Consider the following 57,424-nt stretch of genomic DNA (forward strand, 5'->3'; position numbering starts at 1 on the left):
CGGCGGGGGGGTTCACCGGGGTCCCGGGCGCCGGGGGGGCCGCCCCCCCCCCCCCCCCCCCCCGCCCCCCGGGGGGGGGGGGGGGGGGCCCCCCCCCCCCCCCCCGACCACCGGACACAGAGGAACGATGACCGCTCGACAGGTGACCATCGAGGACGTCGCACGCACGGCGGGCGTCTCCCGGCAGACCGTCTCGAACGCCCTCAACGCCCCCCACCGGCTCCGTGCCACCACCCTCGCCCGGGTCACCGCCGCCATCGACGAACTCGGCTACCAGCCCGACCAGTCCGCCCGCAGTCTGCGCACCGGCACCCGCAAGGTCATCGGGTATCCCGCACCCGCCGACAATCCCGCCGACCCCAACCCCCTGATGGGCGGCTTCCTCCAGGCGCTCGTGAGCGCCGCCGACGCCGTCGGTCACCGCATCCTGCTGTTCCGCTGCGACCCCGACCAGGGCGCCGGCGCGGTCGCCAAGTCCTTCCACGGGCTGATCGCTGCCCGCCAGGTCGACGGGTTCGTCCTCTCCGACGTCATTCACGACGACCCCCGCGTCGACGTGCTCGCCGAGGCCGGCTTCCCGTTCGCCGCCTTCGGCCGCACCGCCCCCGGCCGCCCGCAGAACTGGGTGGACATCGACTCGGCCGCCGCCACCGCCGCCCTCGTCGCCCTCCTCCTCGAACAGGGCCACCGCAGGATCTGTTACGTCAACTCCGCCGCCTCCCTGCCCTGGCTCGCCGACCGCCGGGCGGGCCTGCTCCAGGCCGCGGCCGCCGCACCCGACGGGGCCTTCGAGGTCGGCGTCCCCGGTGACGACCCGGCCGCCCTCTCCCACGCACTCCAGCGCCTGCTCGTCGGCCCCGACCGTCCGACGGCCCTGGTCTGCGCGAACGACTGGCTCGCCCTGACCGCCTACCAGGCCGTCCGGGCCGCAGGCCTCACGGTCGGCGCCGACGTCGCCGTCACCGGCTTCAACGACATGCCGCTCTGTACGGTGCTCCAGCCCGCCCTCACCAGCATGCGGCTGCCCCTGTCCCGTATCGCCCACGCCCTGGTCGACCGGCTGATCACCGCCGTCGAGGACCCCACGGCCACTCCGACGAGCGGACTGCTGCTCCCGGCGGAGCCGGTCGTACGCGGCAGCACACCGGAGCGGTAGGCACCTACGGGTGCGCCGCCGTGCCGCCACCCGGCCCGACGGTGGCGGGGACGCGGTAGAACGCGGCGGCGTTGCCCCACAGCACGGCGTCGAGATGTTCCTCGCCGACGCTCCGGGCGACGAGGGCGAGGTCGTCGTCGGTGAACGGGCGGCGGGCGCGGGTCGAGGGCAGGTCGGTGCCGACCATGAGGGCGGTGGGGTCGGTCCTCACGATGGCGTTCATGGTCTCGACGGGGTCGAGGTCGACCCGCCCGAACCCCGTGGCCTTGACCTTGACGCCCCGCTCGACCAGGGCCAGCAGGTGGGGGAGCCCGTCGCGGTGCAGACCGAGGTGGTCGATGCTGACGGCGGGCAGAGCGGCCAGGGTCGTGGCCAGGTCCGGCAGGTCCCGGGCGTCGATGTAGAGCTCGGTGTGCCAGCCGGCGATGTCGTGGACGCGGCGGGCGAGACGGTCCAGCTGGTCGAGCGTGGCCGAACCGCCGCGCCGGACGTTGAAACGGACCGCGCGCACGCCCGCGGCGTCGAGGCCGGTGACCTCCTCGTCCGTGACGCCGGCCGGGACCTGGGTGACGCCGACGAAGGCGGGGCCGAGCGCGGCCAGGGCGTCGCGGAGATACTCCTGGTCGAAGCCCTGGAAGGAACCCGACACGACCGCGCCGCCGCGGACCGGGAGTCCGGAGACGCGCTCGCGGTACCGCTCGACGGTGAAGGCGGGCGGCAGATAGCCGTCGTTCTCGATCAGGGGGAAGCGGGGGTCGACGATGTGGAGATGGGCGTCGAAGACGGGACGCCGCGGGGGAGTGCTCGCCGCCGCGCCCACCGGGGTGGCGGCCGGCTCGGGGATCGGTCGCATACGGTCTTCCGCCCTCGTCGTCGTACGTGTCCCGTTCTCTCGGGTATGTGTATCAGCCCGGGACCTCCGATGAGGCGCGCGTCTCGCACGGCCCGGCGCAGTGCCCCGTGAGACGCCGGGACCCGTCTACCCCACCACGACGCGGGGAGTCCGAACAGCGGTGCTCATGAGCGCTTCCCGCCTCCCAGCGCGCGCTTGAGTTCCGCCTTGTTCATCGAGGAACGGCCGTGGAGGTCGCGGCGCTGGGCCTCGGCGTAGAGCTGGTCGTACGTCGGACCTTCGGCGCCGCTGTGGGAGCGCAGACCGCCGCGGCGCGAGGAGGACATGTCCTCGATGGAACTCCGGCTCGCGGTCTTCGACTCGCCCGCCCGGGCCCGTTCCTTGTTGACCGTGCGCGCCGCGATCTCCTCGGCGCGCTCCTCGCCCTCGCCCCGCTCCAGGGCGCTCTCCTTGATGTGCTCGTACTGCCGCTCGCGCTTGGCGTTCGATCCGCGGGGCATGGTCCACACCTCTCCCGTCGTGTGCGTCCGGCTTCTGCTGGGCCCGTGCCCGATTCCCGCCGGTTCATTCGCGGGATGTTCGTCATCACGGAGTCCGGGCAGTCGCCCAGAGGTGGAGAGGTCGAGAGAGGCACTCTCCGAGCGGGAGCACGAAGGTGGCGATATCCATGGCCGAGAGCGGTGACGGCCATCAGGAGCAGGTGCGAAGGCTGGTGCTGTACGGGACGCGGGGCGTGGTGTCCCGGTGCAGGAACTTCACCGCGGAGGCGTTGACCGACTGGGGGTGGATTCCCGCGGAGAGCGAGGAGGCGGGGGAGCGGGTGGAGGACGTGCTGCTCCTCGTGTCGGAGGTGGTCACCAACGCGTGTCTGCACGCGGGTGGTCCGGAGGAGTTGGTGCTGCGGCACGGGGGCGGCCGGTTGCGGGTGGAGGTGGCCGACGCGAGCGCGGAGCATCCGCGTGTCCTGGTGGGCCGTTCGCCCGGGCTGCCGGGTGGGCACGGGCTGATGGTGCTGGAGCGGCTGGCCGGTGCCTGGGGCAGTGAGGCGAAGGGGCCGGGGGCCGTGGGCAAGGTGGTGTGGCTGGAGGTCGATCGTCCGTCCCGTCCACCGTGACGGCCGCTATCGAAGCGGTCGAGCCTCCTGGTCGGAGAATGCCCGCTGAGTCGTGGTTCGACCGGAATCCTCCGGGAAGCCGCAGGAGGCGGGACCGAGCGAGAGAGGAAGGCATCGTGTCGCTCGACGGCAAGCACGTTCTCGTTCTCACGACGAACTACGGGACGGAGCAGACGGAGCTGGAGAAGCCCATGGCCGTACTGCGGGAGGCGGGCGCCCGGGTCACGGTCGCCGCACGGAAGGAGGAGGCCATCCGGACCGTGGTGGCGGACCGCCGGCCGGGGGCTGTCGTACGGCCGGACACCACCATGGCCGGTGTGACGGCGGACGGCTTCGACGCCGTGATCGTGCCCGGCGGCACCGTGAACGCCGACCGGTTGCGCACCGACGGCGAGGCGCTCCGTCTCGTCTCGGCCTTCGCCGCGGCCGGCAAACCGGTGGCCGCCATCTGTCACGGGCCCTGGCTCCTGGTGGAGAGCGGCCTGGCCAGGGACCGCGAGCTGACCTCGTACCCGTCGCTCCGGACCGACGTGGAGAACGCGGGCGGCAGCTGGCTCGACCGGGAGGTCGTCGTCGACACCGGCGGAGGCCATGCCCTGATCACCTCCCGCAGGCCGGGCGACCTCGACGCCTTCGCGGCGGCGATCGTCCGGGCGCTGGACGCCGAGGCACTCCCCTCCGAGGCGGAGCACGCCGCCGCTGGGTCCGGCGCCGGCCGCCGCGGGGAGTGACCATGCGGAGCACCGGAAGCGCGTACTGGACGGAGTCGCCGCCGCCCCGATCCGCCCGCCCACCGCTGGAGGGCGACCTCGCCGCGGACGTGGTCGTGGTCGGGGCCGGGATCGCCGGACTGAGCACCGCCCACGAGCTGTCCCGCGCCGGGCGCGACGTCCTGGTGCTGGAAGCCGACCGGATCGCGGCCGGGGTGACCGGGCACAGCACCGGCAAGCTGACCTCCCTGCACGGGCTGCGCTACGCCGGACTGCGCCGCGGCCACGGCGCTTCGGCGGCGATGGAGTACGCCGACGCCCAGGAGGACGCCCTGCGCCAGGTGGTGCGGCTCTGCGCGGAGCTGGGGATCGACGCGGAGCTCGAACGACGTCCGGCGTACACCTACACCCTCGACGAGACGCGTGCCGAGGAGATCCAGGCGGAGGCGGCGGCCGCCTATGAGGCCGGCCTGCGGGCCGACGCGGTGACCGACACCGGGCTTCCGTACCCGGTCGCCGCGGCCGTCCGGGTCGAGGACCAGCTGCAGTTCCACCCGCGCCGCTTCCTGCTCGGCCTGGCGGACGACCTGATCGCGCGGGGCGTCCGAGTCCACGAAGGGACCCGCGTCACGGGATTGCGGGAGGGCGCCGAATGCCGTCTCGCGCTGGAGGGCGGAGGCACGGTCCACGCCCGTGACGTCGTCCTCGCCACCCACTTCCCGCTCCGCTGTCACACCACCCTGCTGATGCGGCTCTCGGTGCGCCGCGAGCTCGTCGTCGCCGCCCCCGTCGAGGAACGCCACGCCCCGTACGGCATGTACGTGACCACCGACGACGGCATCCGGTCGGTGCGGACCGCCCCGCTGGGCGAGGGGCGGCGGCTCCTGATCGTCGCGGGCGAGGCGTACGAGCCGGGGAGCGGTGGGGTGCGCGAGCGGTTCGCGCGCCTGGAGGGCTGGGCGGGCGGCCACCTGCCGGGCTTCGCCGAGGCGCCGTCGGTCCACCGGTGGGCGGCCCAGGACGTCCATACGTCCGACGGCATGCCCTGCGTCGGCCATGAGCATCCCGACACCCAACACGTCTACATCGCCACCGGGTTCGGAGGGTGGGGGCTCAGCAACGGCGTCGCCGCGGGCCGCCTGCTCACCGCCCATCTGACGGGCGCGCCCCGCCCGGCGTGGACGGAGCTCGTCGATCCGCGCCGGAGGCTGCCCGTGCACGAGCTGTTCGGGGTCGCACGACGTCAGTCCACGGTGGCCCACCACTACGCGGCCGGCCTGCGGACCGGTCGGCGCTGCACGCACATGGGCTGTGAGCTGGGCTTCAACGAGGCGGAGGAGACCTGGGAGTGCCCCTGCCACGGATCACGCTTCGCGCGGGACGGCACGGTGCTCCAGGGCCCGGCCACCCGTGCGCTGGAGGACTGACATCCGGTGGATTCGGGAGCCGGCCGGGGGTCACCCGACGGGGTGGCCCCCGCTGTCCGTCTGCCCCGCCTGGCTGGAGAACTTGTTCAGGAAGACGTCGTACCGTCCGTCGTCGCGCCGGGCGAGCGTCGCGCCGTCCTGCCAGATCCCGTTCTCCTCCCACCACTGGGAGCCCGCCGGATCGCCCTGGTTCTGGTGGATGTTGTGCATGCCGAGGTCACCTTCGAGATCGTCGGTGAACGGCTCGCCGAAGACGAGGACCCGCTGCCCCGGCACCAGTACCGCCTCCAGCGCGGCGGCGGCGTCGATGTTCGACCCGGCGTGCCACGGTCGCGAGCCCAGCAGGTCCAGGAGCTCCTGGAGCCAGGACGGCGGGCGACGCTGGAACAGGACACCGGTACGGTCCACCAGCTCCGGATGGCGCAGATAGTCCAGGGCGCCGGAGCCGGGGGTGGCGGCGAGATCGTGGTAGCCCGGGGCGAGCGCCGCGGCCGGGCCGAGCGCGGCGGCGTCCACGGTGAAGGTCTTCCACTGCACCCCCACGTTGGACTTGTGGCTGTCGACGTCGACGGCGCAGTGGTAGCGCCCGTCGGGGGCGTCCACCTCCAGGTTGATGTGGAACCAGCGGCCCTGGTTGTCGGGCTCGTCGCGGTAGTGGCGGTAGAGGGTTCCCGTGAGCACGCCGTAGTGAGGGAAAGGCATACCGCCAGTGAAGCACCCTCCGTCACCTCCCGCACTGTTTCAGTGACGCGGGGTAATCGGACGCGTGTCTGGATGCACGTCGCTGACCACGGAAAACGCAGGTGAAGAGCACCCCGAGGTGCTGGTAGATTGATCTCTGTCGCCGCGGAGGTCACTCCGCGTCACGACACACACCTGGTCCAAGTGGCGGAATGGCAGACGCGCTAGCTTGAGGTGCTAGTGCCCTTTATCGGGCGTGGGGGTTCAAGTCCCCCCTTGGACACCAGATCATCCCCTCCCGTCGGGCCGGCCGCGGCCGGCCCGACAGAGGAAGCCCCGGGCCGGGTCAGGCCAGGAACACCGGCAGGTCGAACAGGTCGTTCTGCGTCACGACCGGCTTGTTCCGCAGCTCTTCGCGCGGTACCGCGAGCCGCAGCTCCGGGAAGCGCGCGTACAGCGCGGGCAGCGCCACCAGGGCCTCAAGCCGGGACAGCGCCGCACCCGGGCACACGTGCGGACCGTGGCCGAAGGAGATGTGCCGGTTGGGCGTGCGGGTCACGTCGAACGCGCCCGCCGTCGTACCGTGCTGCTCCTCGTCCCGGCCGATCGCGCCGAACGACACGATCAGCGCGTCACCCTTGGGCAGGACCCGGTCGCCGACCTCGATGTCCTCGCTCGCGAACCGGATCAGTACGTGCGAGGTGGGCGTCGACCAGCGCAGCGTCTCCTCGATGACGTTCTCCCACGGCACCTCGCCCTTCAGCACCAGGGCGCGCTGCTCGGGGTGGGTCTCCAGGGCGACGACCGCGTTCACGATCAGGCTGATCGTCGTCTCGTGACCGGCCGCCACCATCAGCTGGAGCGTGTTGGTGATCTCCTCCGTGCTGAGCCGGTCGCCGCCCTCCGACGCCTCGATCAGCGCGCTGGTGAGGTCGTCGCCGGGCTCCTCGGTCCGCGCCGCCACGATCCCCGAGAAGAGGGCACCGAGGTCCGCCATCATCTGCGGCACCTCCTCGGGCGGCGTCTGCGTCGAGAAGAACTTGTCGAAGAGGGCCTTCATGCGGGGGTGGTCGGCCTGGTCGACCCCCATCAGCCCGCTGACCACGTTCATCGGCAGCGGGTACGCGAACTCCGCCTTCAGGTCCACGACCTCGCCGGCCGGCCGCTCCGCGAGCCGGTCGAGGCTCTCGTTCGTGAGGTCCTCGATGCGCGAGCGCAGCCGCTCCACCCGGCGTGCCGTCAGCGCCTGCGCGACGAGCGTGCGCAGCCGGCGGTGCTCCTCGCCGTCCACGGTGAGCATGGACTTGCCGGGGTTGGCCAGACCGATCAGGGGCCAGTCCATGGGTATCTCGCCGCGCTGCCAGGCGCCCCACACGTCGATGTCCTTGACCAGGCGGGCATCGGTGAGCAGCTTCCGGGCCTCGGCGTGGCGGGTGACGGACCAGCAGGGCACGCCGCCGGGCAGGACGACGCGGGCCAGCGGGCCCGCCTCGCGCAGGCGGGCGCTCTCGGCGTCGAGATCGGCGACGAAGGGGTCGAGGACGATCACGTCGGCGTCGGGCGCGGCGGTGTGGTCGTACGGGCAGCTCATGCGAAGGCTCCAAGGGCGGGGGTCGGGGTGTACGTCACGGGGAGCGCGGTGAGGCCCCGCAGCCAGGGGGACGGGCGGCGGGTGAGGCCGTCCTCCGCCACCGCGAGGTCCACGTCCGGCAGTCGGTCGAGGAGTACCTCGATGCCTGTCCGGGCGATGGTCTCGGCGACTTCCTGCGCCGGGAAGGGGCAGCGGTGTTCGCCGTGCCCGAAGGAGAGGTGGGCGTTGTTGCCGCCGGTGAGGGCGCCGGAGTCGGCCCGGACGTGCGGGTCGGAGTTGGCGCCCGCGAGGCCGAGGAGGACCAGGTCGCCGCGGCCGATGCGGCGCCCGCCGAGGTGGGTGTCGCGGGAGGCCCACCGGCCGGCGACGTTCTGGGTGGGGGTGTCCTCCCAGAGGACCTCGTTCATCGCCTCGCCGACGCTGTGGCGGCCGCCGGAGAGGGAGGCCGCGAACCGGTCGTCGGTGAGCATGAGGCGCAGCGAGTTCCCGATCCAGTCGGCGGTGGGCTGGTGACCGGCGGCCATCATCACCATGAGGTCCTGGGCGACCTCCTCCACGGTGAAGCCGGCGGTGTTGGCGATCATGCGCGAGGCGACGTCGTCGCCGGGCGTCTCGGCCTTGGCCGCGAGCAGCGCGAACATGGACTCGGCGAGGTGGCGCTGGCCCTCCAGGGCGCCCTCCTGGCCGTTGATCATGTCGTTCAAGGCGGTCACCAGGGCCGGGCCCTGCTCGTCGGCGAAACCGTAGATGCTGGCGAGGACGCGGACCGGCAGCAGCATCGCGTACTCGGCGATGATGTCGCAGGCGCCCTTGCCGCAGAGCCCGTCGATGAGTTCGTCGGCGAAGCGCTCGGCCCGTTCCTTCAAGGTGAACGGGTCGACGGCCTCCAGCGCGTCGGAGATGACGCCGGCGCGCTCGCGGTGCCGCTCGCCCACGGTGTAGAGGATGGACGGCTGCTTGCGGCCGATCATGGGCAGCAGCGGCCAGTCCGCCGGGATGGCGTCCCACTGGTTCCACAGCTCGGAGTCGCGCGAGAAGAGGACCGGGTCGCTGGTGACCTGGTGCAGCTCGCGGTAGCCGAGGACCAGCCAGGCGGGCACGTCGCCGTCGAGCACGACCGGGGCGACGGCGCCGTGTTCGCGCCGGATCCGCCGGTACAGCTCGACGGGGTCGGTCTGGAACGCGGGGCCGCTCAGGGGGACGGGCGGGTGCGAGGGCTGGGTCGCGGGGTGGGTCACGGGGTGGGCTCCGGGATCGGCTGCGGGGTCTGCTGCGGGTCCGAGGGGACGAGGGTCTTCAGGTGCTCGACGAGCGAGATGAGGACCTGCTTGCCGGACTCGCGCGACCGGGCGTCGCAGAAGACCAGCGGGACCTCGTCGGCGAGGTCGAGAGCCTCGCGGATCTGGGCGGGGGTGTGGGTGGGCCCGCCGAAGTCGTTGCAGGCCACGACGAACGGCGTGCCGTGGTGTTCGAGCCGGTCGACGGCGTACCAGGAGTCGGAGAGCCGTCGGGTGTCGACGAGGACGACGGCACCGAGCGTGCCGGTGAAGAGCCGGTCCCACAGGAACCAGAACCGCTCCTGGCCGGGGGCGCCGAACAAGTACAGGACGTTGCGCGCGTCGAGGGAGATCCGGCCGAAGTCGAACGCCACGGTGGTGGCCTTCTTCGCGGCGACGCCGACGGTGTCGTCGATGTGCTCGCCGGCCTGCGTCATCGTCTCCTCGGTGTTCAGCGGACGGATCTCGCTGACCGAGCGGACCAGGGTGGTCTTGCCGACTCCGAAGCCGCCGACGATGACGATCTTCAGTCCGTTGTCGGCGGTGCTGTGCAGGGTCTGACGTGGTCGCGGTTCAGAGGCTACGGAGTCCAACGAGCACCTGCTCCAGGATGTCGTGATCGGGAAGGCGGTACGAAGGCCGGGGGTGTCGTGCGCTGATCCGGCCGGTGTCGTGCAGGTCGGCCAGGAGGATCCGCGTGATCGACACGGGCAGGCCGAGCCCGGCCGCCACCTCGACCACCGCCGTGGGGAACCGGCACATGCGCAGGATCGCGGCGTGCTCGGACTGCATGCCCGGGACCGGGTCGCTCTCGGCGACCACCAGCGTCACCACGTCGAAGGCGTCGGATCCGGCGCGCGTACGCCCTCCGGTGACGGTGTAGAGGCGGTCGGGCGAGTCGTCCCGGCCCGGCCTGACCCGCCTCATCCCCGGGGCCTGGCGACGAGGTGCTCGCCCAGCTGCTCGACCAGTTCCGTCATGTTGTGGCCCACGAGTCCGGCGTCGGCGTCCTCGTCGGCGACGAGGGCGAGGTGGGCGCCGTCGCCCGCCTCCACGATGAAGAGGATGCCGCCGTAGAACTCGGCCATCGCGGAGCGGACCCCGCCCGTGCCGTCGCCGAACTCGACGGAGGCACCGTGCGACAGGCTCTGGATGCCCGCGGAGATCGCGGCGAGCTGGTCGGCCTGGTCGACGGAGAGCTCGGAGGTACGGCAGAGCTTGAGGCCGTCGCGGGAGAGCACCAGGGCGTGACGGGTGCCCGGGGTGCGTTCCAGCAGGCCCTCCAGGAGCCAGCTGAGCTTCTCGTCGGTGGTGGTGCCGGTCATCGCGGATTGCCTTCCGAATACGGGGAGTTCGCGGACGCCGACGTGTGCGGTGCGGCCGCCGGGTCCTGGGGGTCGGACGGTACGGGTGTGCCGGCCGGCTGCTCATGGGCGGCCCGGCCTCCCGCGCCGCGCACGGCCCGGTGGAAGCTGCCGAAGCGCGGCGGGGCCCCGGGGGCGGCCGCGCCGGTGCGCGGAGCCTCCTGACCGGTCTCCGCCGGGGTCTCCCCGCTCTTGAGCTGGGCGGCCAGGGTCTGTCCGCGGCGGCGGCGCGGCAGGATGATTCCGTCCGGCTCGCCCGCGTCGCTCTCGCCCGCGTCGCCCTTGACGGCCGTGGCGGTGGCCGTGGCCGTGTCGTGGACGGTCTCGGGCTCGTGGACGGGACGGGGGGTGGCCGGGGTGGCGGGGGGCGTCCGGTCGGGGGTCGGTGCGGTCACCCCGCGGCCGGCCACCGGGAGCTGCGGCTCGCCGGACGAGCCGGTCGGTTCCTCGGGCGCGCGGCTGATCAGTTCCTGCGGCACCATCAGCAGGACGCCGGTGCCCCCGCGTGCCGAGGGGCGGAAGGACACGGTCAGGCCGTGCTTGCGCGCCAGCCGGCCGACCACGTGCAGGCCGAGGCGGGTTCCGGAGAGGCCGGCCAGGTCCGGGGCGGCCGCTCCGACGGCGGCCTCCGCGCGCCTCAGCTGCACGTCGCTCATCGCCAGGCCGCTGTCCTCTACGGTGATGACGAGGCCGGCCGGCACCTCCTCCACGTACACGTGCACTTCCGCGTTGGGCGGAGAGAAGTTCGCGGCGTTGTCGAGGAGTTCGGCCAGGGCGTGCATGATGCCCTCGGCGGCGTGACCGGTCACCGCCGCCTCGCTGCCGGAGTGCAGCCGCACCCGCTGGTAGCCGCCGATCCGGCCCATGGCGCCGCGCAGGATCGATTCCATGACGATCGGGCGCGTCCACCGCCGGCCAGACCGGGCTCCGGTCAGCACGGCGATGGAGTCCGCGAGCCGGCCGGCCTGGGCCGTGCGGTGGTCGAGGTGGAGGAGGTCGGTGAGGACGTCCTCGTCGGCGTGCCGGTGCTCCATGTCCCGCAGGTCGGCCATCATGCTCGTGGCCAGGGCCTGCATCCGTCCGGCCGCGTTGGCGGCGGCGGCCATGGCCGCGGACCGGGCGGACTCCGCGCGGCGCAGCCTGCCCTCGAGGCGGTCGACGTCGGCCGCCCGCGCCGCGACGAGCCGATCCGTCTCGGCCCGGTGCGACCATACGAGCTCCTCCGTCCGGGCCGCGTGACGGGCGGCGGTGGCGGTGGCCTCCGCCTCGTACCGTTCCTTGAGCGCCGCCGCGTCGCGCTCGGCGGTGTCCTTGAAGCGGCCGACGTAGGCCTCCCGGGAGGCGAGTTCGGCGGCGAGGACCTCCGCGCGTCGACCGAGCGCCCGCGAGGTGCGGGTGTACCAGGTGACGGCGAAGGCCGCGGCGGACAGCAACAGGACTCCGCACACGGCGAACCAGCCGAGCGCGGGGCGGACCTCGGTCGGTGCGGCGGTCGTCGCCGCCACGGCGAGCGCACCCCCCGCGGCGAGTGTCAGCAGCGAGGCGATCAGGGCAGGGCGGAACGGGGTGGATGACGCCGACATCAACCAGACTCTCGAGAGCAGGCACACGGGGAAGAGGTTGAACGACGGAACTATAGAACCGTTCTTGATCAGTTCGGAACTCTTGTGATCGGATTGGCCGTCACGTTTCCCCCGAGTCGGAGCACTTCGGTCAGCGCCGCGATGCTGTGCTCGCCGTGGCCGGCCTCGGCCGCCCGCTCCAGAAGGGCGTTGAGCGGCGCCTCCCATGTCGTATCGACGTGCGCCTCCTCGGCCAGGTCCTCGTCATGGGCCGCTCCCGCGAGGAAGAGGTTCACCGACGAGGCGGCGTCGGTGTAGTCGCCGCTGTCGATCTCCGCCGCGTAGACCGGCAGCAGGGACTTGATCATGTCCAGCCACTTCCCGGCGTACCGGACCATGCTCACCGCCGGGAGGCCGCGCCCCTGGACGGCGGCGGCGCCCTGGAAGAAACCGACGAGCGCGGGCAGGAGCAACGCGCCCACCGCCATCTCGTAGAGCGCGGCGAGGTCGGTCTCGTCCCCGAGATGGACGGTGTCGCCGCCCAGTACCCGCAGCGTCGTTGCGTGCTCCTCGAAGACGCTCCTGTCGCCGCCGTAGTAGAGAAGGGTGTCGGGCGCCCCCACGGCCGAGGGCACGTTCTTGACCGCCCCGGCGAGGAACCGCGCGCCGTGGGCGGTGGCCCAGGTCGCGGTCTCGCGGGCGTCGGCGGGGGAGCCGCTGTTCAGGGTGACGAGGTCGCGTCCGCGCAGCACGCCGGCGGCAGGGGCCAGCGCCCGGAGGGTGTCCTCGAAGGTGGTCAGACAGGTGACGACCAGCGGGCTCGCCGCCACCGCGTCCTCCACCCGCTCGGCCTGGACGGCCCCCTTGGCCACCAGCGGCGCGGCCTTGCCCGGCGTCCTGTTCCACACCGTCGTGGGATGTCCGGCGTCGACGAACGCCTCGGCCAGGGCCCGCCCCATCGAACCCAGTCCGAGCACGGTCACGGGTGTGCGGTCGTTCGCTGTCATGGTGCGCTCCACTCCACGCTCTGTCGGTCTTGCGTTGTTTCGTCTCTTCGCCCGGCGCCGGTCCCTCCATGCTGGGTGGTCACGTACATTCCCTCAAGTACCTACATTTTTGTGAGGTACCTACATTTCTGTTCGGAGGAGGAGTGGATGAAGGGCCGGACCTACACCTGCGGGCTCGACGCCGCCATCGCCGTGATGGGGGGAAAGTGGAAGGGTCTGATTCTTTTCTCGCTCGGTGAAGGGCCCCTGCGTTTCGGGGAGTTACGGCGTGCCGTGCCGGGGATCAGCGAGAGGATGCTCATCCTGCAACTCCGCGAGATGGAGCACAGCGGCCTCGTGCACCGCGAGGTCTACCATCAGGTCCCGCCAAAGGTGGAGTACTCGCTGACCGGGTTCGGCCGGTCGCTCAACACCGCGATGGCGCCGCTCGGCGAGTGGGGCGAGACCCACCTGGAACAGATCGAGGCCATTCCGTGAACGCGCGGCAGCGATGCCGGATCACGTGGGCGGCGAGGCGGGTCGTGTAGTCGGGGAAGACGTCGAGCCGGTTGCCCATCGGGGGAGAAGGCGGCCGGCCTTGGGAACGGTGTGAGGGTCAGGGGCCGACGCGGCGGAGCCGGATCAGGCTGCTGGCGTAGTCGCCCTCCGGAAGGCGCGGGTCGATGCCTCGGCGCACCAGGGCGGCCCCGCTGTGCACGCGGTCCAGGTCCGGGTCGAGATAGTGCGCCTCGGGGTCGAGCGCGGGCAGCCGCACCGGGTCGGGGCGGTGACCGAAGCGGGCCGTGGGGCGCCAGACGAGGAGCGCGTGCTCGCTGTCGTCCGGAGCCGCGTAGTGGACGGCGGTCACCGGTCCGCCCGCGGCGACCCGGTGCTGGTGCCCCCGCTGGACGAGCGGGCGGATCTCCTTGTACCGGGCGACGAGCTCGGCCGTCTCCGCGAGCTCCTCCTCGGACCAGGACGTCAGGTCCCCTCCGAGCCCCAGCGCCCCGGCCATGGAGACATGGAAGCGGAAGCGCAGCGGAGTCCGCCGGCCGGTGGTCGGGTTGGGACTGTCGGTGACCCACGCGGCCATGGCGGCGGCGGGGAAGAGCTGACCGAAACCGTGCTGGATGCCGATCCGGTCGACCGGGTCGGTGTTGTCCGACGTCCAGGCCTGGTCGGTGCGGGCGAGCATGCCGAGGTCGACACGCCCGCCGCCGCCCGCGCACGCCTCGATCCGCAGACCGGGGTGGGTGGCGCGCAGCCGGTCCATGATCCGGTGGACGGCCCGTGTGTGGTCGATCCACAGGCGGTCGGGGTCGGGGTGGCCGCCCCGGCCGGCCTCGGTGAAGGCCCGGTTGGCGTCCCACTTGAGCCAGTCGACGTCGTAGGCGCGCACGAGGTGGTCCAGGGTCCGCTGGGCCCACTCCTCGACCTCGGGCCGGGCGAAGTCCAGGACCAGCTGATTGCGCAGTTCCGTCACGTCGAGCCGGGGCGAGTGGAGGACCCAGTCCGGATGGGTCCGGTACAACTCGCTGTCGCGGTTGACCATTTCCGGCTCCACCCACAGTCCGAAGTCCATGCCCAGGCGGTGCACCTCGTCGGCGAGCGGCCGCAGTCCGCCGGGGAAGGCCTCCGGGCGGGGAGTCCAGTCGCCGAGCCCGGAGCGGTCGTCACGGCGTGTGCCGAACCAGCCGTCGTCCAGGACGAAGAGCTCGGCGCCCGCACGGGCCGCCAGGTGCGCGAGCCGGATCTGCCCGGCCTCGTCGACGTCGAATCCGGTGGCCTCCCAGGAGTTGTAGAGCACCGGCCGGTCCCGTTCCGGCTCCGGCAGCACGTGTCCGCGTACGTACGCGTGCCAGGCGCGGCTGGCCGCGCCGAAGCCGCCGGACGAGTAGAGGCCCGCGTACGTCGGGGTACGAAGGCTCTGCCCCGCGCGCAGGGTCCAACTGGTCCCCTCGTGACCGAAACCACCGGTCCAGGTGGTGCGGCCGACCGGGTCGCGATGGACCGTGACGCGCCAACTCCCGCTCCAGGCGAGTGCGGTGCTCCACACCTCGCCCAGCTCCTCGGTCGCGGTGCCGTCGTCGACGGCCAGCCACGGGCTCGCGTGGTGCCCCGTGAGTCCCCGGCGGCTCGTCAACACGGTCTCGGCCACGGGCAGTCGGTCGTTCTGGAGCTGGAACTCGCTGTTCCAGCCGCCGACCAGATGACTCAGCCGGTAGTCGGCCAGCGGGGGAGCGGTCCAGGAGGCCGAGTCCAGCCGGTCGACGGTGACGGGATCCGGCGGACCGTCCGGCGTCCCGGTGTGGGTCAACTCCGTCCAGCGTTCGACGACATCGGTGTCGGCCCGGACGCGGTAGCAGAGTTCGGCCCGCAGGGGGCGGTGCCGGTCGTCGAGCCGCAGCCGGAGCTCGCCGCCGTCGACGGAGTGGCCGGCGAAGCGCCACTGGGTGCCCCGGGTCCCGTCGGCGTAGCGGACTTGAAGGCCCGCGGGTCCGAAGCGCGCCCCGGTCTGCGGCGCGAGTTCGTCGGGCGCGGCATCGGCCTCGAAGCTGCTTGCGGCGGGGGAGGTGGCGTCGGGGAGTCCGGCGAGGGTGAGGGTGTCGAGTGGTGCGCCCCAGTACAGGTGCCGGGGGCTGCCGTCGGCGCCGACGCGCAGCGCGTACAGGCTGTTCGGCGTGCGCAGGACCGCGAGACCGCGACCGGGATCGAAGGTGATGGGCGGGAGCGTGGCGAGCACGGATGGTCCCCTGACGTGCGGAGGAGGAACAGGCCGGAATCCAGGGCGAGATGGCGGGACAGCGACACCGACGTCGAGTGTCCTGGGCAGGGTGAGGAGGCGGGCTGAGCGTAGGGCGGGGCCGACTTCCAAATCAATACTGGAAGAAGTTATTTATTTGCTCTACGTTGCTCCCGTGTTTCGACATCACTCACAGCCCTTGGTCACCGCACCCGCCGAGACGGCGGTGCTCGCCCTGCTGCTCGCCGAGGGTCCGCTCAGTCGAGTGGAGCTGGCGCGGCGGACGGGGCTCTCCTCGACCGCCGTCACCAAGGCGGCCCGGCCCCTCATCGACGACGGCTACCTGTACGAACTGCCGCCGGAGCGCACCGCACCCGGTGCGGGGAGGCCGGTCAACCCGCTGGCGGTCGCACCGGACAGGGAGTACTTCATCGGGCTGAAGATCACCCTCGGCCGGCTCTTCGGTGCCGTGTGCGATCTGCGGGCCGGCATCCGGGCCACGGCCGTCCGGCCCGTCGGCGAGTGCACCCCCGAGGCCGTCGCCCGCCTCGTCGCCGAGCTCGTCGACGAACTGCTCGACAGCGAACCCGCGTTCCGGGACCGTACGCGTCACCTCGGCGTCGCGGTCAACGGCGACGTGGACCGCGACAGCGGCCTGCTCCGCCACTCCGGACTCCTCGGCTGGCGGGACGTACCGCTCGCGGAACTGCTCGCCGCCTCCACCGGTCTGTCGGTCACCGTCGAGAACGACGTCAGGGCACTGACCGTCGCGGAGCACTGGTTCGGCGAAGGCATCGGCACCGGCCATTTCGCGCTGGTCACCATCGGCGCGGGCATCGGTTCCGCCCTCGTCGTCAACGGGCGCCTGCTCCGGGGTGCCCATGGCGTCGCGGGAGAGGTCGGGCACCTCTGCGTGGACCCGACCGGTCCGCGCTGCTGGTGCGGGGCGCACGGCTGCGTCGAGGCGATCGCCTCGACCGACGCGATCCTCGCAGCGGTCCGCCGCGACACCGGCATCGGGAACCTCACCTTCGGCGAGGTCGTCGACATGGCCCGCGAGGGACATCCCGCTGCCCGCGGGGCCTTCGCCCGGGCCGGAACCGCGATCGGGGTCGGCATCGCCGCACTCGTCAACCTCGTCGGCCCGGAGCGGGTCGTCGTCAGCGGCGAAGGTGTCGACGCCTACGACCTGCTGGGCCGTCACATCCAGGACGCGTACGCGGCGCAGGCCTTCGGGGCGGCGTCCCGGTGCCCGCTGTCGCTGCGCCCGCTCCCCTGGGAGGAGTGGGCCCGCGGCGGCGCCGCCGTGGCCATCCAGGCGCTCTTCCCGCAGTACACGGCCACGCCCACGGCCGGCGCCGGCTGATCGCTCCCGCAGCCGTCACGGACGACTCCCCACCGTCGTGTGCGACTCCCCCTGCCGTCACGCACGACTCCCTGCCGTCACGCACGACTCCCTGCCGTCACGTATGACTCCCCGCCGTCACGTACGACTCTTTGGCCGTCGCCCTCCTCTGCCGGCAAGCACGGACGAAGGCGCCGACCAGGTAGCACATCCGCCCTGCACACACCCTCACAGAAGGACGGGACATGAGCGCACGCAGAACCGAGCTCAGCCGACGCGGATTCCTCACGGGATCGCTGCTCGTCGCCGCCGGGAGTGTCCTGACGACCGCCTGTAGCACCGACCCCACCGGCGGCTCCGCCTCCGGAGCGAAGACCACCCTCAACGTCTGGTACCACGCCTACGGCGAGGCCGGCGCCCAGCAGGCGGTCCTCCGCTACGCCACCGCCTTCACCAAGGCCCATCCGGACATCGCCGTCAAGGTGACGTGGGTTCCCGGCGACTACGCGGGCAAGCTCAACGCGACACTGCTGACCGAAGCCGCCCCCGACGTGTTCGAGATCGGCGACTTCAGCGAGAGCCTCGCCCGCCGGGGCCAGATCGCCGCGCTCGACGAGGTGTACGGCAGCGCGAGAAGCGACTTCAACAAGAACGCCGTGGACGCGGTCGGCGTCGACGGCAAGCTCTACGGCGTCAAGATGATCGACGACGTCATGATGCTCTACTACCGCAGGAGCGTCCTGTCGAAGGCCGGGATCACCCCGCCCACCACATTCGACGGCCTCGTCGCCGCGGCGAAGGCCCTCACCACCAAGAAGAACAAGGGCCTGTTCGTCGGCAACGACGGCCTCGGCGACTCCGCGACCCTCGCCGTCTTCTCCAACGGCGGCGACCTCGTGACCCGCGACGGCAAGGTGGCCTTCGGCTCGCCGCAGGCCCTCGAAGCACTGACCGGACTGAAGCGCCTGCACGACGACAAGTCGCTGCTGCTCGGCTTCACCACCGACTGGTGGGACCCCGCCGCCCTCACCCAGGGCGTCGTGCCGATGCAGTGGGGCGGACTGTGGTCGATGCCGGCCGTCACGGCGGCGCTCGGCGACGACTTCGGTGTGGTGCCCTGGCCCGCCTTCAAGGCCGGCGGCGCCCCCGTCGTCCGGGTCGGCGGCTGGACCAGCTGCGTCAACGCCAAGGGCAGGAACGTGGCCGCGGCCAAGAGGTTCGTCCAGTGGCTCTGGGTGGAACAGGGCGACCTGCAGAAGGACTTCGCCGAGAGCTACGGCTTCCACGTCCCGCCGCGCACGTCCGTGGCGGCCACCGCGAAGAAGCTCTCGGCCGGCCCCGCCAAGGAGGCCGTGGGGCTCGCCCAGAAGTACGGGAAGCACTACCCGGGCACCTGGGACACCGCGGTGAGCAGCGCCTTCAACGCCGCCGCGGCGAAGATCGTCGGTGGGCAGGGCGAACCGGCCGGCCTCCTGGCCGACGCGGTGAAGAAGGCACAGCGCGAGATAGACAAGCAGCTCGGCCGATGAACCCGGCGACCGACCTCACGCTGACGCCCGAACGTGCCGGGCGCCCCGCGGACTCCCCGCGAGGCGCCGGCCGTACCGGCCGTCCCCGTACCGGCCGTCCTGGCATCGGCCGTCCCGGCACCGGCCGTCCCCGCGTCGGCCGGTCCGCCTGGATCGCGTTCGTGGTGCTGACCGCGCCGACGCTGATCGGGCTCGGCGTCTTCAAGTACGTCGCGATCGGCTGGAGCTTCCTGCTCAGCCTCAGCGACGCGCGCGGCACCATCGCCCTCGGCCAGTGGGTCGGACTGGAGAACTACCAAAGGCTCCTGGCCGACGAGGCGTTCCGCGACTCGCTGCTCCAGATCCTCGTGTTCACCGCCTTCATCGTGCCGGTCACCTTCGCCGCCTCCCTCGGGCTCGCCCTGCTCGTGCACCGTGTCCGCCGGGGCCGGGCGCTGCTGCGGACCACCTTCCTCATCCCGGCGGCCGTCTCCTACGTCGCCGCGTCACTGCTGTGGAAGATGTCCCTGTTCAACGGCCTGCCGGCGGGCATAGCCAACACCATCGGCGGCTGGTTCGGAGCGGAACCCGTGGCCTGGCTGCAGTCCTCCTCGCCGCCGCTCTACTGGGTCGTGCTCGTCACCCTGCGCCTCTGGCTCCAGGTCGGCTTCTACATGGTGCTCTTCCTCGCCGGGCTCCAGGCCATCCCCCAGGAGGTCAACGAGGCCGCCGCCCTCGACGGCGCCACCGGCCGGCGGCTCCTGACCAGGATCACCCTGCCGATGCTGCGGAACACCTCCGTCGCCGTCCTGATGCTCCTGTTCATCGCCGCCTTCCAGGCCTTCGACGAGTTCTACAACCTCTTCAACAGCGGGCTCTCCGGAACCGGCACCGCCCCCGTACAGACCCCGCTGGTCCACCTCTACAACACCGCCATGGGAAGCCAGAACTACGGCCTCGGCTCCGCCGGCGCCTTCGTGCTCACCGCCGTCATCGTCGGAGTGACCCTGATCCAGGGGCGGTTCACCGGCTTCGGCAGGAGCGGAGAGTGAGCCACCCGTGACGACACCCGTGATCACCCTGCCCGGACTCTCCCGCGGCGCGCGCCTCCTCGTACGCGGCCTCCTCATCGGCCTGCTGACCGCGGCCTTCCTCGCGCCCTTCTACCTGATGCTCCGCAACTCGCTGATGGACTCGCGGAGTCTGACCGCTCCGGAGTGGACGTGGTGGCCCTCGACCCCGCACGTCGAGAACTTCACCGCCCTGTTCGCCGACCCCACCGTGAACATGGCCCGAGCCCTCGGCAACTCGCTGCTGATCGCCGGCATCACCGCGCCCGTCTCGACGCTCCTCGCGTCCGCCGCCGGCTACGCCCTCGCCCGGATCCCCGTCCCGGGACGCGGTGTGCTGCTCGCCCTGGTGGTGGCGACGCTGATGATCCCCGGCTCGGTCACCTTCGTCCCGACGTTCGTCGTCGTCGGCTCGATGGGCGGCGTCAACACGCTCTGGGGCCTCATCGTGCCCGGTCTCTTCAACCCGTTCGCGGTGCTGCTGTTCCGCAACTTCTACCTCCAGTTCCCGACCGAGATCGAGGAGGCCGGCCGGCTCGACGGCCTCGGCTGGCTCGGTCTGTACCGGCGGATCGCACTGCCGAGCTCCGGAGCCATGCTGGCCTCGCTCGGGGCGCTGTCCTTCATCGACAGCTGGAACTCCTTCCTGTGGCCCCTCGTCATCGGCCAGGACCCGTCCGCCTGGACCGCGCAGATCGCGCTGTCCACCTTCCTCACCTCGCAGACGATCAACCTGCCGGGGCTCTTCGCCGGCGCCGTCGTCACCATCACCCCCCTGGTCGTCATGTTCCTCGTCGCCCAGCGCTACATCGTCGAAGGCATCGCCACCAGCGGCCTCAAGGGCTGACCCGCGGCTCCACAGCCCCGCCCCTCATGAACCGCATCACGAGAACAGGCTCACGACCCCTTCCGTAAGGAGATCCCGTGCCATCTCGCCCACTGCTCCGACGCGCCACAGCGGCCCTCGCCGTGCTGTCCGCGCTGCTCCTCGGTACACCCGCCTCCGCCACCTCGCTCCAGCCCGCCGCGGCGGAGGCGGTGGCACCGCCCGTACCCCTGACCGGCCCGCAGCTCGCCGCGTCCTGGACCGCACCGCTCAGCACCCGGGGCCGCTGGATCGTCGACGCCGACGGCAACCGCTTCAAGTTGAAGTCGGGCAACTGGGAGGGCGCCCAGGGCACCTGGACCGGCAACGGGGACATCAACGACCCCGCCAACCACATGCACGGCATCAAAGCCGACAACATGCCCCTCGGCCTCGACCGGGTCCCGATGTCCACCATCCTGGCCGACTTCCACCGCCTCGGCCTCAACAGCATTCGGCTGCCGTTCTCCAACGCCCTCGTCCACAACACCACCCCCGTCCCGGACGCGGCCGTCGCCGCCAACCCGCAGCTGAAGGGCAAGACCCCCCTCCAGGTCCTCGACGCGGCCATCGCCGCGCTCACCGCCGACGGCTTCGCGGTGATCCTCAACAACCACACGACCACGGCCCGCTTCTGCTGTGGCCTCGACGGCAACGAACGCTGGAACAGCGGTCAGACCACCCAGCAGTGGGTGAACGACTGGGTGTTCCTGACGAACCGCTACAAGGCCAACAAGCGCGTGGTCGGCGCCGACCTGCGCAACGAGGTCCGCCGCGACACCTGGGACAACCCGAACTGGGGCTGGTACGACGACCACGACCTGTACGCCGCGTACGAAGAAGCCGGGAACAAGATCCTCCAGGCCAACCCCGACATGCTCATCGTCATGGAAGGCATCAACTGGTACGGCATCCCGCTCGACGGGCTGGAGCACGGCCGCCCGCAGCTGAAGCCGGTCGCCACCCTCTCCCACACCCTGATCCAGTCGGACAAGCTCGTGTACGCCGCCCACTTCTACGGCTACACCGGCCCCGCCAACACCGGAGCCGGCAGCGGCCCCGGCTCCACCAGCGACCCCCGCTACGAGGACTTCACCGCCGAGCAGCTCGCCCGGGTCGTCGACGACGAGGCCCTCTTCGTCACCCGGTCGGGACAGCACTTCACCGCACCGGTCTGGATCAGCGAGTTCGGCGCGGGCGGCCGCGGTTCGACCAGCACCAAGGAACAGGCCTGGTTCCACCGCTTCACCGACATCCTCGTCAAGAACGACACCGACTTCGCGATCTGGCCCCTCGTCGGCTGGACCGACGCCTCCGGCGCCCAGATGGACAACTGGGCCCTCCTCGGATACGGCGCGAACGGCAGCCGCCAGGGCATCCAGGACGGCGGCGACTGGCGCGCCGACGACTGGAACAAGCTCGTCGCCGGGGGCCGGACCGGACCCATCGCACCGGCCACCCGCTGGAACATGCTCGACCTCGACCACACCGACTACAACGTCTCCGCCACCATGCTGGCGAAGCCGGACTGGTCCCCGGGCAACCGCAAGGGCAACTGCCCCGACACCCAGCGGCTCGTCGGCCTCGGCCGCGGTGACAACCGCGGCCTGTGCACCGACGCCGGTCAGCCGGCGAAGGCGAGCGGCCCCTGGACCGTCGTCACCGACGAGCGGTACGTCACCGGTGGCGACTGGGCGAGCGGCTACGACAAGCGCCAGTGCCCCGACCGCACCTTCGCGGTGGGCTACAGCGTGAAGGGCAACGCCATGTCGGCCCTGCTGTGCGCGCCCGCGACCGCCTCTCTCCCCACCACCAACCGCGTGCTCTGGTTCGACAAGGGCGACAACCGGCCCGCCACCGGAGGCTCGAACGCCAGCGACTGGGCGCCGGGCTACTACAAGGGCCAGTGCGACGACGACGAGTACGTCGCCGGCGTCGCCTTCACCTGGAAGTGGAACCACGGCGGCGCCCCCGACGCCCTGCTGTGCCGCCCGCTCGCCTAGAACCGACCGTCAGGGGGTGTCCGACACCCCGATAGCCCGCTGAGGAGCACCGCCGCCATGCCCCGACAGAGCGCCGTCGACGACTCCCTCGGCGCTCTCGTCGACACCGAGCGCCTCTGGCGGCGGACGGTCGAGGACTGCGCCGCGCATCTCGCCCCCCGCCGCCGAGTGCCGAGGGCCGACAGGGGAAGGGGGCAGGGCCGGGGGGGTCAGTGCTCGGGCGGCTCCGGCAGCCAGTCGCGTGCGGGGTCGTACTCGAGCCATCGGCTGCGCCGTGCCTCCGCGGCGCAGGCGGCGGTGAGCCCGTGCAGCCCGGGGTGTCCGCTGCCGGTGCGCCACAGCAGCGACCAGGCGTACAGCGGTGTGGGGTCGACGAGCGGGACCGAGCGCAGCCCGGGGACCTCCGGCAGGGGCACGTCCGCGGGCAGCAGCGAGAAGCGCCGCGGGTTCGCCGCCACTTCGCCGAGGAAGTGGGCGAGGCCCAGGTTGACGCTCGCGGCCCGGTCGCGGATGCCGAACCGGTCGGCGAACCGGTGGAGGAAGTCGAGCCGGTCCAGCGGACCGGGTGCCCACAGCACGCTGTCGCGCAGCCGGTCCGGGCGCAGTGACGATTCGGCGGCGAGGGGATGGCCCGTACTGAGGACGGCGTCGACCGGTTCGAGCCGGACGAGCCGGTGCGTCAGCCCGGCGCGCAGCGGAGGGTGGACCCGGCCGACCGCCGCGTCGATGTCACCCCGCAGCAGGGCCTCCGTCACCGACGGCAGGTCGCGTCCGTGCCCCGACACCAACTCCCCGGCCTCTCCGGCGATCCGGGCGAGGGTCCTCATCGGCGCGTAGAGGTGCCCCCAGACGTCCACGCGCAGCGGACGGTCGTTGCCCACGGCCGCCGCGACAGCGTCGTCGGCAGCGGCCAGCGTCTGCCGGGCGGGCGCGAGGAAACGCCGTCCGGCCCCGGTGAGGCGGACGCCGTTGCCGCCGCGCTCGAACAGCCGGGTGCCGAGCAGGGATTCCAGCCGCGCGATCCGCTTGGACAAGGCCTGCTGGGAGACGTCGAGCGTCCCGGCGGCCCTCCCGAAATGCAGCTCCTCGGCGGTGCGCACGAAGGCGCGTACCTGTGCCATGTCGAGATCCACGGCTCTCACCATAGGTGACAACCATGCGTTGTCGGCGTCGTCCGCCTGTTGTTGGATCGCGGGGCGGTCGCGGATGTTGCATCGTGCCCATGCGAAGACTGATTCCCACCGGGGAGGCGGCGCGTCCGGTCGCCTTCGCCGAAGCACCCCTGCCCCTACCGGAGCCCGGCGAGGCACTGATCAAGGTCGAGGCGTTCTCGCCGAACCGCGGCGAGACGTTCCTGCTCGAACACCCCCGGCCGGGGCTGCTGCCGGGCAAGGACGTCGCGGGGCTCGTCGTACAGGAGGCCGCGGACGGCTCGGGCCCCGGCATCGGCACCCGCGTGGTCGGGCATCCGGCGTGGGGCGGGTGGGCCGAGTACGCCGCGGTGCCCACGCACTCCCTCGCCGTCCTCCCGGACGGCATCGACAGCGTACGGGCGGCGGCCCTGCCCCTGGCCGGGATCACCGCCCTGCGTCTGCTGCGCACGGCCGGTTCGCCGGCCGGCCGGCGCGTCCTGCTGACCGGTGCCTCCGGCGGGGTCGGCCACTACCTCACCGAACTGGCCGTGGCAGCGGGAGCCGAGGTCACCGCCGTCACGGCCACCCCGGCGCGCGGCGCACGGCTCACGGAGCTGGGCGCGCGGGTGGTGCACGACGTCGCGGCGGCCCGGGGACCGTTCGACGTCGTACTGGAGTCCACGGGAGGGCCTGACCTGCCGGTCGCGCTCGCGAAGGTACGTCCGGGCGGCACGCTCGTCTGGTTCGGCCAGGCCGGCCGCACCCCCGTGACGCTCGACTTCTTCGACCTCCTCGGCGGGCCCGAAGGCGTCACGATCCGGCACTTCCACTACGCCGGCGCCCCGTACGCCGCCGATCTCGCGACCTTGGTCCGCCTCGTGGAAGGGGGCAGGCTGCACCCGGAGATCGGCCGGACCGCCGACTGGTCCGATACCGCCGACACCCTGGTCGACCTGCGGGAACGCCGAATCCGGGGCAAGGCCGTCCTGACGACGGGAGCAGCACGATGAACGCCGCCGACTTCGCCGCCGCCCAGTGGACCCGGGCCACCGGCACGGGCGTCGACGCGCACGAGTACCGCCGTGTCACCGACGGCCTCACCTCCGTCGCCAGCTGGGGCCCGTCCTTCGTCCGCACCGGAGAGGCGTACCTGGAGCGCGCGGAAGGCGCGGGTTCCCCCGTCACGGCGGGGGAGTACCTGCTGACCGCGGCCAGGTGGTTCCACCTCGCCACGCTCGCGCCGTACGCCGAAGCCGGCCGCGCCGCCGCAGCGGCGGACCGGGCCGTGGGCCAGGCGCTCAAGGTGCTGGAGCCCGGCGCGCGGCGGGTGACCGGCGAGGGATTCACCGGCTGGCTGCGCGGCCCCGCCGACGCCCCCGGCACCGTGGTCGTCGTCCCCGGCCTCGACTCCGCCAAGGAGGAGTTCCTCGATCTGGTGGACGCACTGCTGGCCAGAGGCCTCGCGGTGTACGCCATGGACGGCCCCGGGCAGGGCGCCCTCGCGGCCACGACGACCCTGACGCCCGCCTACGAGCAGGTCGTGGGCCGGGTCGTCGACGCGCTCGGCGTGCCGCGCGTCGGGCTGGTCGGCCTCAGCCTGGGCGGCTACTTCGCGGCCCGTACCGCCGCACTGGAGCCGCGCGTCGCGGCGGTCGCCACCGTCAGCGGGCCTTTCCGCCTCGACTGGGCGGAACTGCCCGCGCCCGTAAGGGACATCATGGCGCGACGTACCGAAGGGGCCGACGCGGCCGGGGAGTTCGTCCAGAGCGTGGACCTCACCGCCCTGGCACCCCGCATCGCGGCCCCGCTGCTGGTCGTGGACGGAGGCCGGGACGTCATCCCCGGCGTGACGAACGGCGAGCCCCTGGCCCGGCTCGCACCGCACGGCACCTACCTGTCCGTCGCGCACGGCGACCACCTCCTCGGCAACGCGCGCCCCGACTGGCTGCCCCGGCTCGCCGACCACCTCACGAACACCCTGGTCGGAGCACGGGTATGAACCGCTTCACCGGCAAGACCGTCCTCGTCACCGGCGGAACCAGCGGCATGGGGCTGGCCACCGCACACCGCCTCGTCGCCGAGGGCGCCCACGTGGTCGTCACCGGCCGCACGCGCGACCGGGTGGACGCCGCCGTCCGCCGGCTGGGCCCCGGGGCGTCGGGCGTCGTCGCCGACGCCGCCGACCTCGGCGCGGTGGACGCGCTGATGGAGACGGTCCGTGAGCGTCACGGCCGTCTCGACAGCCTCTTCGCGAACGCCGGAACCGGTGTGTTCCTACCGTTCGAGGACATCACCGAGGCGGCGTTCGACCAGGCCGTCGACGTCAACCTCAAGGGGGTGTTCTTCACGGTCCAGAAGGCGCTGCCGCTCCTCGCGGACGGCGGCTCCGTCGTCATCAACGCGTCCTGGACGCTGCACCGGGGGAACAGTGTCCTCACCCTGTACTCGGCGACCAAGGCCGCCGCGCACAACCTGGCCCGGACCCTCGCGGCCGCGCTCGCCCCGCGTGGCATCCGCGTGAACTCCGTCAGCCCCGGCTACATCGACACCCCGATGTACCCCTCCGCCGCACTGAGCGAGGCGGAGGCGAAGGACGTGACCGGCCGGATCGTCGCGGGCCGCTTCGGACGCCCGGAGGAGGTCGCCGCCGCCGTGGCGTTCCTCGCCTCGTCCGACGCCTCCTACGTCAACGGCCAGGACCTCGTCATCGACGGTGGCCTGGTGGGAGCCGTACCCGCCTGACGACCGGCGGACCGGTGCTCAGCGGATGAGGGAACGGCCGGTGGGAGCCAGGCGCAACGTCCGGGGGACACCCGTCTGCTCCCGCCCGACGGCCGGCAGGATCTCGTCCCGTGCCACGGGATGGGCCCGGACCTCGGCGAGGTGCCGCCGGTGCGCGCGCTCGTCCGGGTACGAGGTGAGGACCACGGCGACGTTCTCGCCGGTGCGGACCGGCAGCCTGGGGAACGTGTTGCGCGCCGTCTCGGTGGTGAGGACGGCGAGCGGCGCGGGACCCGTCTCGTGGAGCAGGGGGAGGAGACCGTCCCGGATCAGGTCGACGCCGCCCCGCCGACCGGGAGGGAAGGACCACACGGTGGCGGACACGAACCCCGCCGGTACGGGGGCGCCGGCCCGGGGCCGCTCGGACGGGGAAGCGGCGAAGCCGGTGTCGCCCGAGAGGTGGCGCAGCAGCAGGACGTCGTCGGAGTCCAGCATCGTGGCGTTGGCCCGGGGGCCGGACCCGGCCCAGACGGGGCCGCCGTAGAACGCGGTCAGAGCCCGGTGCCGGGCCGCCATGTCCCGGAACCCGCGCAGCCAGACGAAGCGGTCCGGGTCGTCGAGGTCCCGGAACTGGCCGAGCACGAGCATCCCGGTCGCTTCCTGCGTCTCGACGAACTCCCGGTCGAAGAGGTCGATGAGCTCGTCGCGTCGGCCCGGCCGCAGCGTGTACTGGCGAAGCTCGATCACGGTGGGGCGGCCGACCGGATCGGTGGCGGCTTCGGTAGGGCGCACGTCAGGGCTCCTGTTCACGTCATGTCCGAGTGGACCGACCGTAGGGCGGCCGTGTGTCAGGGGCTGTCAGGGTTTCCGTGTTTCCGGAGAGAATGCGTTCATGTCCGCCGGTCGACTGTTGTCAGTGCTGCTGTTGTTGCAATCCCGTGGTCGCGTCTCCGCGCGGGTGGTCGCCGACGAGCTGGGAGTGTCCGTGCGGACCGCCTATCGGGACATGGCGCGGCTTCAGGACGCCGGGGTCCCGGTCTACGCGGAGCCGGGCCACGGAGGCGGCTACCAGCTGCTCGACGGCTACCGCACCCGGCTGACCGGGATGAGCCAGGGCGAGGCGCGTGCCCTGTTCTTCGCCGGGCTGCCCGGTCCCGCCGCCGACCTGGGACTCGCGACGGACGTCACGGCCGCACGGCTGAAGCTGCTGGCCGCCTTGCCGGAGGGGCTGCGCGAGGAGGCGGCGCGGACGGCGGCGGTGTTCCACCTGGACGCTCCCGCCTGGTACCGGGAGCCCGAACGGACACCGCATCTGCCCCTGTTCGTCGACGCGGTGCTCACCCGGCGTGCGGTGGACGTGCGGTACCGCCGCTGGCGCGAACCGCGGGAGGTGTGCCGCCGGCTGCGCCCGTACGGCCTCGTGCTCAAGTCCGGCGTCTGGTACCTCGTGGCCGCCACCGAGAACCGGACCTCGACCTACCGGGTCACCCAGGTCCTCGACGCGACGGCGAGCGACGAGCGGTTCGACCGGCCGGAGGACTTCGACCTGGCCGCGCACTGGACCTCCTACCTCGATGACTTCCAGGCCCGCCGCTACACCGGCACCGCCACGGTCCGCCTGTCCCCGCGCGGCCGTCGACGCCTCGCCGACAACGTCCCCGCGGAGGTGGTGCGAGCGGTCGAGGCCACCGAGAACCCGGTCGGCGACGACGGATGGGTCGAGGCGGTCGTCCCGACCGAGAGCACCGAGCACGCGTGCGGCGAGCTGCTGCGGCTCGGCGCCGACATCGAGGTCCTCGCACCCCCGGAGCTGCGCCAGGCCATGGCCGACACGATCGGCGTACTCGCCCGTCGGTACGGAACCGCCTGACCGGGCGGCGGGGCGCTCGTTCACTGTGGTGACCAGCGCCTTTGGCGTGTCGATGACTGCCGCGTCACGGCGGTGACCTGGTGGGTGGCCTGGCGCCACGATGGTGCGGCATGATCATCGAAGGCAAGTTCGACGCCGGTAGCCGGAAGCCGGAAGCCGGGAATCAGCAGGGGGAGACAGTATGGCCAAGGCCGTGCACGCGCAGCTCGGGGCGAAGAGGATCCGCTGCCTGGTCTGTGACGGCGACGTCTTCCGGGAGCGGGAGGTGAAGCTGAACAGCTCGGGGATGGAATTCCTCAACCTGGCGTGGGCCAACGAGTCGGCGAACGGTCTCATCTGTCTGTCGTGCGGCTACGTCCACCTGTTCGTCCGCGGCCAACTGACGCTCTACCGCGCTCAGGGCTGAGACCCGCACGCGTTCGACGGCATGCGTCTGCTGCGCGATGCCGAGGGCGGACAGTCGAGGTAGCACCGGGTGCCGGGCGACTCGACGGGTGATCGTCCGCGCGGGTCGACGGTCGACGGGCCGCTGGACGTCCTCCTCCGGCACCTGGTCACCGGTCCGCTCGGGCTCCGCGACTTCGGCTGACCGGGAGACGTCTCAGGACTCCTCGTGGCGGTGGACCGGAGCCGGGTCGGCCACGCCGGGGCGCTCCTGCCAGAACGCCGGTGCCCACAGGCGCCGTACGCACATGATGACCACCCCGGCGACGGCGATGCAGATGCCGATGACGAGCGGCGGCCCGAGGCCGAACCACGAGGTGCCGCTGTACGAGTTCGCCGGATCGGACATGTCGGAGACCGACCTCACCAGGAGCCACGCCAGGAGTCCGGCACCGACCAGGGGGCCGAGGCCGATCAGCAGGAGGTTGTGGAGGCTCTTGAAGAGCTGGCGGCGGTAGTAGACCACGCAGGCGACGCCTGTGAGCGCGTAGTAGAAGGCGATCAGCAGCGAGAGCGCGGTGAGCGAGTCGAAGAGGGCGTTGGCGCTGATCTGGTTCACCACGAGGTACCAGGCGATGGCGATGCCGGCGACCCACCACGTACTCACGTCAGGGGTGCGGAAGCGTGGGCTGATGTGGCCGTAGTGCGCGGGCAGCGCCCGGCGGCGAGCCATGGAGAGCGCGGTACGCGAGGCCGGGATGATGGTGGTCTGGGTGGAGGCGATCGCGGAGGTGCAGACGGCCAGCAGCAGGACCCAGTCCCAGCCGCCCAGCACGTCCCCGGCGAGCTGCGCGAAGATGAACTCCTCTTCCCCGGCGTTCTCGGCCAGGAACACCGGACCGGCGTAGGCCACGACCGCGAACCCCACGGACACGTACGTCACGAGCAGGATGACGGTCGACCAGAGCCCCGCCTTGCCGGGGGCGGTCGCGGAGTCCTTGACCTCCTCGGTGAGGTTGACCGCCGACTCCCAGCCCCAGTAGATGAAGACGCCCAGGAGCAGCCCGCCGGTCAGCGCCGCGCCACCGGCGCCGAACGGGTTCAGCCAGCCGAGGGCGGGTTCGACCGAGTCGTACTTGCTCGTGCCGGCGTAGACGGCGTAGAAGGCCACCCCCACGAAGATCAGCAGGCAGACGACCTGCGCCAGGATGAGGACGTTCTGCAGCTTCGCCGACAGCTCGGTGCCGATGACGCACACGGCCGTCATCACGAGGATGAGCAGCACCGTGAGCAGTTGGCGTACGAAGGTGTTGTCCACCCAGCTGTCGAGGCCGACGGCGAGCAGGCCGAAGGTGACGGCGACGTCGGCGAGCGAACCGACGACCAGGACGCCGGTCATGGCGATGGCCCAGCCGCCGAGCCAGCCCGCCCAGGGGCCCATGGCCCGGGTGACCCAGGAGAAGGTGGTGCCGCAGTCCTGGTCGACCTTGTTCAGGTAGTAGAACGCCGACGCGATCAGCAGCATCGGCACGAAGGCCGCGAACATCACGCCGGGGGCGTAGATCCCGACCAGCGCGACGACGGGGCCGATGACGGCCGCGAGGGAGTACGCGGGGGAGGTGGAGTTGAGCCCGATGACGAGGGCGTCGACGAAGCCGATCGCGTTGTGCTTGAGTTCCGCCGGACGTCCGGCGGGCTCGGCATGCTCGGCTGCTGCCATGTTCCCTCGCTTCGGTCGAACCCCGAAAGAACCGCGAGACCTATGCCTTCATGGTAGGAAGCCCCGGCCGCACGTGCATGCGCGGGATCCCGCCGGCGGTGACGGGGTCGTCACCTTCCGCGCATGTCCGATGACGTCTTGCGCCGGTTTCGCCGGGGCCGGCCGAGGGGAGCCGGCCCCGGTGGACCGGCTTACTTGGACTGCGTGGAGAGGGTCACACCGCTGAAGCCCTGCGCGGCGGCGAGGCTGAAGTAGACCCAGCCGGACGGCGGGTTGTCGATGGTCAGGGTCTCGTTGTTGCCGGCGTTGGCGGACTTCGCCTGGTAGTTGCCGGTGGTGGCCCAGCTGCTGCCGAAGTACAGGTCGGCGTTGCCGGTGCCGCCGCTGCTGGTGATGGTCAGCTGCTTGACGCCGGCCGGCAGGTACACGAAGTGGTAGCTGTAGTTGCCGGTGGTGGCGGCGAGGTTGTCCCGGCGGCAGTTCTTGTCGAACTGACGGGGGTCGCTGATGGTGCAGAGCGGGGCGGCGGGGGCCGAGGCCTCCGGCAGCGGGCCGCAGTCGTTCGTCGCGCAGGCGGTCGTCAGCCAGGTGGCGAAGTCGGCGTCGTAGCCGGTGCCGATGGTCTGCTTCAGGAAGGTACGGGCGCCGTTCCAGTCACCCGTGCGGTACTTGTCGAGCACGGTCTCGATGTCGGCGGGGTGCGCCTGGAGCATGTAGCGGACCGCGAGGAAGCCCCAACGGTAGACGCGGTTCGAGTTGACCTCGGGGTCCTCCTCCTGGCCGTAGACGGTGTCGAAGAGGTCGCTGAGCTTGTACGTCTTCTTGCCGGCCTCGGCGATCGCGTCGGCGTTGCGCTCGTCGCGGTAGCCGAACGAGATGTTCTCGGCGATGCCCTCGACCCACCAGATGGTCGGCGTGGTCATGCCCGCCTCGAAGTCGCCGGCCATGTTGTAGCGGCCGTCGAGGTAGTGGGTGTACTCGTGGTTGAGGTTCCAGATCTCGAAGTCCGGGCGCAGCCAGTGGGCCTCGTGGGCGATGAAGCGGGCCTGGTTGCCGGCGGCGGCCGGGTTGCCCTCCTCGTACATGCCGCCGTTGTCCACGTCGATGTTGTAGATGGCCCAGGCGTACAGCGAGTAGTTGGTGTAGTCGTCGAAGACGACGACCTCGAGGTTCGTGTTCACGTCACCGGGGATCGCGCCCTTGTCGCCGATGACCCGGTGGAAGTACGCGTCCTGGTTGACCAGGCTGGTGCAGGTGGCGGCCAGCTGCCCGGGGGACATGTCCTGGGCGCGGATCTTCAGGGCCGGGGTGCAGGTGTGCTGGATCGGCAGGATGGCCGGGAGGACACGGTCGCCGAGGTCGCAGACGGCGTAGGCCGCGCAGTTGTTCCTGTCGTACTGGCGCGTGTACCAGCCCAGGTTCATGGTGATCGGCGCGGTCGGGCCGACGTTCGGGTAGCGGTTGATCAGGTCCTTCAGCAGCGGCCGGACCCGGTCCTTGAGCTCGGGGACGTCGAGGGCGTAACCGAGGAAGCGGCCGACGTTGCTGACGACGTCCAAGCGGTTCAGCTGCGCGCTGTTGCGGGTGATGAAGCCGGCCCAGGTGTCGAGGATGGCGGGGTCGGCCTTGAGGGCGGCCCGCCAGCCGCGGTCGTCGTTCTTGGCCTTGAAGCCGTTCTCGACGACCCACTCGACGTGCTGCATGGAGAGGTTCATCTGGCCGGGCCAGGTGCCGTCGTAGCTGCCGAGCATCCACTTGACGACGCCGGCGTACCGGCCCGCCGCGTGGGTGCTGTCGATCAGCGTGACGACCTCGTTGAGGATCTCGCCGTTGGCGTCGGTGACGTCCTTGCTGCGCGGGGAGGCGAAGAACGCGTCCAGCGCGCCGAGCGCCGCGCCGTCCAGTGCCGTGCCGTAGTCGCCGACGACGTCCGCGTGGTTGTCCTGCACGTAGAAGCCGGCGCGCAGGAACAGCACCAGCTGGCCGATGGCGGCGGTGTTGCTGCCCGAGTAGGTGGCGGAGGCGTCGCGCAGCGCGTGGGCGACGGTCACCATCTGGGGCTCGCGGAAGGCCTTGCGCGCGTCCTCACCGGTGAGGTTGAACAGCGGGTAGGTACAGGTGATCCGGGGGAGGGCCTTGAGCTGTTGGACCAGCGCGCTGCCCGTGGCGTTGATGACGCCGGAGAGGTCACCGCACTCGTCCGCGGCGGCGGCCGAGGACTGCTTGCCGACCTTGACGGGCTTGACGGCCGGGGCGGGTGCCGGGGAGGACTCCTCGGCACTGTCCTGCGAGGAGATCCGGAAGCGGGACGCGTTGCTCATCGCGTCGGGCGACTTGGGGACGGGGATCGACCGCGGCGCCGGGGCCGCGGTTCCCGTCGCGTTCGCACTGACCGCGGTCGTGGCGCCGACGGAGGCGGCCTGGCTCTGTGGCGTCAGCAGGCCGAGCGCGATGAAGACGGCCGCGCCGAGTGCGGGAAGTCTTCGCCCGTTGGCCTTCGATATCCGGAAGGGATGCATCTGCGGGGGCCTCCGGGGCCGTTGTGGCCGCGTGCGGGGACACGCGACAGCTGGTGTGTGACATGTAAAATTTCACATGTCGCATCGCACCGGAAGCCTTTCGGCCAGATTGATCGGCTCCCTCAACGGAAACGTTGTCCATTGCCGAGCCCGGATCGTCGCTGTTGAGGTGGTGGAGGGACATCGGAACGCATGCCGGTGCTCGCGGGTGCCCGGCGGTGGACGCGCGGGGCCCTGCCGCGAACGGCGGGCCCCGCGTGAGGGGTTCGGTCAGCCGGTGCAGCCGGTGCAGCCGGTGCGGCCGGTGCGGCTGGGGACGCTGTTCGGCGGGGCGCGGTTGTTCGGGGTGTTCGCCCTGGCCGCGGTGTCGTTCAGCGTGACCGTGCCGGCGGCTTCGAAGACGCCCCCTCCGTCGGCGGCGCGGTTGGTGGTGACGGCGCTCTGGTCAGCGCGTGTTGCCGCAGAACGCCACTCGCAGGAACATCCTCAGGACCGCCGGTGGTCTTTCGGCGGCGATGACCCAACGAAGGAACGACCGGCCCGGGCCTCACTCGCGAGGCCCGGGCCGGCCGCTCGGGTGACGTCGTCACACGTGACGCGTCACCAGGTCGACGTCACTTGCCGAGCCACGCGTTGTGGATCGTCAGCGTCGACGCGTTGCCCTGCTTGTCCGTGACCTCGGCGTGGAGCGCGACGCCCTTGTCCTTGGCGGGGTTCTTCACGGAGATCCTGCCGTTCTCGACCTTCACGAGCTGCCAGCTCTGCCCGTCGTCGTAGCTCACGGACACGGCGAGCGACGCCAGGTTCTTCCCGGCCGCCGCGCCCTGCACGGTCACCGGCACCAGGACCGACGCGCCGGCCGGCGCGCGCGAGGTGAGGTCGACGGGGGCCGCGAAGCGGACCGTGGACACCGGAAGCGCCGTCGTGGCCGCCACCTGCTTCGAGCGGAACGTGAACGCGGCGTCGATACGGGTGGAGGCCGCGGCGACCTTCGCCGAGCGCTCCACGGACGTCGTCAGCCGGTACTCGGCGTCGCCGGAGTCGACCGTGAAGGGCTGCTCCCCGGTCAGCGCGTCGTCGTTCTCGCCGACCTTGACGCCATCGCGGTACAGCGCCGACGTGGCCGAGGTGAGCGTCGTGAGACCCGCGTGGCCCTTGCCGTCGGCGAACAGCGGCAGGGCACCGACGAGCTGCTGCTCGCCCGTGTCCGGGTCGGGCGCGGTGCGGAAGACACCCATCTTCTCGCCGAGCAGCGGTCCGAAGACGCCCGTGTTGAACGTCTCCCGGTACGTCTCGCCGGCCCGGTAGCGCTTCGGCCGGACCATCTCGTAGACGCCCTCGAAGGTCGGGTAGCCCCACTGGTCGGGCTCGCCGAACTGATTGAACTTGGTCAGCCACTTGACGCCGTCAGCGGTGGAGACGTGGAAGGTACGCGTGCCCGGAGCCGCCTGCTGCGCCGAGAAACCGACGCCCAGCGGCGCACCCGGCAGCTGCGAGTGCGGGGAGGACAGCGTCGTCTTCCCGGGAGCGGAGGAGCCGAGGTCGACCTTGAGCGTGGCCAGCTCGTTCGCCTTCACGTGCCGGGAGTAGCCGGTCGCGACCTTGCTGACCTTCCCGCCGAAGGACACCGAGTACTGCGTGGTGGGATCCTTGACGAGGTGCGCGTCCCAGGTCTGCAGGAGTGAGCCGTCGGTGATGGCCGGACCCTGGTGGGCGGTGCGGAAGCCGGTGAAACCGCTGAGGACCCAGCCGCTGCCGACGCCGCCGAGTTCGGTCTCGCGCTCGTAGTACGCCCCGCTGTAGTCGACCTTGTCGAGGCCGGGCACGGACATGTGCACCGGCTTGGTGGTGCGCGCGTCGGCGATGATGGTGGTGTCGCCGGTGACCTCCAGCTTCGGCTGGGCGATCCAGTCGGTGCCCTTGGTGAGGTCCGACGGATCCTCGTAGACAGCCGTGTCCAGGGTGTACGAGCCCTTGGGCACACGGATGGTGTGCGGGCCCGGCTCGCTGTCGATCCGCGTCTGGACGTCCTTGGTGGCTTCGGAGACGCCGGTCAGGGTGCTGGTGAAGTTCTGGGCGTCGGCGCCGTCACGTCCGATGGTCCGGAGCGTGACCTCGTAGGACTCCGCCTCGCGGACGGCCACCGCGGCGGTGCGGACGGACTGGCCCGCGCCGGTGGCGGTGACGTAGCCCGAGTAGGCGCCGTCGGCGTCGCCGATCCTGGTGTCGGCGGTCAGGTCGACGTCGGCAGTTCCGCCGGCGGGCACGGTCACCGTGGAGGCGCCGACCGCGAAGAACCCCGGGACCGGCTTGCCCGCCGGGTCCCGCGAGGTCACCGAGAGGTCGAGGGTGACGTCGGTGCTGCCGAGGTTGCGGTAGACGACCTTCTGGGTGAGCGGCTTGTCGTCGGCGTGCGGCCACTGCGCCATGCCGAAGTTCAGCGAGACCTGCTCGGCGATCACGCTCTGCGTCAGCGCCTTGTCGACCTGGACGCGGCCCGAGCCCTGCTGGAAGGCGGTGTGGTCGCCGCCCTTCGTGGACGCGATCAGCGCGCCCTTGAGCTCGGTGGACTTCCAGTCCGGATGCCGCTGCTTCAGGATCGCCGCCGCGCCCGCGACGTGCGGGGTGGCCATCGAGGTGCCGTCGATCTGCAGGTAGCCCGGAGCCGGGTGCGGTGTGCCGGGGCGCTTGTCGATCGTGCTGCCGGCGGCGGCGGCCGCCGTGATGGCGACGCCGGGTGCGGTCAGGTCCGGCTTGACGGCGCCGTCGCCGACGCGCGGGCCGATGCTGGAGAAGGGCGCCAGGTTGTCGTCCTTGTCGACCGCGCCGACGGTCAGCGCGGCGTCCGCGCTGCCCGGCGAGCCGACCGTCGAGCTGCCGCCTTCGCCCTCGTTGCCGGCCGCGACGGCGAACAGGATCCCCTGCTCGGCGGACAGCCGGTTCACCGTCGCCTCCACCGGGTCGACGCCGGGGCTGTCACCGCTGCCGAGGCTGAGGTTGACGACGTCGGCGCCTTCGGCGGCGGCCCACTCCATGCCCGCGATGACGGCGGAGTCGTCGCCGTAGCCGTCGTCGTCGAGGACCTTCCCGCTGATCACCTTGGCGCCGGGAGCGACACCCTTGTACTTCCCGCCGGACTTGGCACCCGTACCGACGGCGATCGACGCGACGTGCGTTCCGTGTCCGACCCGGTCAAGGGCGTCGGGGGAGGCGGAGAAGTTCTTCTCGCCGACGACCTGGCTGCTGAGGTCGTCGTGGGTCTTGTCGACGCCGGTGTCGAGGACGGCGATCTTGACGCCGGTGCCGTCGAACCCGGACTCCCACGCCTTGTCGGCGCCGATCTGGCGGACGCTGCGGTCCAGGCTCGCCTTGCGCACCCCGTCAAGCCACACCTTGCCGATGCCGGAGCTGGTGGCGCGCAGGCCGCTCGGGCGCGGGTTCGTCAGCGCCTCCCACACCCGGGCCACGTCGTCCTGCGACGCACGGAGGGCGTCGGCGTTGATGGTGGGGAACGTGCGCCGCAGCTGGGTGTCACCGGCCGAACGCACCTCCGCCCGCGCGGAATCGGCTCCGCCGTCGTACTGCACGATCAGCTTGAGCCCGTCGCGGTGGCTCTCGCGCAGCAGCGGATCGCTGAGCTCGTCGACGTCGAAGAGCCGCTGGTCCAGCTTGCCCGTGGAGATCAGGCGCTGAGCGTCGTTGGGGACCACCAGCGTGTGGTCCTTGGTGCGTTGTATCCGTACGGGTATGTGCTCACGGCCCTTGGCGGGCTCGAAGCCCACCATCCGGCCCTTGGCGTCGACGACCAGCAGGTCGCCCGTGATCAGCTGGATCCGCTGGTCGCCGTGGGGACCCGTGGTGTCCGGTGTGGCCGTCGTGTGTGCCGCGATCGCCGTGACGGGGCCGGTCATGCCTGCCACGAGGGCCACCGAGGTGGCCGCCGCGATGGTGAAGGCGCGTGCTCTGTGCACTTGTGCGCGCAAGTCTCCCCCAGGAGCTTGGGATGAAGTCGAGTGGTCGTCTCCAGCCATGGGCGCACTGTCGCCCGTCGCTGGTCAGCCCGGAGCGCACTGGCGCCCGCTGCTGGTCAGCGCAGTATGTGAGGGGAGAGGGGTGTGATCAACGGCGGTCCGTGCGTGAGGGATCACGTGACGTGTGTTCAAGCCATCTTGAGGGCTCCGAGTTTGATGGGGCGACGATGGCAGTGTGACGACCGTGTGACACCCGGGCGATGCTTCCGCGACAGCGGCGCGGGCGACCCCTCCGGATCGCCGTCCGGACCGGGCCTTGCGCGCTTTTCGAGGGCCGGCGCCGCTACGGCCGGAGCGTGCTCCTCCAATTGGCCCGTATCCGCACCCGGAGGGAACGGCCTTCCCTCCACCCCGAGGGAACGGCCTTCCCTCCGGCCCCGCCCTGCCGCTGTCCCGGGCGGGCGGGGGGCCAGGGTGTCTCCCGAGTCCTCCTTCCTGTTCCTCGGCGTCGATGTGCCGCACTACCGCCCTTCCTCAGCCGCACGCAAGCGGTTCGACAAGGAAATCCCGGTCGTCGCACTAGACTGGCGGGCTGTTTGGCGCTGGATCGGAACAACCCGGGCAGACCCGGGCTCCTCCGGCGACCCGGACGTTCCGGGAGCGAGACACGAGGGCCGATGTCAGCCACACCTGAGCGCGGTGAACTCACTCTGCTCGACGAGGGGGAGACGTACGAGGAGCCCGGCAAAGCGGCCCGGTTCTCCGCCGGACCCGCCGCCCCGCCCCGTACGCTCGTCGACATCCTCGACGCGACCGTCCGGGCGTACCCCGACGAGCCCGCCCTCGACGACGGCACCACGCAGTTGACCTACCGCGCGCTGGCGGCCGAGGTCGAGCGTCGGCGTCGCGACCTCGCCGCGGCCGGCGTCGGGCTCGGCGACCGGGTCGGCGTACGCGTGCCCTCGGGGACCAACGAGCTGTACGTGGCCATCCTCGCCGTACTCGCCGCGGGCGCCGCCTACGTGCCGGTCGACGCTGAGGACCCGGACGAGCGGGCCGAGCTGGTCTTCGGCGAGGCCGCGGTGCGCGCGGTGCTCGGCGCCGGACAGTCCGTCGAGGTCACCCGGGCCCCGGAGCCCGGCCACGCCCCCGCCGCCCGCCCCGGGCCCGAGCACGACGCGTGGATCATCTTCACCTCCGGCTCCACCGGCGTGCCCAAGGGCGTCGCCGTCGGCCACCGCAGCGCCGCCGCGTTCGTGGACGCCGAGGCCGCGCTCTTCCTCGCCGAGGAACCGATCGGACCCGGCGACCGGGTCATGGCCGGTCTCTCGGTCGCGTTCGACGCCTCCTGCGAGGAGATGTGGCTGGCCTGGCGCTACGGCGCCTGCCTCGTGCCGGTCCCGCGCTCCCAGGTGCGCAGCGGCGCCGACCTCGGCCCCTGGCTGGTGGAACAGGAGATCACCGTGGTCTCCACCGTGCCGACCCTGGCCGCGCTCTGGGAGCCCGACGACCTGGGCGAGGTCCGGCTGCTGATCTTCGGCGGCGAGGCCTGCCCTCCCGAACTGACCCAGCGTCTGGTCACCGAGGGCCGCGAGGTCTGGAACACGTACGGCCCCACCGAGGCCACCGTCGTCGCCTGCGCCTCGCTCCTGACCGGTGAGGAACCGATCCGCATCGGTCTCCCGCTGAACGGCTGGGAGCTGGCCGTGGTCGACGAGTCCGGCGAGCCGGTGCCCATGGGCGGCAGCGGCCAGCTCGTGATCGGCGGCGTCGGCCTGGCCCGCTACCTCGACCCCGCGAAGGACGCCGAGAAGTACGCCCCGCTCACCTCTCTCGGCTGGCAGCGCGCCTACCGCAGCGGCGACCTCGTCCGCGCGGAACCGGAAGGGCTCGTCTTCCTCGGCCGCGGCGACGAGCAGATCAAACTCGGCGGCCGCCGCATCGAACTGGGCGAAGTGGACGCCGCGCTCCAGGCCCTGCCCGGCGTCGCGGGCGCCGCCGCCGCCGTCCGCACCGCGCGCAGCGGCAACCAGCTCCTCGTCGGCTACCTCGTCACCCAGGAGGGCTGGGACCACCCGACGGCGGTCGAGCGGCTGCGCGCCGAGCTGCCCGCCGCCCTCGTACCGCTCCTCGCGCCGGTCGACGACCTGCCCACCCGTACCTCCGGCAAGGTGGACCGGGACGCGCTCCCCTGGCCGCTGCCCGAACTGGAGACCACCGGCTCCGCCGAACAGCTCTACGGCACCGAGGCCTGGCTCGCCGAACAGTGGAGCGCGACCCTGGGGGTCGCCGTCACCGGCGCCGCCGACGACTTCTTCGCGATCGGCGGCAACAGCCTCGCCGCCGCCCAGCTCACCACCCGGCTGCGCGCCCGCTACCCGAGCGCGGCCGTGGTCGACATCTACCAGCGACCCACCCTGCGCAAGCTCGCCCGCCACCTCGAAAGGTCCGCACAGGACGACACCGCGGCCCGGACCGTCGCCCCCGTCCCGCCCCGGACCCAGGTGACGCAGTCGCTCCTCCTGCTCCCGCTGTTCACCCTGGTCGGCCTGCGCTGGACGGTGGCGCTCCTCGCCCTGGGCAACGTCCTGCACCGGTTCGGGCCCTACCCGTGGGCGCCCACCGCCTCGTGGTGGCTCGTCGCCGCCGGCGCGGCCCTGCTCTACAGCCCGCCGGGCCGGCTGGCCCTCGCCGCCGGCGGCGCACGCCTCCTGCTGCGCGGGGTCACGCCGGGACGCTACCCGCGCGGCGGAAGCGTGCACCTCCGGCTGTGGACCGCCGAACGCCTGGCCGAAAGCGTCGGCGCGACCTCCCTCACCGGGTCCTGGCTGGAGCGCTACGCACGGGCCCTCGGCGCCAAGGTCGGACCCGACGTCGACCTGCACTCCCTGCCTCCCGTGACCGGCATGCTCAAGCTCGGACGCGGCTGCGCCGTGGAGTCCGAGGTGGACCTCTCCGGGCACTGGCTGGACGGAGACCGGCTCGTGATCGGCCCGGTCAAGGTCGGTGCGGGCGCGGTCGTCGGCACCCGCAGCATGCTCTTCCCCGGCGCACGGGTCGGCAAGCGGGCCGAGGTGGCCCCCGGTTCCGCCGTGACCGGACAGATCCCGACCGGCCAGCGCTGGGCCGGAGCGCCCGCCGTCAAGCTCGGCAAGGCCAAGCGCAACTGGCCCGAGGGGCGCCCGCCGCGCGCCGCCCACTGGCGCGCCCTGTACGGAGCGGCCGGCTTCTGCCTCACGGCCCTGCCCGTGCTCGCCGCCCTGCCGGCGCTGCTCGTCGTCAGCCTGTTCGTACCCGCCGACGCCACGCTCGCCGAGGCCCTGCGCGGCGCACTGACGGCCGTGGTGCCGGGCGCGCTCGCGTTCGGTCTCGCGTACGCGCTGCTTCTGCTCGTCTCGGTGCGTCTGCTGAGTCTCGGGCTGCGGACCGGGACACACCCGACGCACAGCCGGGTCGGCTGGCAGGCCTGGACCGTCACGCAGCTGATGGACCTCTCCCGGGAGACCCTCTTCCCGCTGTACGCCGGGCTGATCACCCCCGTGTGGCTCCGGCTGCTCGGCATGAGGATCGGCCGGGGTGCCGAGGTGTCCACGGTGCTCGCGCTCCCGAGCCTGACGACCGTGGGCGAAGGCGCGTTCCTCGCCGACGACACCCTGACCGCCCCCTACGAACTGGGCGGCGGCTGGGTCCGCATCGGACACTCCGAGATCGGCCGCCGGGCGTTCCTCGGCAACTCGGGCATGACCGCCCCGGGGCGCAGCGTGCCCGACGACGGGCTGGTCGGCGTACTGTCCGCCACCCCGAAGAAGGCCAAGAAGGGCAGCTCGTACCTGGGCCTGCCGCCGGTCAAGCTGCCGCGGTCCGCCGCCGCCGCGGACCGGAGCCGCACCTACGATCCGCCCGCGCGCCTACTGTGGGCCCGGGGCCTGGTGGAGCTGTGCCGGCTCGTCCCGGTGTTCTGCTCGGCCGCGCTCGCCGTCCTGACCGTGGCCGCGCTGTGCGCCCTGGCCACGACGGACGGGCTCGGGACCGCGGGGACGGCACTGCTCTCCGGAGTGGTCCTGCTCGCCGCCGGGGTGGCCTCCGGGGCGGTCTCCGTCGCCGCGAAGTGGCTCCTCGTGGGCCGGCACCGGACGGGGGAGCACCCGCTGTGGAGCGGCTTCGTCTGGCGTAACGAACTGGCCGACACGTTCGTCGAGGTCCTGGCCGTGCCCTGGCTCGCCGGATCGGTGCCCGGGACTCCGCTCCTCGCCCTGTGGCTGCGCGGTCTCGGCGCCCGGATCGGCCGGGGCGTGTGGTGCGAGAGCTACTGGCTGCCCGAGACGGACCTGGTGACGCTCGGCGACGCCGTCACCGTGAACCGCGGCTGTGTGCTGCAGACGCACCTCTTCCACGACCGGATCTTGAGGACGGATACTGTGGTCCTCCGCGAGGGCGCCACCCTGGGCCCGGGCGGAATCGTCCTGCCCGGAAGCACGGTCGGGGCCCGCAGCACACTGGGACCCGCCTCTCTCGTGATGGCCGGGGAATCCGTCCCCGCCGACACCCGCTGGCTGGGCAATCCGATCGAGGCGTGGCGGTCCTGAAGGGGCCACGGCGTACGAGCACAGCGCAGGGAGCGGAAGCGGCAGTGAGCGGCCAGCGGACAACGGCGTCGGACCCGTACTTTCCGGCCAACGGCGACCCCCGATACCGCGTACACCGGTACGAGATCGCTCTGGACTACCGTCCCGGCCCCAACCGGCTGGCCGGGACGGCCCGGCTGAGTGCGATCGTCGGCCGGGCGCCGCTCACCGAGTTCGCCCTCAACCTGTCCGAGTTCAAGGTCGGCCGGGTCCAGGTGAACGGCCGGGCTCCGCACTACACCCACCGGGGCGGCAAGCTGCGGGTCCGGCCGGCCAAGCCCCTCACCCCCGGCGCCGCCTTCACCGTGGAGGTCCACTGGTCGGGCAACCCCAAGCCGGTACGCAGCCCCTGGGGCGGCCTCGGCTGGGAGGAGCTCACCGACGGCGCGCTCGTCGCGAGCCAGCCGGTCGGCGCGCCCTCCTGGTACCCGTGCAACGACCGGCCCGCCGACAAGGCCTCGTACCTGATCTCGGTCAACACCCCCTCCCCGTACACGGTGGTCGCCGGCGGGCGGCTGCTGACCCGGACGACGAAGGCCTCCACGACCACCTGGGTGTACGAGCAGACCGCCCCGACCTCCAGTTACCTGGTCGGCCTGTCCATCGGCATGTACCAGACCGTGCTGCTCGGCGACCCCGGGCTCGGCGGGGTTCCGCAGACCGCCCACGTACCGGCGCACCTGCTGCCGAGGTTCTCCCGGGACTTCGCCCGGCAGCCGGCGATGATGCGGCTCTTCGAGGAGCTGTTCGGCCCGTACCCCCTGGGCGAGTACGCCGTCGTCGTCGCCGACGAGGAACTGGACGTGCCGGTGGAGGCCCAGGGGCTTTCGCTCTTCGGCGCCAACCACGTGGACGGTGTGCGGGGTTCGGAGCGGCTCATCGCCCATGAGCTCGCGCACCAGTGGTTCGGCAACAGCGTGACCATCGGCGACTGGCGGCACATCTGGCTGAACGAGGGGTTCGCGAAGTACGCCGAATGGCTCTGGTCGGAGCGTTCCGGCGGTCGTACCGCGCAGGAACTGGCGGCCGCCGCACACCGGTTGCTGGCTTCGCAGCCGAAGGACCTGGTCCTTGCCGACCCCGGCCGCAAGCTGATGTTCGACGACCGCCTGTACCAGCGCGGGGGGCTCGCGGTGCACGCGATCCGCTGCGCGCTGGGCGAGGGCCCGTTCTTCCGCATGCTGCGGGACTGGGCCACCGCGCACCGCCACGGCGTGGTGACCACCGCGGGCTTCACCGCGCATGTGGCCCGCTACGCGCCCGAGCCGGTGGACGGCCTGCTCGCGTCCTGGCTCCACGAGCCCGCCCTCCCTCCGCTGCCGACCCCGCCGGCCGGCCACCCGCCGATTCCGTCCCGCCCCGGGTACCCGCCGACGAACGGCGGGTCGGGGGTCGGCTGACCTCAGGTCGGTACGGGGCCGTGGCGGGGCGGCGGGGTCACGCGGACGTCGGCCGGCCGGGCGGCAGCGCGTGCGCCAGGAGGAACTCGGTCGCCCCCGCGATGGCCTCGGCGTAGGTGCCGTGGACGGCCTGGGACTCCTGGGTCCGCCCGTCCGCGGCGGTGGCGCTGTACCACCAGGCGTCGGCGTCCGGGTCGTGGTGGATCACGGCGGAACCGCCCGCGTAGCGGAGCGGGATGGGCTCGCCGGCGGACTTCTTCACCACCGCGTGGGGCCACTTGAGACGGGCGGACTGACGCTTGATGCCGCCCCAGGCCGCACCCAGCTGGGCGTAGTTCGCTCCGCTGCGGCCGGCGACGGTGGCGGCGCTCTCCGCCAGCCGGTCGACGGACTGCTTGGCCTCGTACAGCGCCCGCAACAGCGCCAACTGCACATCGGGCGAGGCCATGAGCGCGGGGTCGAAGGGCTTGTCCGCGGCGCGATAGGCCAGAGAGCGCGTCGAGATCCGCTCGGCCAGCGCGCGGACCGCGTCGTGGACCCTCTCGTCCATGGCGAACGAGTCGTCCAGGGTGGGTTCGTTCCAGGCGGGCTCCGTCAGAGTCAAGACGGTGGTCCAGAAGTTCTCGTCGTTCTTGTCGGGAGTAGGGATCCCTGCCACATCATCCATGCGACAAGTCTACCTGTCGAATGACCTGAGCGACAGGAATAACTGTCGAAGGTCGCGACCGTCTCACCCTCCCTCTGGCTGTCTTGCTTCCTTGTGGCCACGAGGCCGTCACGACAGGGACTCGGGTGCGGCCGACCGGCCGGCGGGCGTTCTACCGTGAAGGCCGATCCGGGGGGTGCGATGCGGCGTCGGTGGTGGTGGGGGCTGCTGGTCGTGGTGGTGGGGTTGCTGCTCGCGGGCTGTTTCGCCCCGCAGGGGCCGATGTTCGGTGACGGTTCGGCGGTTCCCGAGGAGGCATCGCGTGATCGGCTGCCGGTGACGTTCACCTGCCATCATGATCGGCATGGACGCTAGATTTCTCGGTATCGCTGATCTGGTCGAAGCCCCGTCCGTGGCGGTCGTGGTCGACGTCATGCGCGCTTACACCGTGGCCGCCTGGGCCTTTGCCCAGGGCGCGGAGAAGATCGTTCTTGCCGAGTCGCTGGACGATGCCCTGGCGCTCACAGCCCGCCACCCGGAGTGGGTGGCGCTCAAGGACGGTCCGCCCGCGCCCGGGTTCGGTGCCGTCAACTCGCCGGGCCTGCTGCGCTCCATCGACCTGAGCGGACGGACCGTGGTGCAGAAGACCACGGCAGGCACCGTCGGCGCCCTCGCGGTGAAGGAGGCGTCGCTGGTCCTGTGCGCCGGCTTCGTGGTGGCGGAGGCGACGGCTCGACTCCTGCGGACACGGAAGACCGACAGTGTCACCTTCGTGGTCACGGGCGAGGACGGGAAGGCCGAGGAAGATCTGGCGTGCGCTCAGTACATCGCTCGGAGGGTCACCGAGACGGGGGCGGACGCCGGCGAGTTCCTCCGCCGCGCCGCCGCGTCACGCGCCGCTTTCGAGCTGGCGGAGGGCGTGCGGCAAGGAGCACATCCCGATGACGTCGCACTCTGCCTTGAGCTCGACCGGTTCCCCTTCGCCATGGTGGCAGCCTTGGAAGGCTCCCTCATGGTCCTCCGCCCGTGCCCCGTGCCTCCCGACGGCCACGCCCTTCAGGGCGACGCGCCGTAGAGCGTGGCGACCGCGGCGGCGCGGTCGCGCAGTGCGGTGCGCAGCGACTCCGGGGCCAGGGCTTCCGCGTCCGAGCCGAGCTGCCACAGCGCCCATACGGCGTGTCGCGCGTCCTGGAAGGTCACATCCAGCAGCAGCCGGCCATCCGCGTCGGGGTCTTCCGCGCGGACGGCGAGCGCGGCGTCCAGCAGCTCCTCCCGCCGCGCCGGGTTCACCCGTACCCGTACGACGATGTGGTCGCCACCGGACAGGAACCGCGCGGAGCGCTCCCGCCAGATCCGGTCCAGATCGACCCGGTTCGGTCGCTCCGCCGTTTCGGGGAGTTCCTCGGCGGCCAGCACCCGGGACAGCCGGTAGGTCCGGTCCTCGCCCGATCTCGTGGCCAGCAGGTATGCCCGGTCGCGTACGGTGACCAGCCCGATCGGGTCGACCGTGCGCCACTCCGGTGGCCGGCCCGTCGCCGCGTAGTGGATGCGCAGCTTGTGTCCGGCGAGCACCGCGCGCCGGACCTCGACCATCGTGGTGCCGGGCACCTCCTCGGTGACCAGCCGACGCGACAGCAGATCGGTCTCCGGGTCGACGAGAAATCGCTGCGCGGCGTCGCTCGCGGTGGCGCGATGGCCTTCCGGCAGCGCGTCGACCACTTTCCGCATGGCTGAAGCGAGCGCCGAGCCGAGGCCGAACACCTGCTCGCCGCGCCCCGATCCGGCGGTCAGCAAGGCCAGGGCCTCGTCGTGGTTCAGACCGGTGAGCTCGGTCCGGAAACCGGGCGACAACGCGAAACCACCGTGCCGCCCGCGCTCGGCGTAGACCGGGACGCCCGACGCGGACAGCGCCTCGATGTCGCGCAGCACCGTACGGGTGGAAACCTCCAGCTCACGGGCGAGGGTGTCCGCCGTCAACTGACCGCGCTGACGCAGCAGCAGTACCAGCGAGACCAACCTGTCGGCGCGCATCCGAGAACGCTATCGGAATACATGACCAAGGGTGTCGTGATTTGCTGCGAGGCTCGTTCACGCGACGTCGAAGCCGGTGGTTACCGAGGCGATGGACGTCCGTACTCCCCATGAATCGAATGGAGCTGACGTGGCGATGGAACGAACGGCGATCAACCCGGTGACGTGGTCGGTGGACATGGGCTTCAACCAGGGGGAGCTCGTCGCCGGGCACACCCGGACCCTGTACATCTCGGGGCAGACCGCGATGAGCGGCGAGGGCAAGCCCCAGCACGACGGTGACATGGCGGCGCAGTTGGCGCTGAGCATCGACAACGTGGAGGCCGTGCTCGGCGAGGCCGGCATGTCCCTCGCCGACCTTGTCCGGCTCAACGTCTATACGACCGACGTCGATCTGCTCTTCCGGCACTACGGCGTGCTGGCGGCGCGGCTGGGCGCCGCAAGGGTGGCGCCGACCACCACGATGCTCGGAGTGACGCGGCTGGCGATCCCCGGCCAGTTGGTGGAGCTCGAGGGAACCGCCGTCGCGTGAGGTGACCCGGTGACGTCCGCTCCTCGTGCCGGGTGGATCGGTGCGAGGAGCGGACGCGGCGGGGCTCCTGGGGCGGGAACTCCGGCCCGGTTCAGCCACACTCTTCGGAACACGTGAGCACCGTCTTGGCGATCGTGGTGCGCGCTTCGAGAGCGGCATGGGCGTCCGCCGCGTCGGACAGGGCGAACCGCTGCCCGATCCGGACCCGCAGCCGCCCGTCGCGGACCAGCTGGAGCACGGCCGTTCCGCGGCGGAGCAGCTCTGCCCGGTCCTGGATGTGGTGTGTCAGGTTGGGGCGGGTGACGTACACGGACCCGGCGGCGTTGAGGCGCTGCAGATCGAAGGGCGGCACGGCGCCGCCGGACTGCCCGTAGACCGCCAGGACTCCGCGCGGGCGCAGCGAGGCGAGGCTCTCGTCGAACGTCGGGCCGCCGATGCCGTCGAACACCGCGGCGGCGCCCAGGCCGCCGGTGCGCCGCCGCACCGCCTCCAGCAGCGCGCCCGGCCGGTAGTCCACGACCTCGACGGCGCCGGCGGCACGCGCGGCCTCCGCCTTGGCCTCGGTCGACGCGGTGCCGATCACCGTGCCGCCGCGCAGCCGCACGAGCTGAGTCAGCAGCATGCCTACGCCGCCCGCGGCCGCGTGTACGACGACGGTGTCGCCGGCCTGGACCGGATAGGTGTCGTGGCACAGGTAATGCGCGGTCATGCCCTGGAGCAGGGTGGCCGCCGCCGCCTCGGGTGCCAGTCCGTCCGGCACCGGCACCAGCCGGTCGGCGCTCAACAGCGCGTACTCCGCATAGGAACCCGGCAGGTTCGCCCAGGCGACGACGTCACCGACGGCGACCTCGCGCACCCCGGGCCCGACCTCGACGACGGTGCCGGCGCCCTCCTGCCCGGGCACGAACGGCAGTTCATGCGGATAGAGGCCGGATCGGATGTAGACGTCGACGTAGTTGACCCCGGCGGCGGCGAGCCGCACCAGCGCCTCGCCCGCCCGCGGCGAGGGGCGTGGCAGGTCGACGAGTTCGAGCACGTCGGGCCCGCCGGCCTTACTGACCTGAATCGCTTTCATGACGGGGATCGTAGGACGGTCGTCCGCCGCTGATCGAGTGCCGGGCGGTTCAGCAGTCGTCATAGCCGGCCTCTTTGGCGAGGTCGCGGACGAGTGGCAGGACCTTGCGGATCTCGGTCTCGTGACGGAGCCACTTGTCCGGGTCGGGAACGGTCTGGGTCATCACGACGGGGAGGTCGCGGCGGCCCCAGGCATCGGCGAAGGGCAGGTCCACCGCCTCGGCCACGGCCTCCATCGTGGCCACCGGGTCGGCCTTGACGTCCTCGTAGCGGACGAGTACGGAGTTGCCGGTGGGGGCCATGGCCTGGGCGGCGTCCAGGACGGCCCGGTTGTGGGCCAGCCAGTTGTGTGCGCAGACCTCGGCCAGGGGCAGGTCCACCCAGTCCTGCCAGCCGGGCGGCAGGCTCAGGTTCCACCACTGCTTGCCCCACGGGAACACGTCCGAGTAGCCCTTGATGCGCAGCGGCACCGGCATCGGGTAGGAGAAGAACATCCGCGGGTTGAGCCAGGCGTCCATCAGGGAGCCGATGCTGGTGCGCGGATCACGGACGACGAAGACGTACTTGGCGTCCGGGTAGAGGGCCTGCAGGAACGGGATCCGGAAGCAGGACTGGATGCTCTTCTCCACCAGCCGGATCCCGTCGGCGAGGTCGGCCTCGGTGGGGCGCGGGCCGCGCGGCGGGAAGCAGAACGGGGTGATCTCGTCGAGTTCGCCGCCGTCCCGCGTGGTGGGCGGGCCTACCGGCACGTCGCCCGGGAAGCGCTCCTGGAGGGCCTTGAGCGGCACGTCGTAGTAGTGCGGCTGGAGGCCCTGGGCGCTGATGAAGTCGAGGAAGTCGAGCTTGTCGCCGACGGACCACTCCGCGCCGGGCTTGCGCGCGGCGGCGAGCAGGTCCGCGTTCAGCTGGGCCGCCACCTCGGGGGTCGCGTCGGAGGCGTCCAGGGCGTTGGAGTGCCAGCCGCGCCGGCTGGGGTGCAGGCCGTCGCGTTCCCAGATCGGCTTGCCTTCACGGCCGATGCTCCAGACGTGCTCGCTGCGTTCGATCAGGCTGCGGACGAGGCTGGTGCCGGAACGGGGGTGACCGACGATGAAGATGGGCTGCTTGAGCATGGCTGAGGTCGCTTTCGTGAGGAGGCGGGTTCTCATGCGGGCCAGCGAGCGGACCTGACGTGCCGGTTCGCGAGCCCGGCCACGGTGATCAGGGCCTGGACGACCGTGATCAGCACGATGGCGCCGGTGACGCCGAGGAACTGCAGGGACAGACCTCCGACCAGGGAACCGAGCGGGGATCCGGCGCCGATGAGGGTGATGGTCGCGGCGATGGCCCGGCCGCGCCGGTGGTCCGGGGTCTGCCGGAAGATCATGATGTCGACGAGGATCTTCAGTGCCGGCAGCCCGAGTGCCGACAGGGTCAGCATGGCGAAGACCCAGACCGGTCCGAGCGGGAGCGCCAGGAGGGCCACCGCGACCGTGGTCAGCGCGGACGCGGAGAGCAGGAGCGCGCCGGGGCTGAGCCGCCGGTTGAGCCGCGGCACCAGCGCCGAGCCGACGAGCATGCCGACGGCGGTACCGGACAGGGCCAGACCGATCGTGCCCGCGGAATGGTGCTGGTCGCGCAGGGTCACCATCACCATGAGGATCGCGGCGGTGATGCTGAAGTAGAAGATGCTGACCAAGAGCAGCGCGGACCGCAGCAGCCGGTCGCCGATCAGTTCGCGCAGTCCGGAGAAGACGTCGGCCAGCGGACTGAGCGCGCTCTTCTGCTCGTTGCTCACCGGCTCCGTGACCTCCGCCGCCTTCGGCACGCGAATCGCCAGGGCGCAGACGAACGAGATCACGAAGCCGGCGATCGCCGCGATGAACGGGAACGTGCGGGAGACCAGGTAGAGCGCGCCGCCGAGGGGCGGTCCCGCCAGGGCGGCGGCTCCGCTGCGAGCCTCGTCCTGACTGAGCGCCGCGGTCAGCTGATGGTCCGGCACGACAGCGCGGATCAGCAGCATTCGGGCCGGTGCGCCGAAGGCCGTACCGGCGCCCAGGACGATCGCGGCCAGGATCAGAAGGGCGAAGTTCGCCCGGCCGGCCATCAGAATGAGGACGATGAACGCCAGTGTGAGTGCGCGGACCGCTTCGGAGATCAACAGGATGCGGCGCCGGTCCCACCGGTCGACCACCGCGCCGGCCGGTAGTCCGACCAGGAGAGCGGTGCCGATCTGCGCGAAGCCGAACAGGCCGGCCAGCGCCGGTGATCCGGTCAAGGACATGATCAGCAGGGGATAGGCGACCTCCACGGTTTCGAGGCCGAGGTTGGCTGCGGCCGCCCCGATCCACAGAATTTGGAAGCGCCGGTTACGGCGCAGGGGCACGGGCGTGGCAGGAGCTTCGCTATCACGCTGACGTAAGCGTTCACTCATGCGTGAACGGTAGCATGCAGGTGAATGGTTCGCTATGAGGAAACGGAGATGGGTCAATGGCTGACGGGTCAACGGCTGACGATGCCGACGCGATGGCGGTCGTCCGGGAGGTGGACGACGTGGAGACGCTGAAGGCCCTGTCCGACCCGCTGAGGTTGGCGATCCTGCGCACGATGATGAGCGACGTGCGCGGGTCGCACCGGGTGAAGGACATCGCCCAGCTACTGGACCAGCCGCCCACCCGGCTCTACCGGCACATCAAGGTGCTCGAGGCGGCGGGCCTGATCAAGGTGACGCAGACCCGGATGGTCTCCGGGATTCAGGAGAGCCAGTACCAGGTGGCGCAGTTCGCCCTGCGGCTGAGTCGCGATCTGCTGGCCGCGCCGGGCAACGCGGGCGAACTGGCCGACGCGTTCGCCGTGGCGCTGAACGACTTCCGTGACCGGCTCGTACGGGACATCATCAGCGGTCGCTTCCAGCCGGGGCCGGAGCCCGAGGCCGCGGAGAAGCCGGATCCGCTCGGCCCGATGGTCGTGGCGCTGGACCGCCGGCTGACGCCGGAGCGGGCCACCGAGTTCCGGTCCCGCCTGTCCGCGCTGATGGAGGAGTTCAACCGCCCCGACGACGAGGAGAACGCCGTCGTGCCGGTCGAGTTCCTGCTGATGTTCTGGGCGCCCAAGGAACCCACGGGGGAGTCGCCCGCGTAGTCGCGGGATCCATGGCGGCATGCCAGTGACCGCGCCAGACGTCTTCTCACGTCTCGGCGCGGTCATGGGCATGCAGGGAGGAACACGTCACTCCGGGCACGACTGTCAGGTGTTCACGACGACCTACTTGGTCGTGATGAAGAGCCGGCCGCCGGGGAACCGGTGCGGCACGCACCGAGCCTGGTCGAAACCGGCCTGCCGGAAGCGGGCCAGCCAGTCCTCCTCCGGAGGCAGCGTCACGTTCATGAACCCGGCGTGCAGATAGGTGAACAGCGCGCTGAACCGGCGCTCGCGCTCCGCCGACGCGTACGGCACCGAGTCGGTGATCGCCATGATGCCGCCCGGACGCAGCGCCTCCCGGCACCTGCGCAGCACCCGGTCGAAGACGTCGCCCTCCTGCGCGATGTCATGGAAGACGAACCCGGCGTGGATGACATCGGCACCGGCCAGCGGCGCGGGGTCGTCGGCGATGGACTGGATCGGACGCTCCACCACTTCAAGACGGTCGCCGACGCCCGCCGCCAGCGCGGCACGCGCCGCCTCCTGGCACGCGCCGGCACTCATGTCCAGAGCCACGCCGGTGCTCTCCGGCAGCCGGCCGAGCAGGTCGATCAGCAGACCGGCGGCACCGGCGCCGAGGTCGACGATCTTCTTCGGCCGGGCGGCGAGGATCGCCTCGGTGGCGGCCGGGTAGAAGCCCTGGCTGCCGATCCACCGGGAACTGACCGCCACCTCACGTCCGTTCCGCTGGTACTGCGCGGCGGAACCGGCCGGGTCGCGCAGGAACGCGGCGGGGTTCTGGAGGTACGGCTGGTTGGCCCGCAACGACCAGGTGAGGTAGCCGGACTCGTAGATCCGGTCGGCGAAGTCGTCCGCGACCCGGAACTCCTTGACGCCGGTCGGCACCAGCAGCGCCGCGGCCACCAGTGCGGACAGGAAACGGCCCATGCCCTCTTCCGGCACGTCCGCGGCCACGGCCAGCTCGGCCACGGTGACCGGCTCGCCGCGCTCCAGCAGGGGGACGATGCCCAGCCGGTCGGCCATCTCCAGCAAGGCGGCGACGGCTGCGAGATCGGCTGCGGTCTCCGGGGGACTGATGCTTGACATCGCGTTCTCCCACTCCATTTCGACGATCATCTCGAGTTCCACGGTGCCGGGCCGGAAGGGTGTCCGGCCGGCGGGCCCGGCACCGTCGGCGCCGTGCCGGTCTTCGGTCCCGCTGCCACCGGGTGGCAGGGGAGAGCGGGTCAGGCGGCGCGCGCGAACCGGTCGGGTTCGTCGAGGTCCGCGCCGCCCGGCACGCCGGCGGGGTGGTTGCCGTGCCGACCGGTCCGGTCGGCACCGACACGCAGGATGTTCGCCCGTGGCCTCATCGGGCACCGCCGTCGTCACCGGCGGGGCCGGTGCGCCGGCGAAGTCTCGGCCGGCTGCGGTTCGCGGCTTCGCCGAGGCGTGCGGCGAGTGCGACGACCGTCGGGGCTTCGAAGAGCACGGCCACGCTGAGGCTCGCGCCGAACCGGGTGCGCACCCGGTTGAGCAGACGGGTGGCGAGCAGGGAGTGGCCGCCGAGGTCGAAGAAGTTGTCGTGCACGCCGACCCGCGGTGCCTTCAGGACCTCGGCGAACATCGCGCACAACGCGGCTTCCCGCTCGTCGCGGGGTGCCACGTAGGCCGTGTGGGACGCGCTCGGGTCGGGAGTCGGCAGTGCCTTACGGTCCACCTTGCCGTTGCCGGTCAGCGGCAACCGGTCCAGCGTGACGAACACGCTCGGCACCATGTAGTCCGGGAGCGTCCGGGCGGCGTGCTCCCGCACGGCGGCCACGTCGACATCCGGGGGCACGAGGTAGCCGATCAGCCGTTCACCGTCACCGGTGACCGTCGCGTGAGCCACGTCCGGGTGGCCGGTCAGGGCCGCTTCGACCTCGGCCGGTTCGATCCGGAACCCCCGGACCTTCATCTGCGCGTCGGCACGGCCGTCGAACTCGAGCACCCCGTCGGGGCGGTACCGGGCGAGGTCGCCGGTGCGGTACATACGCCCGCCGGCCGGGCCGTACGGGTCGGCCACGAACCGGGCGGCGGTCACGTCCGGCTGATGCGCGTAGCCCCGGGCCAGTCCGGTCCCGGTCACGTACACCTCACCGGGCACCCCGGGGGGCACCGGCTGCAGGCGCTCGTCGAGCAGATACAGCCCGGTGTTGTCCATCGCCCGGCCGATCGGCACCGTACGGGCCGGCGCCGTGGCGATCGGGTACCAGGAGGAGATGACCGTGGTCTCCGTGGTGCCCCAGGCGGCCGCGACGGCGGTGCGCGGCGCGTCCGCCAGCAGGTCCCCGACCGACGCGGGCGACACCACGTCACCGGCCACCCACACGAGCTCCAGCGCGGACAGTGCCGGTCTGGCCTCGGCCACCATGAGGTTGAACAGCGCGGAGGTGAAGACCGCGGTCGTCGCCCTCCCGTCGACGATGGTGCGTGCCAGCACCTCGGTGTCCAGGTCGCCCTCGGGCGCGATGACCACCCGGCCACCGGTCAGCAGGGGCAGCCAGATCTCGAACGTGGACGGGTCGAACGACGTCGGCGAGTGCATCAGCGTGTCGGCCGGTCGCAGTCCCTCCCAGGCGCGGTCGGCGACGAACTCGGCGACACTGCGGTGCGAGACGCTGACCGCCTTGGGCGTGCCGGTCGAGCCGCTGGTGAACATCGTGTACGCGGTGCGGTCCGGGTGGGTGGTGGTCGTGGGGCCGTGCTCCTCGGTGCCGGGGGAGGGCGTGACGATCGTGACCCCGGTCAGCCCGGTGGGACCGTCGGTGACGAGCAGGGAGGCCCGCATGTGGTCGACCATCCGCTGCTGCCGGGCGAGCGGCGCGGACCCGGGCAGGGGCAGATAGCCGCCGCCCGCCTTGATGACGGCGAGGACGGTCACGAGGTACTCGATACCGCGCGGCTGGCGCACCGCCACCGGATCGTCGGGCGCGCAGCCCGCCGCCACCAGCGCGTGCGCCAGATGGTTGGCGCGCCGGTCGAGGTCCCGGTAACTGATCGACCGGTCACCCTCGACCGCGGCGATCGCGTCCGGGGTAGCGGCGGCCCTCCGGGCGAACAGGACGGCGAGGTCCTCGTCGACGACCGGCCGTGCGGTGTCGCCCCGGCCCGACAGCGCTGCTCGTCGTTCGACCTCGGAGAGCAGGTCGATCCGCCCGATGGGCGCGTCCGGATCCGCGACGGCCGCGCTCAGTACCCGCAGGAGGCGGTCCATCAGGGCGGCCACGGTGTCCTCGTCGAACAGGTCGGTGCGGTAGCGCACCTCACCGGTGACGCCCTCGGGCACCCGGCCGTCTCCGTGGTGCTCGACGAAGCTCAGGTTGAGGTCGAAGTCCACCGGGCCGACCCGGATCGCCTCGACCGCCCCCTCGGCAGGCGCCGGCGACACCTCCACGCCGGACAGCGCGAAAGCGGACTCGGCGTTGTTCTGCAACACCAGCATGGTCTGGAAGAGGGGGTGCCTGCTCAGAGTGCGGGCCGGGTTGAGCGCGTCGACGATCCGGTCGAACGGCAGCTCCTGGTGCGCGTAGGCAGCCAGGTCCAGGTCCCGCACACGGCCCAGCAGTTCACGGAAGCTCGGATCCCCCGCGGTGTCGGTCCGCAGGACCAGGCTGTTGACGAAGCAGCCGATCAGATGGTCGAGGTTGTCGTCGCTGCGCCCGGCGACCGCGGTGCCGATGGGGATGTCGGTGCCCGCGCCGAGCCGGGTGTAGAGCGTCGCGAGTGCGGCGTGCAGCACCATGAACAGCGTGGTGTGGGTACGCCGGGCCAGGTCCAGCAGGCCGGCGTGCAGCGGAGCGGGCAGGGTGACCGGCAGTAGTGCGCCACGCAGGTCCGAGGAGTCGGGCCGGGGCCGGTCGTAGGGCAGTGCCAGCTCCTGTGGGAGCCCGGCGAGTCGCTCGGTCCAGTACTCCGCAAGACGTTCCCCGGTCGGTCCTTCGAGGAGGGCCCGCTGCCACAGCGTGTAGTCGGCGTACTGCACGGGCAGCGGGCGCCAGACCGGCACGTCACCACGGACGCGGGCGGCGTACGCCTGGGCGAGGTCGTGGGTCAGCGGGGCCAGGGACCATCCGTCGCCCGCGATGTGATGCATCAGCAGCAGCAGCGTGTGCCGGTCCGGGCCGGTGGTGAACAGGTGCAGCCGCAGCGGCAGATCGGTGGTGAGGTCGAACTGGTGGAGGGCGGCGGCCGTCAGCTCCCGGTCCAGGCCGGCCGGGTCCACCGGGGCCACCCGCAGCACCTCGTCCGGGTCGGCCTCCTTCAGGACCTGCTGGCTGGGCGCCCCGTCGACCTCCGGGAAGTGGGTACGCAGCGTCTCGTGCCGCTCCAGCAGATCGCCCACGGCGGCGCGCAGCGCACCGAGGTCCAGGGCCCCGTCCAGGCGCAGCACCAGCGGCCAGCCGAGACCGTTCCATCGGGACAGGAACCACAATCGTTCCTGGGCGTAGGACAGGGGCAGCGGACACGGCCGCGTGGCCGGCAGCAGGGGGCTGCGGGTTCGGCTCGCCCCGTCGCCGGTGCCGAGCCGTGCGCCGAGCGCCGCCGCCGTCGGGGCTTCGAACAGGTCCGCGATGCCCAGGTCCGCGCCCAGGTGGGTGCGGACCCGGTTGACCAGGCGGGTGGCGAGGAGCGAGTGGCCGCCGAGGTCGAAGAAGTTGTCGTGGGCGCCGACCCGGGTCCTGCCGAGCAGCTCGCCCATGAGCTCGACGAGGATCTCCTCGGCAGGGGTGCGCGGCGCCGTGTATCCGGTGCCCGTCTCGAACTCGGGCTCCGGCAGGGCCCGCCGGTCGACCTTGCCGTTCCCGGTGAGCGGCAGCCGGTCGAGGACGACGAAGGCACTGGGCACCAGGTAGTCGGGCAGTGCCGCGGCGAGCCGGTCCTGTACGTCGGCGACGTCCAGGTCGTCGCCGCTCGGCACCAGGTAGGCGACGAGCCTGCGGTCGCCGCGGCGGTCCTCGTGGGCGGTGACGAACGCCTGCCCGACCCCCGGCAGGGCCGTGAGCGAGGACTCGACCTCGGCGGGTTCGACCCGGAAGCCGCGGATCTTCACCTGGGCGTCGGCCCGCCCGACGAAGTCCAGGGTGCCGTCACTTCGCCACCGGGTGATGTCCCCGGTGCGGTACATCCGGCTGCCCGGCGGTCCCCACGGATCGGCGGTGAACCGTTCGGCGGTCAGGTCGGGCTGTCCGGCGTACCCGCGCGACACGCCCGAACCGGCGATGTAGAGCTCGCCCGGGACCCCGGCCGGCACCGGCTGGAGGTTCCCGTCGAGCACGTACAGCCGGGTGTTGTCCATCGGAGTGCCGATCGGCACCCGGCCGGGCACGGCCTGCGCGCCGGACATCGAGAACCGGGTGGAGCAGGTGGTGGTCTCGGTCGGACCGTACAAGGCCCTGACGGTCAGGCCGGGGTGACGGTCCAGAAGCCGCCCGACCGCCGCGGGCGGAACCACGTCGCCGCCGGTGAGGACTTCCCGGATTCCCGCGAAGCAGTCCGGGTTCTCCGCGAGAGCCGCGAACAGGCCGGAGGTGAGCCAGATCCTGTCCACGCCGTACGCGGTTACCGCGCGGGCCAGGCCGGCGTCGTCGAGGATCTCCTCGGGAGCCACCACGACCGTTCCCCCGGTCAGCAGCGGTGTCCAGATCTCGTGCACCGACGCGTCGAATCCGGTGGCGGAGTGCATCAGCACCGTGCCGTCGGCCCGCCAGACCCGGTCGCGGACGAACCCGGCCGTGTTCCGGTGCGTCAGGACGACGGCCTTGGGAGTACCGGTCGAGCCGCTGGTGAACATCACATAGGCGGCCTGGTCCGGGTGCGGGTCCCGGCGGGGAGGCTCGGGCGACTCACCGTCCCCCGGTGCGAGGACGGTCAGTCCCGCCAGGTCGTGCGGGCGGTCCGTGACGAGCAGCGTGGCGCCGACCTGGTCGGCCATCCGGCGCAGTCGGTCCGCGGGGGCGGTCGACGGCAGCGGCAGGTACGAGGCGCCGGCCTTGAGCACCGCGAGCATCGATACGACCAGGTCGGCCGAACGTACCTGCAACAGCGCCACCGGACGGTCCGGGGCCGCGCCGGCCGCGACCAGTCGGTGCGCCAGATGGTTGGCGCGCCGGTCCAGTTCGGCGTAGGTCAGGGTGTCCGGCCCGGTGACCGCCACCGTGTCGGGGGCTTCCGCGGCGCGTGCGGCGAACAGCCGGGGGATCGACGCGTCCGGCAGCGGTCGCACCGTGTCGTTCCAGGACCGGAGGATGGTGTCGCGCTCGTCGCCGTCGAGCACGTCGAGCCGGCCGAGACGCTGGTCGGGGTCGGTGACGACGGCCTGGAGGACGCGGAGGAACCGGTCCGCGAGCGAGCGGACCGTGTCCGGGTCGAAGAGCCCGGTGCGGTAGACGACCTCACCGACGATGCCGTCGGCGATGCCGTCCCGCCGGTAGGTGTCGGTGAGGTTCACGAAGAGGTCGAGCTGCGCGGCCGACGGCGTCGACCGGACCACCTCGACGTCCAGGCCGGTCAGGCCGAAGTCGGCGTCCGCGTTGTTCTGCAGGACCAGCATGGTCTGGAAGAGCGGGTGGCGGCTGAGTACCCGCGACGGGTTGAGCGCCTCGACGAGACGGTCGAAGGGCAGCTCCTGGTGGCTGAGGGCGGCCACGTCGTCGGTCCTCGTGCGTTCCAGGAGTTCGCGGAAGGTCGGGTCGCCCGCGGTGTCGGTGCGCAGCACCACGTTGTTGACGAAGAAGCCGATCAGGTCGTCGAGTTTGTCGTCGCCGCGCCCGGCGACCACGGTGCCGATGGGGATGTCGGTGCCCGCGCCGAGCCGGGTGTAGAGCGCGGCCAGGGCGGCGTGCAGCACCATGAAGAGAGTGGTGCGGCTCTGCTGTGCCACGGTCAGCAGGCCGGCGTGCAGCGACGCGGGTATCCGCAACGGGAGCAGCGCGCCGTCGTGGTCGGTGCCGCTGGGGCGGGGCCGGTCGTAGGGCAGGGCCAGTTCCTCCGGGAGCTCCGCCAGGTAGTCGCGCCAGAACCCGGTCATCTGCTCCTGGTACGCCGTGGTGAGCAGGTCCCGCTGCCACAGCGCGTAGTCGGCGTACTGCACCGGCAGCGGCTGCCAGACCGGCGCGGTGCCGGCGACGCGCGCCGCGTACGCGGTGGCCAGATCCTGGGCCAGCGGCTGCATCGACCATCCGTCGCCGGCGATGTGGTGCAGCACCAGCACCAGCACGTGCCGTTCCGGCGCGGTGCGCAGCAGCCGGACCCGCACCGGCGTTTCCGCGGTGATGTCGAAGGGCTCCCGGCAGGCGGCCCGTACGGCCTGGTCCAGGTCGGACTCGGCCACGTCGAGCACCCGGACCGGATCGCTCGCCGGCTCCGGGGGAAGGATCCGCTG

44 protein-coding genes and 1 tRNA gene (1 of these 45 cut by a window edge) are annotated in these 57,424 nt (G+C 71.9%); 21 read left to right on the plus strand and 24 right to left on the minus strand.

Annotated elements, in window-relative coordinates; translation table 11 throughout:
- Positions 1–127 precede the first annotated feature (127 nt).
- Entirely contained in the window at positions 128–1,156 is a 1,029-nt protein-coding gene (locus ACFWWU_RS26425) for a LacI family DNA-binding transcriptional regulator (RefSeq protein WP_384148409.1), read from the plus strand.
- Between the two features lie 4 nt (positions 1,157–1,160).
- Here the strand turns inward: ACFWWU_RS26425 and ACFWWU_RS26430 are convergent, their stop codons facing one another.
- On the minus strand, positions 1,161–2,009 hold the full coding sequence (locus ACFWWU_RS26430) for an amidohydrolase family protein (protein ID WP_384148411.1): 849 nt from the start codon (positions 2,007–2,009) through the stop codon (positions 1,161–1,163).
- A gap of 164 nt (positions 2,010–2,173) precedes the next feature.
- On the minus strand, positions 2,174–2,509 hold the full coding sequence (locus ACFWWU_RS26435) for a plasmid stabilization protein (RefSeq protein ID WP_384148413.1): 336 nt from the start codon (positions 2,507–2,509) through the stop codon (positions 2,174–2,176).
- Positions 2,510–2,676: 167 nt separating this feature from the next.
- On the opposite strand from ACFWWU_RS26435, the gene ACFWWU_RS26440 reads away from it, so the two are divergent.
- The 3 genes from ACFWWU_RS26440 (at position 2,677) to ACFWWU_RS26450 (ending at position 5,260) form a co-directional block, all read left to right on the plus strand.
- Positions 2,677–3,123 (plus strand): ATP-binding protein, encoded by a 447-nt coding sequence (locus ACFWWU_RS26440; RefSeq protein WP_384148415.1) that lies wholly within the window; start codon positions 2,677–2,679, stop codon positions 3,121–3,123.
- Between the two features lie 116 nt (positions 3,124–3,239).
- A complete protein-coding gene (locus ACFWWU_RS26445; RefSeq protein WP_384148417.1) occupies positions 3,240–3,854 on the plus strand; it encodes a type 1 glutamine amidotransferase domain-containing protein in 615 nt (204 codons plus the stop codon).
- A gap of 2 nt (positions 3,855–3,856) precedes the next feature.
- Entirely contained in the window at positions 3,857–5,260 is a 1,404-nt protein-coding gene (locus tag ACFWWU_RS26450) for an FAD-dependent oxidoreductase (RefSeq protein ID WP_384148419.1), read from the plus strand.
- A gap of 30 nt (positions 5,261–5,290) precedes the next feature.
- Here the strand turns inward: ACFWWU_RS26450 and ACFWWU_RS26455 are convergent, their stop codons facing one another.
- Positions 5,291–5,962, minus strand: a complete 672-nt coding sequence (locus ACFWWU_RS26455) for a DUF2278 family protein (protein ID WP_384148421.1) — start codon at positions 5,960–5,962, stop codon at positions 5,291–5,293.
- A gap of 177 nt (positions 5,963–6,139) precedes the next feature.
- On the opposite strand from ACFWWU_RS26455, the gene ACFWWU_RS26460 reads away from it, so the two are divergent.
- Positions 6,140–6,227 (plus strand) — tRNA-Leu (locus ACFWWU_RS26460).
- A 60-nt stretch (positions 6,228–6,287) separates the two neighbouring features.
- Here the strand turns inward: ACFWWU_RS26460 and ACFWWU_RS26465 are convergent.
- From ACFWWU_RS26465 to ACFWWU_RS26495, 7 genes are all read right to left on the minus strand, one after another.
- Positions 6,288–7,532, minus strand: a complete 1,245-nt coding sequence (locus tag ACFWWU_RS26465) for a cytochrome P450 (RefSeq protein ID WP_384148423.1) — start codon at positions 7,530–7,532, stop codon at positions 6,288–6,290.
- A complete protein-coding gene (locus tag ACFWWU_RS26470) occupies positions 7,529–8,770 on the minus strand; it encodes a cytochrome P450 (protein ID WP_384148425.1) in 1,242 nt (413 codons plus the stop codon). The genes ACFWWU_RS26465 and ACFWWU_RS26470 overlap by 4 nt, the downstream gene beginning before the upstream one ends.
- Positions 8,767–9,402 carry an ATP/GTP-binding protein gene (locus ACFWWU_RS26475; protein WP_384148427.1) on the minus strand — a complete coding sequence of 212 codons (636 nt, stop codon included), beginning with the start codon at positions 9,400–9,402 and terminating at the stop codon, positions 8,767–8,769. Before ACFWWU_RS26475 ends, ACFWWU_RS26470 begins: the two co-directional genes overlap by 4 nt.
- Positions 9,383–9,736 (minus strand): DUF742 domain-containing protein, encoded by a 354-nt coding sequence (locus ACFWWU_RS26480; protein ID WP_317601688.1) that lies wholly within the window; start codon positions 9,734–9,736, stop codon positions 9,383–9,385. Before ACFWWU_RS26480 ends, ACFWWU_RS26475 begins: the two co-directional genes overlap by 20 nt.
- A complete protein-coding gene (locus ACFWWU_RS26485) occupies positions 9,733–10,134 on the minus strand; it encodes a roadblock/LC7 domain-containing protein (RefSeq protein WP_055639735.1) in 402 nt (133 codons plus the stop codon). Before ACFWWU_RS26485 ends, ACFWWU_RS26480 begins: the two co-directional genes overlap by 4 nt.
- The gene (locus ACFWWU_RS26490) at positions 10,131–11,756 is read right to left on the minus strand and encodes a sensor histidine kinase (protein WP_384148429.1); all 1,626 of its coding nucleotides are present in this window, start codon (positions 11,754–11,756) and stop codon (positions 10,131–10,133) included. Before ACFWWU_RS26490 ends, ACFWWU_RS26485 begins: the two co-directional genes overlap by 4 nt.
- A gap of 68 nt (positions 11,757–11,824) precedes the next feature.
- Positions 11,825–12,742 carry an NAD(P)-dependent oxidoreductase gene (locus tag ACFWWU_RS26495; RefSeq protein WP_384148431.1) on the minus strand — a complete coding sequence of 306 codons (918 nt, stop codon included), beginning with the start codon at positions 12,740–12,742 and terminating at the stop codon, positions 11,825–11,827.
- A gap of 147 nt (positions 12,743–12,889) precedes the next feature.
- On the opposite strand from ACFWWU_RS26495, the gene ACFWWU_RS26500 reads away from it, so the two are divergent.
- The gene (locus ACFWWU_RS26500; RefSeq protein WP_384148433.1) at positions 12,890–13,219 is read left to right on the plus strand and encodes a winged helix-turn-helix transcriptional regulator; all 330 of its coding nucleotides are present in this window, start codon (positions 12,890–12,892) and stop codon (positions 13,217–13,219) included.
- 118 nt (positions 13,220–13,337) lie between these two features.
- Here the strand turns inward: ACFWWU_RS26500 and ACFWWU_RS26505 are convergent, their stop codons facing one another.
- The gene (locus ACFWWU_RS26505; RefSeq protein WP_384148435.1) at positions 13,338–15,464 is read right to left on the minus strand and encodes an alpha-galactosidase; all 2,127 of its coding nucleotides are present in this window, start codon (positions 15,462–15,464) and stop codon (positions 13,338–13,340) included.
- Between the two features lie 199 nt (positions 15,465–15,663).
- On the opposite strand from ACFWWU_RS26505, the gene ACFWWU_RS26510 reads away from it, so the two are divergent.
- The 5 genes from ACFWWU_RS26510 (at position 15,664) to ACFWWU_RS26530 (ending at position 22,255) form a co-directional block, all read left to right on the plus strand.
- On the plus strand, positions 15,664–16,830 hold the full coding sequence (locus ACFWWU_RS26510; RefSeq protein WP_384148437.1) for an ROK family protein: 1,167 nt from the start codon (positions 15,664–15,666) through the stop codon (positions 16,828–16,830).
- 224 nt (positions 16,831–17,054) lie between these two features.
- Complete coding sequence (locus tag ACFWWU_RS26515; protein ID WP_384148439.1) at positions 17,055–18,338, plus strand: ABC transporter substrate-binding protein; 1,284 nt, start codon at positions 17,055–17,057, stop codon at positions 18,336–18,338.
- On the plus strand, positions 18,335–19,369 hold the full coding sequence (locus tag ACFWWU_RS26520) for a carbohydrate ABC transporter permease (RefSeq protein WP_384148441.1): 1,035 nt from the start codon (positions 18,335–18,337) through the stop codon (positions 19,367–19,369). Before ACFWWU_RS26515 ends, ACFWWU_RS26520 begins: the two co-directional genes overlap by 4 nt.
- Before the next feature lie 7 nt (positions 19,370–19,376).
- Positions 19,377–20,234, plus strand: coding sequence for a carbohydrate ABC transporter permease (locus ACFWWU_RS26525; protein WP_384148443.1), 858 nt, complete (start codon positions 19,377–19,379; stop codon positions 20,232–20,234).
- Between the two features lie 77 nt (positions 20,235–20,311).
- On the plus strand, positions 20,312–22,255 hold the full coding sequence (locus tag ACFWWU_RS26530; protein WP_384148445.1) for a glycoside hydrolase family 5 protein: 1,944 nt from the start codon (positions 20,312–20,314) through the stop codon (positions 22,253–22,255).
- 209 nt (positions 22,256–22,464) lie between these two features.
- On the opposite strand, the gene ACFWWU_RS26535 is transcribed toward ACFWWU_RS26530, so the two are convergent.
- On the minus strand, positions 22,465–23,388 hold the full coding sequence (locus ACFWWU_RS26535; protein WP_384148447.1) for a LysR family transcriptional regulator: 924 nt from the start codon (positions 23,386–23,388) through the stop codon (positions 22,465–22,467).
- Positions 23,389–23,477: 89 nt separating this feature from the next.
- On the opposite strand from ACFWWU_RS26535, the gene ACFWWU_RS26540 reads away from it, so the two are divergent.
- From ACFWWU_RS26540 to ACFWWU_RS26550, 3 genes are read left to right on the plus strand one after another with little or no spacing between them, the layout of a single operon-like run.
- Entirely contained in the window at positions 23,478–24,398 is a 921-nt protein-coding gene (locus tag ACFWWU_RS26540) for a zinc-binding dehydrogenase (protein ID WP_384148449.1), read from the plus strand.
- Positions 24,395–25,387, plus strand: coding sequence for an alpha/beta fold hydrolase (locus tag ACFWWU_RS26545; RefSeq protein ID WP_384148451.1), 993 nt, complete (start codon positions 24,395–24,397; stop codon positions 25,385–25,387). The genes ACFWWU_RS26540 and ACFWWU_RS26545 overlap by 4 nt, the downstream gene beginning before the upstream one ends.
- The gene (locus ACFWWU_RS26550) at positions 25,384–26,130 is read left to right on the plus strand and encodes a glucose 1-dehydrogenase (RefSeq protein WP_384148453.1); all 747 of its coding nucleotides are present in this window, start codon (positions 25,384–25,386) and stop codon (positions 26,128–26,130) included. Before ACFWWU_RS26545 ends, ACFWWU_RS26550 begins: the two co-directional genes overlap by 4 nt.
- Before the next feature lie 18 nt (positions 26,131–26,148).
- Here ACFWWU_RS26550 and ACFWWU_RS26555 read toward each other — a convergent pair whose 3' ends face one another.
- Complete coding sequence (locus ACFWWU_RS26555; protein WP_384148455.1) at positions 26,149–26,901, minus strand: putative quinol monooxygenase; 753 nt, start codon at positions 26,899–26,901, stop codon at positions 26,149–26,151.
- Positions 26,902–27,001: 100 nt separating this feature from the next.
- On the opposite strand from ACFWWU_RS26555, the gene ACFWWU_RS26560 reads away from it, so the two are divergent.
- Positions 27,002–27,979: a helix-turn-helix transcriptional regulator gene (locus ACFWWU_RS26560; RefSeq protein WP_384148457.1), complete on the plus strand. Its 978-nt coding sequence runs from the start codon at positions 27,002–27,004 to the stop codon at positions 27,977–27,979.
- A gap of 181 nt (positions 27,980–28,160) precedes the next feature.
- Positions 28,161–28,385 (plus strand): hypothetical protein, encoded by a 225-nt coding sequence (locus tag ACFWWU_RS26565; protein WP_384148459.1) that lies wholly within the window; start codon positions 28,161–28,163, stop codon positions 28,383–28,385.
- 195 nt (positions 28,386–28,580) lie between these two features.
- On the opposite strand, the gene ACFWWU_RS26570 is transcribed toward ACFWWU_RS26565, so the two are convergent.
- The 3 genes from ACFWWU_RS26570 to ACFWWU_RS26580 all read right to left on the minus strand — a co-directional run bounded on the left by ACFWWU_RS26570 (position 28,581) and on the right by ACFWWU_RS26580 (position 36,573).
- Positions 28,581–30,083: an APC family permease gene (locus ACFWWU_RS26570; protein ID WP_384148461.1), complete on the minus strand. Its 1,503-nt coding sequence runs from the start codon at positions 30,081–30,083 to the stop codon at positions 28,581–28,583.
- Positions 30,084–30,274: 191 nt separating this feature from the next.
- Positions 30,275–32,602 carry a collagenase gene (locus tag ACFWWU_RS26575; protein WP_384148463.1) on the minus strand — a complete coding sequence of 776 codons (2,328 nt, stop codon included), beginning with the start codon at positions 32,600–32,602 and terminating at the stop codon, positions 30,275–30,277.
- A 614-nt stretch (positions 32,603–33,216) separates the two neighbouring features.
- Positions 33,217–36,573 carry a S8 family serine peptidase gene (locus ACFWWU_RS26580; RefSeq protein ID WP_384148465.1) on the minus strand — a complete coding sequence of 1,119 codons (3,357 nt, stop codon included), beginning with the start codon at positions 36,571–36,573 and terminating at the stop codon, positions 33,217–33,219.
- 677 nt (positions 36,574–37,250) lie between these two features.
- Between ACFWWU_RS26580 and ACFWWU_RS26585 the strand changes: the two genes are divergently transcribed.
- Complete coding sequence (locus ACFWWU_RS26585) at positions 37,251–41,159, plus strand: Pls/PosA family non-ribosomal peptide synthetase (protein ID WP_384148467.1); 3,909 nt, start codon at positions 37,251–37,253, stop codon at positions 41,157–41,159.
- 44 nt (positions 41,160–41,203) lie between these two features.
- Complete coding sequence (locus ACFWWU_RS26590; protein ID WP_384148469.1) at positions 41,204–42,598, plus strand: M1 family metallopeptidase; 1,395 nt, start codon at positions 41,204–41,206, stop codon at positions 42,596–42,598.
- Positions 42,599–42,635: 37 nt separating this feature from the next.
- Here the strand turns inward: ACFWWU_RS26590 and ACFWWU_RS26595 are convergent, their stop codons facing one another.
- Positions 42,636–43,265, minus strand: coding sequence for a hypothetical protein (locus tag ACFWWU_RS26595; protein WP_384148471.1), 630 nt, complete (start codon positions 43,263–43,265; stop codon positions 42,636–42,638).
- A 343-nt stretch (positions 43,266–43,608) separates the two neighbouring features.
- Between ACFWWU_RS26595 and ACFWWU_RS26600 the strand changes: the two genes are divergently transcribed.
- Positions 43,609–44,319 carry a 2-phosphosulfolactate phosphatase gene (locus ACFWWU_RS26600; RefSeq protein ID WP_384148654.1) on the plus strand — a complete coding sequence of 237 codons (711 nt, stop codon included), beginning with the start codon at positions 43,609–43,611 and terminating at the stop codon, positions 44,317–44,319.
- Here the strand turns inward: ACFWWU_RS26600 and ACFWWU_RS26605 are convergent.
- A complete protein-coding gene (locus ACFWWU_RS26605; RefSeq protein ID WP_384148473.1) occupies positions 44,301–45,275 on the minus strand; it encodes a helix-turn-helix transcriptional regulator in 975 nt (324 codons plus the stop codon). The genes ACFWWU_RS26600 and ACFWWU_RS26605 overlap by 19 nt on opposite strands.
- Positions 45,276–45,411: 136 nt before the next feature.
- Here ACFWWU_RS26605 and ACFWWU_RS26610 point away from each other — a divergent pair, with 136 nt between their 5' ends.
- Positions 45,412–45,807, plus strand: coding sequence for a RidA family protein (locus tag ACFWWU_RS26610; RefSeq protein ID WP_384148656.1), 396 nt, complete (start codon positions 45,412–45,414; stop codon positions 45,805–45,807).
- Between the two features lie 91 nt (positions 45,808–45,898).
- On the opposite strand, the gene ACFWWU_RS26615 is transcribed toward ACFWWU_RS26610, so the two are convergent.
- From ACFWWU_RS26615 to ACFWWU_RS26625, 3 genes are read right to left on the minus strand one after another with little or no spacing between them, the layout of a single operon-like run.
- Entirely contained in the window at positions 45,899–46,882 is a 984-nt protein-coding gene (locus tag ACFWWU_RS26615; protein ID WP_384148475.1) for a quinone oxidoreductase family protein, read from the minus strand.
- A gap of 49 nt (positions 46,883–46,931) precedes the next feature.
- Positions 46,932–47,993, minus strand: a complete 1,062-nt coding sequence (locus tag ACFWWU_RS26620; protein ID WP_384148476.1) for a sulfotransferase family protein — start codon at positions 47,991–47,993, stop codon at positions 46,932–46,934.
- Between the two features lie 32 nt (positions 47,994–48,025).
- Positions 48,026–49,294 (minus strand): MFS transporter, encoded by a 1,269-nt coding sequence (locus ACFWWU_RS26625; protein WP_384148478.1) that lies wholly within the window; start codon positions 49,292–49,294, stop codon positions 48,026–48,028.
- 56 nt (positions 49,295–49,350) lie between these two features.
- Here ACFWWU_RS26625 and ACFWWU_RS26630 point away from each other — a divergent pair, with 56 nt between their 5' ends.
- A complete protein-coding gene (locus ACFWWU_RS26630; protein ID WP_384148480.1) occupies positions 49,351–50,001 on the plus strand; it encodes a helix-turn-helix domain-containing protein in 651 nt (216 codons plus the stop codon).
- Between the two features lie 123 nt (positions 50,002–50,124).
- On the opposite strand, the gene ACFWWU_RS26635 is transcribed toward ACFWWU_RS26630, so the two are convergent.
- The 3 genes from ACFWWU_RS26635 to ACFWWU_RS26645 all read right to left on the minus strand — a co-directional run.
- Complete coding sequence (locus ACFWWU_RS26635; RefSeq protein ID WP_384148482.1) at positions 50,125–51,108, minus strand: class I SAM-dependent methyltransferase; 984 nt, start codon at positions 51,106–51,108, stop codon at positions 50,125–50,127.
- A 140-nt stretch (positions 51,109–51,248) separates the two neighbouring features.
- A complete protein-coding gene (locus ACFWWU_RS26640) occupies positions 51,249–51,374 on the minus strand; it encodes a hypothetical protein (RefSeq protein WP_384148484.1) in 126 nt (41 codons plus the stop codon).
- Positions 51,371–57,424: the 3' portion of an amino acid adenylation domain-containing protein gene (locus tag ACFWWU_RS26645; RefSeq protein WP_384148485.1), read on the minus strand. 3,225 nt of this gene lie beyond the right edge of the window; only the last 6,054 of its 9,279 coding nucleotides appear in the window; its start codon lies off the right edge, out of view; its stop codon occupies positions 51,371–51,373. Before ACFWWU_RS26645 ends, ACFWWU_RS26640 begins: the two co-directional genes overlap by 4 nt.

Origin of the sequence: Streptomyces sp. NPDC058650, assembly GCF_042717315.1 — a bacterium.
Taxonomy (GTDB): Bacteria; Actinomycetota; Actinomycetes; order Streptomycetales; family Streptomycetaceae; genus Streptomyces.

What these genes read in the sequence shown, in the direction of transcription:
- ACFWWU_RS26575 (WP_384148463.1), bottom strand. Translation starts at nt 32,602, where the DNA reads ATGCATCCCTTCCGGATATCGAAGGCCAACGGGCGAAGACTTCCCGCA.
- ACFWWU_RS26450 (WP_384148419.1), top strand. Translation starts at nt 3,857, where the DNA reads ATGCGGAGCACCGGAAGCGCGTACTGGACGGAGTCGCCGCCGCCCCGA.
- ACFWWU_RS26480 (WP_317601688.1), bottom strand. Translation starts at nt 9,736, where the DNA reads ATGAGGCGGGTCAGGCCGGGCCGGGACGACTCGCCCGACCGCCTCTAC.
- ACFWWU_RS26585 (WP_384148467.1), top strand. Translation starts at nt 37,251, where the DNA reads ATGTCAGCCACACCTGAGCGCGGTGAACTCACTCTGCTCGACGAGGGG.
- ACFWWU_RS26440 (WP_384148415.1), top strand. Translation starts at nt 2,677, where the DNA reads ATGGCCGAGAGCGGTGACGGCCATCAGGAGCAGGTGCGAAGGCTGGTG.
- ACFWWU_RS26640 (WP_384148484.1), bottom strand. Translation starts at nt 51,374, where the DNA reads ATGAGGCCACGGGCGAACATCCTGCGTGTCGGTGCCGACCGGACCGGT.
- ACFWWU_RS26515 (WP_384148439.1), top strand. Translation starts at nt 17,055, where the DNA reads ATGAGCGCACGCAGAACCGAGCTCAGCCGACGCGGATTCCTCACGGGA.
- ACFWWU_RS26625 (WP_384148478.1), bottom strand. Translation starts at nt 49,294, where the DNA reads ATGAGTGAACGCTTACGTCAGCGTGATAGCGAAGCTCCTGCCACGCCC.
- ACFWWU_RS26545 (WP_384148451.1), top strand. Translation starts at nt 24,395, where the DNA reads ATGAACGCCGCCGACTTCGCCGCCGCCCAGTGGACCCGGGCCACCGGC.
- ACFWWU_RS26560 (WP_384148457.1), top strand. Translation starts at nt 27,002, where the DNA reads ATGTCCGCCGGTCGACTGTTGTCAGTGCTGCTGTTGTTGCAATCCCGT.
- ACFWWU_RS26635 (WP_384148482.1), bottom strand. Translation starts at nt 51,108, where the DNA reads ATGTCAAGCATCAGTCCCCCGGAGACCGCAGCCGATCTCGCAGCCGTC.
- ACFWWU_RS26465 (WP_384148423.1), bottom strand. Translation starts at nt 7,532, where the DNA reads ATGAGCTGCCCGTACGACCACACCGCCGCGCCCGACGCCGACGTGATC.
- ACFWWU_RS26610 (WP_384148656.1), top strand. Translation starts at nt 45,412, where the DNA reads ATGGAACGAACGGCGATCAACCCGGTGACGTGGTCGGTGGACATGGGC.
- ACFWWU_RS26600 (WP_384148654.1), top strand. Translation starts at nt 43,609, where the DNA reads ATGGACGCTAGATTTCTCGGTATCGCTGATCTGGTCGAAGCCCCGTCC.
- ACFWWU_RS26620 (WP_384148476.1), bottom strand. Translation starts at nt 47,993, where the DNA reads ATGCTCAAGCAGCCCATCTTCATCGTCGGTCACCCCCGTTCCGGCACC.
- ACFWWU_RS26565 (WP_384148459.1), top strand. Translation starts at nt 28,161, where the DNA reads ATGGCCAAGGCCGTGCACGCGCAGCTCGGGGCGAAGAGGATCCGCTGC.
- ACFWWU_RS26520 (WP_384148441.1), top strand. Translation starts at nt 18,335, where the DNA reads ATGAACCCGGCGACCGACCTCACGCTGACGCCCGAACGTGCCGGGCGC.
- ACFWWU_RS26570 (WP_384148461.1), bottom strand. Translation starts at nt 30,083, where the DNA reads ATGGCAGCAGCCGAGCATGCCGAGCCCGCCGGACGTCCGGCGGAACTC.
- ACFWWU_RS26435 (WP_384148413.1), bottom strand. Translation starts at nt 2,509, where the DNA reads ATGCCCCGCGGATCGAACGCCAAGCGCGAGCGGCAGTACGAGCACATC.
- ACFWWU_RS26540 (WP_384148449.1), top strand. Translation starts at nt 23,478, where the DNA reads ATGCGAAGACTGATTCCCACCGGGGAGGCGGCGCGTCCGGTCGCCTTC.
- ACFWWU_RS26430 (WP_384148411.1), bottom strand. Translation starts at nt 2,009, where the DNA reads ATGCGACCGATCCCCGAGCCGGCCGCCACCCCGGTGGGCGCGGCGGCG.
- ACFWWU_RS26615 (WP_384148475.1), bottom strand. Translation starts at nt 46,882, where the DNA reads ATGAAAGCGATTCAGGTCAGTAAGGCCGGCGGGCCCGACGTGCTCGAA.
- ACFWWU_RS26630 (WP_384148480.1), top strand. Translation starts at nt 49,351, where the DNA reads ATGGCTGACGGGTCAACGGCTGACGATGCCGACGCGATGGCGGTCGTC.
- ACFWWU_RS26490 (WP_384148429.1), bottom strand. Translation starts at nt 11,756, where the DNA reads ATGTCGGCGTCATCCACCCCGTTCCGCCCTGCCCTGATCGCCTCGCTG.
- ACFWWU_RS26425 (WP_384148409.1), top strand. Translation starts at nt 128, where the DNA reads ATGACCGCTCGACAGGTGACCATCGAGGACGTCGCACGCACGGCGGGC.
- ACFWWU_RS26605 (WP_384148473.1), bottom strand. Translation starts at nt 45,275, where the DNA reads ATGCGCGCCGACAGGTTGGTCTCGCTGGTACTGCTGCTGCGTCAGCGC.
- ACFWWU_RS26500 (WP_384148433.1), top strand. Translation starts at nt 12,890, where the DNA reads ATGAAGGGCCGGACCTACACCTGCGGGCTCGACGCCGCCATCGCCGTG.
- ACFWWU_RS26495 (WP_384148431.1), bottom strand. Translation starts at nt 12,742, where the DNA reads ATGACAGCGAACGACCGCACACCCGTGACCGTGCTCGGACTGGGTTCG.
- ACFWWU_RS26455 (WP_384148421.1), bottom strand. Translation starts at nt 5,962, where the DNA reads ATGCCTTTCCCTCACTACGGCGTGCTCACGGGAACCCTCTACCGCCAC.
- ACFWWU_RS26485 (WP_055639735.1), bottom strand. Translation starts at nt 10,134, where the DNA reads ATGACCGGCACCACCACCGACGAGAAGCTCAGCTGGCTCCTGGAGGGC.
- ACFWWU_RS26550 (WP_384148453.1), top strand. Translation starts at nt 25,384, where the DNA reads ATGAACCGCTTCACCGGCAAGACCGTCCTCGTCACCGGCGGAACCAGC.
- ACFWWU_RS26595 (WP_384148471.1), bottom strand. Translation starts at nt 43,265, where the DNA reads ATGGATGATGTGGCAGGGATCCCTACTCCCGACAAGAACGACGAGAAC.